At 41.6% G+C, this 57,671-nt stretch carries 53 protein-coding genes and 1 other RNA gene (1 of these 54 running past the window's edge); 35 read left to right on the forward strand and 19 right to left on the reverse strand.

The genetic code is table 11. From position 1 onward, the window contains the following. Positions 1–336 precede the first annotated feature (336 nt). From DPG01_RS08885 to rimI, 5 genes are all read left to right on the forward strand, one after another. A complete protein-coding gene (locus tag DPG01_RS08885; protein ID WP_110974835.1) occupies positions 337–1,821 on the forward strand; it encodes a flavin-containing monooxygenase in 1,485 nt (494 codons plus the stop codon). Positions 1,822–1,873: 52 nt separating this feature from the next. Further along, positions 1,874–2,248, forward strand: coding sequence for a hypothetical protein (locus DPG01_RS08890; RefSeq protein ID WP_110974836.1), 375 nt, complete (start codon positions 1,874–1,876; stop codon positions 2,246–2,248). Between the two features lie 29 nt (positions 2,249–2,277). After that, positions 2,278–2,508, forward strand: a complete 231-nt coding sequence (locus tag DPG01_RS08895) for an alpha/beta fold hydrolase (protein ID WP_139841343.1) — start codon at positions 2,278–2,280, stop codon at positions 2,506–2,508. Between the two features lie 238 nt (positions 2,509–2,746). After that, positions 2,747–3,628 carry a metal-dependent hydrolase gene (locus DPG01_RS08900; protein WP_110974837.1) on the forward strand — a complete coding sequence of 294 codons (882 nt, stop codon included), beginning with the start codon at positions 2,747–2,749 and terminating at the stop codon, positions 3,626–3,628. 104 nt (positions 3,629–3,732) lie between these two features. After that, entirely contained in the window at positions 3,733–4,191 is a 459-nt protein-coding gene (gene rimI / locus DPG01_RS08905) for a ribosomal protein S18-alanine N-acetyltransferase (protein WP_086208218.1), read from the forward strand. A 26-nt stretch (positions 4,192–4,217) separates the two neighbouring features. On the opposite strand, the gene DPG01_RS08910 is transcribed toward rimI, so the two are convergent. The 3 genes from DPG01_RS08910 to trxB form a co-directional block, all read right to left on the reverse strand. Continuing rightward, positions 4,218–5,033, reverse strand: a complete 816-nt coding sequence (locus tag DPG01_RS08910; RefSeq protein ID WP_086208217.1) for an arginyltransferase — start codon at positions 5,031–5,033, stop codon at positions 4,218–4,220. A gap of 21 nt (positions 5,034–5,054) precedes the next feature. Then, complete coding sequence (gene aat, locus DPG01_RS08915) at positions 5,055–5,786, reverse strand: leucyl/phenylalanyl-tRNA--protein transferase (protein WP_110974838.1); 732 nt, start codon at positions 5,784–5,786, stop codon at positions 5,055–5,057. Positions 5,787–5,873: 87 nt separating this feature from the next. Continuing rightward, positions 5,874–6,827: a thioredoxin-disulfide reductase gene (trxB, locus tag DPG01_RS08920; RefSeq protein WP_086208215.1), complete on the reverse strand. Its 954-nt coding sequence runs from the start codon at positions 6,825–6,827 to the stop codon at positions 5,874–5,876. Between the two features lie 295 nt (positions 6,828–7,122). Between trxB and DPG01_RS08925 the strand changes: the two genes are divergently transcribed. Together DPG01_RS08925 and DPG01_RS08930 are read left to right on the forward strand one after the other, a co-directional pair. Continuing rightward, the gene (locus DPG01_RS08925) at positions 7,123–10,206 is read left to right on the forward strand and encodes a DNA translocase FtsK (RefSeq protein WP_110974839.1); all 3,084 of its coding nucleotides are present in this window, start codon (positions 7,123–7,125) and stop codon (positions 10,204–10,206) included. Positions 10,207–10,262: 56 nt separating this feature from the next. Beyond that, positions 10,263–11,168 (forward strand): AEC family transporter, encoded by a 906-nt coding sequence (locus tag DPG01_RS08930; RefSeq protein ID WP_110974840.1) that lies wholly within the window; start codon positions 10,263–10,265, stop codon positions 11,166–11,168. A gap of 56 nt (positions 11,169–11,224) precedes the next feature. On the opposite strand, the gene DPG01_RS08935 is transcribed toward DPG01_RS08930, so the two are convergent. The 6 genes from DPG01_RS08935 to DPG01_RS08960 form a co-directional block, all read right to left on the reverse strand. After that, entirely contained in the window at positions 11,225–11,512 is a 288-nt protein-coding gene (locus DPG01_RS08935; protein WP_110974841.1) for a PA4642 family protein, read from the reverse strand. Positions 11,513–11,631: 119 nt separating this feature from the next. Further along, positions 11,632–11,904, reverse strand: a complete 273-nt coding sequence (gene minE / locus DPG01_RS08940) for a cell division topological specificity factor MinE (protein WP_086208212.1) — start codon at positions 11,902–11,904, stop codon at positions 11,632–11,634. A gap of 2 nt (positions 11,905–11,906) precedes the next feature. Continuing rightward, on the reverse strand, positions 11,907–12,719 hold the full coding sequence (minD, locus tag DPG01_RS08945) for a septum site-determining protein MinD (RefSeq protein ID WP_004694902.1): 813 nt from the start codon (positions 12,717–12,719) through the stop codon (positions 11,907–11,909). A gap of 69 nt (positions 12,720–12,788) precedes the next feature. Beyond that, positions 12,789–13,520: a septum site-determining protein MinC gene (minC, locus tag DPG01_RS08950; protein ID WP_110974842.1), complete on the reverse strand. Its 732-nt coding sequence runs from the start codon at positions 13,518–13,520 to the stop codon at positions 12,789–12,791. Positions 13,521–13,643: 123 nt separating this feature from the next. Beyond that, positions 13,644–14,693, reverse strand: a complete 1,050-nt coding sequence (locus DPG01_RS08955) for a preprotein translocase subunit SecA (RefSeq protein ID WP_416346130.1) — start codon at positions 14,691–14,693, stop codon at positions 13,644–13,646. Positions 14,694–14,703: 10 nt separating this feature from the next. After that, the gene (locus tag DPG01_RS08960; RefSeq protein ID WP_086208210.1) at positions 14,704–15,636 is read right to left on the reverse strand and encodes an acyltransferase; all 933 of its coding nucleotides are present in this window, start codon (positions 15,634–15,636) and stop codon (positions 14,704–14,706) included. Between the two features lie 257 nt (positions 15,637–15,893). On the opposite strand from DPG01_RS08960, the gene DPG01_RS08965 reads away from it, so the two are divergent. The 9 genes from DPG01_RS08965 to DPG01_RS09005 all read left to right on the forward strand — a co-directional run bounded on the left by DPG01_RS08965 (position 15,894) and on the right by DPG01_RS09005 (position 25,045). After that, positions 15,894–16,544 (forward strand): OmpA family protein, encoded by a 651-nt coding sequence (locus tag DPG01_RS08965; RefSeq protein ID WP_110974843.1) that lies wholly within the window; start codon positions 15,894–15,896, stop codon positions 16,542–16,544. A 137-nt stretch (positions 16,545–16,681) separates the two neighbouring features. Continuing rightward, positions 16,682–18,721, forward strand: a complete 2,040-nt coding sequence (locus DPG01_RS08970) for a UvrD-helicase domain-containing protein (RefSeq protein ID WP_110974844.1) — start codon at positions 16,682–16,684, stop codon at positions 18,719–18,721. 41 nt (positions 18,722–18,762) lie between these two features. Continuing rightward, entirely contained in the window at positions 18,763–19,215 is a 453-nt protein-coding gene (gene dut / locus DPG01_RS08975; RefSeq protein ID WP_086208207.1) for a dUTP diphosphatase, read from the forward strand. A 195-nt stretch (positions 19,216–19,410) separates the two neighbouring features. Beyond that, positions 19,411–20,838: a phosphomannomutase/phosphoglucomutase gene (locus tag DPG01_RS08980; RefSeq protein WP_110974845.1), complete on the forward strand. Its 1,428-nt coding sequence runs from the start codon at positions 19,411–19,413 to the stop codon at positions 20,836–20,838. Positions 20,839–20,848: 10 nt separating this feature from the next. Further along, complete coding sequence (argB, locus tag DPG01_RS08985) at positions 20,849–21,751, forward strand: acetylglutamate kinase (protein ID WP_110974846.1); 903 nt, start codon at positions 20,849–20,851, stop codon at positions 21,749–21,751. Positions 21,752–21,919: 168 nt separating this feature from the next. Further along, on the forward strand, positions 21,920–22,768 hold the full coding sequence (locus DPG01_RS08990) for a class II glutamine amidotransferase (RefSeq protein ID WP_110974847.1): 849 nt from the start codon (positions 21,920–21,922) through the stop codon (positions 22,766–22,768). Positions 22,769–23,041: 273 nt separating this feature from the next. Then, positions 23,042–23,497 (forward strand): bacteriohemerythrin, encoded by a 456-nt coding sequence (locus DPG01_RS08995; RefSeq protein WP_086208203.1) that lies wholly within the window; start codon positions 23,042–23,044, stop codon positions 23,495–23,497. Between the two features lie 142 nt (positions 23,498–23,639). Next, positions 23,640–24,722, forward strand: a complete 1,083-nt coding sequence (locus DPG01_RS09000) for a hypothetical protein (protein ID WP_110974848.1) — start codon at positions 23,640–23,642, stop codon at positions 24,720–24,722. Continuing rightward, positions 24,722–25,045, forward strand: coding sequence for an RnfH family protein (locus DPG01_RS09005; protein ID WP_086208201.1), 324 nt, complete (start codon positions 24,722–24,724; stop codon positions 25,043–25,045). Before DPG01_RS09000 ends, DPG01_RS09005 begins: the two co-directional genes overlap by 1 nt. Positions 25,046–25,091: 46 nt before the next feature. Here DPG01_RS09005 and DPG01_RS09010 read toward each other — a convergent pair whose 3' ends face one another. Then, entirely contained in the window at positions 25,092–25,490 is a 399-nt protein-coding gene (locus DPG01_RS09010) for an outer membrane protein assembly factor BamE (RefSeq protein ID WP_086208200.1), read from the reverse strand. 112 nt (positions 25,491–25,602) lie between these two features. Between DPG01_RS09010 and fur the strand changes: the two genes are divergently transcribed. After that, positions 25,603–26,040 (forward strand): ferric iron uptake transcriptional regulator, encoded by a 438-nt coding sequence (gene fur, locus DPG01_RS09015; RefSeq protein WP_086208199.1) that lies wholly within the window; start codon positions 25,603–25,605, stop codon positions 26,038–26,040. A gap of 66 nt (positions 26,041–26,106) precedes the next feature. On the opposite strand, the gene DPG01_RS09020 is transcribed toward fur, so the two are convergent. Beyond that, entirely contained in the window at positions 26,107–27,228 is a 1,122-nt protein-coding gene (locus DPG01_RS09020) for a PilT/PilU family type 4a pilus ATPase (protein ID WP_086208198.1), read from the reverse strand. Between the two features lie 26 nt (positions 27,229–27,254). Then, on the reverse strand, positions 27,255–28,292 hold the full coding sequence (locus tag DPG01_RS09025; protein WP_086208197.1) for a type IV pilus twitching motility protein PilT: 1,038 nt from the start codon (positions 28,290–28,292) through the stop codon (positions 27,255–27,257). A gap of 122 nt (positions 28,293–28,414) precedes the next feature. Here DPG01_RS09025 and DPG01_RS09030 point away from each other — a divergent pair, with 122 nt between their 5' ends. Together DPG01_RS09030 and DPG01_RS09035 are read left to right on the forward strand one after the other, a co-directional pair. Further along, positions 28,415–29,104: a YggS family pyridoxal phosphate-dependent enzyme gene (locus DPG01_RS09030; protein ID WP_110974849.1), complete on the forward strand. Its 690-nt coding sequence runs from the start codon at positions 28,415–28,417 to the stop codon at positions 29,102–29,104. Between the two features lie 203 nt (positions 29,105–29,307). Beyond that, on the forward strand, positions 29,308–30,042 hold the full coding sequence (locus DPG01_RS09035; RefSeq protein ID WP_110974850.1) for a hypothetical protein: 735 nt from the start codon (positions 29,308–29,310) through the stop codon (positions 30,040–30,042). Positions 30,043–30,178: 136 nt separating this feature from the next. Here DPG01_RS09035 and DPG01_RS09040 read toward each other — a convergent pair whose 3' ends face one another. Then, positions 30,179–33,775, reverse strand: coding sequence for an AAA family ATPase (locus DPG01_RS09040; RefSeq protein ID WP_110974851.1), 3,597 nt, complete (start codon positions 33,773–33,775; stop codon positions 30,179–30,181). Between the two features lie 9 nt (positions 33,776–33,784). After that, entirely contained in the window at positions 33,785–35,038 is a 1,254-nt protein-coding gene (locus DPG01_RS09045; RefSeq protein WP_110974852.1) for an exonuclease SbcCD subunit D C-terminal domain-containing protein, read from the reverse strand. Between the two features lie 397 nt (positions 35,039–35,435). On the opposite strand from DPG01_RS09045, the gene DPG01_RS09050 reads away from it, so the two are divergent. The 3 genes from DPG01_RS09050 to DPG01_RS09060 all read left to right on the forward strand — a co-directional run bounded on the left by DPG01_RS09050 (position 35,436) and on the right by DPG01_RS09060 (position 38,165). Next, on the forward strand, positions 35,436–36,413 hold the full coding sequence (locus tag DPG01_RS09050) for a GGDEF domain-containing protein (RefSeq protein ID WP_110974853.1): 978 nt from the start codon (positions 35,436–35,438) through the stop codon (positions 36,411–36,413). Positions 36,414–36,747: 334 nt separating this feature from the next. After that, complete coding sequence (locus tag DPG01_RS09055) at positions 36,748–37,194, forward strand: ABZJ_00895 family protein (protein ID WP_110974854.1); 447 nt, start codon at positions 36,748–36,750, stop codon at positions 37,192–37,194. A 59-nt stretch (positions 37,195–37,253) separates the two neighbouring features. Then, positions 37,254–38,165 (forward strand): TIGR01777 family oxidoreductase, encoded by a 912-nt coding sequence (locus DPG01_RS09060; RefSeq protein WP_110974855.1) that lies wholly within the window; start codon positions 37,254–37,256, stop codon positions 38,163–38,165. Between the two features lie 16 nt (positions 38,166–38,181). On the opposite strand, the gene thiO is transcribed toward DPG01_RS09060, so the two are convergent. Together thiO and hemB are read right to left on the reverse strand one after the other, a co-directional pair. Continuing rightward, a complete protein-coding gene (thiO, locus tag DPG01_RS09065) occupies positions 38,182–39,291 on the reverse strand; it encodes a glycine oxidase ThiO (RefSeq protein WP_110974856.1) in 1,110 nt (369 codons plus the stop codon). 29 nt (positions 39,292–39,320) lie between these two features. After that, positions 39,321–40,334, reverse strand: coding sequence for a porphobilinogen synthase (hemB, locus tag DPG01_RS09070; protein WP_110974857.1), 1,014 nt, complete (start codon positions 40,332–40,334; stop codon positions 39,321–39,323). A 108-nt stretch (positions 40,335–40,442) separates the two neighbouring features. Here hemB and DPG01_RS09075 point away from each other — a divergent pair, with 108 nt between their 5' ends. The 3 genes from DPG01_RS09075 to DPG01_RS09085 all read left to right on the forward strand — a co-directional run bounded on the left by DPG01_RS09075 (position 40,443) and on the right by DPG01_RS09085 (position 43,876). Beyond that, entirely contained in the window at positions 40,443–40,940 is a 498-nt protein-coding gene (locus tag DPG01_RS09075; protein ID WP_086208187.1) for a thioesterase family protein, read from the forward strand. Between the two features lie 248 nt (positions 40,941–41,188). Next, positions 41,189–42,340, forward strand: coding sequence for an efflux RND transporter periplasmic adaptor subunit (locus DPG01_RS09080; protein WP_110974858.1), 1,152 nt, complete (start codon positions 41,189–41,191; stop codon positions 42,338–42,340). A 6-nt stretch (positions 42,341–42,346) separates the two neighbouring features. Beyond that, on the forward strand, positions 42,347–43,876 hold the full coding sequence (locus DPG01_RS09085) for a DHA2 family efflux MFS transporter permease subunit (protein ID WP_110974859.1): 1,530 nt from the start codon (positions 42,347–42,349) through the stop codon (positions 43,874–43,876). Positions 43,877–43,975: 99 nt separating this feature from the next. On the opposite strand, the gene glpK is transcribed toward DPG01_RS09085, so the two are convergent. Beyond that, the gene (gene glpK, locus DPG01_RS09090; RefSeq protein WP_110974860.1) at positions 43,976–45,460 is read right to left on the reverse strand and encodes a glycerol kinase GlpK; all 1,485 of its coding nucleotides are present in this window, start codon (positions 45,458–45,460) and stop codon (positions 43,976–43,978) included. 130 nt (positions 45,461–45,590) lie between these two features. Here glpK and ssrA point away from each other — a divergent pair. The 9 genes from ssrA (at position 45,591) to DPG01_RS09135 (ending at position 55,335) form a co-directional block, all read left to right on the forward strand. Then, positions 45,591–45,949, forward strand: a transfer-messenger RNA (tmRNA) gene (gene ssrA, locus DPG01_RS09095). A gap of 183 nt (positions 45,950–46,132) precedes the next feature. Then, positions 46,133–47,269, forward strand: coding sequence for a tyrosine-type recombinase/integrase (locus DPG01_RS09100; protein WP_110974861.1), 1,137 nt, complete (start codon positions 46,133–46,135; stop codon positions 47,267–47,269). Positions 47,270–47,501: 232 nt separating this feature from the next. Beyond that, on the forward strand, positions 47,502–50,105 hold the full coding sequence (locus DPG01_RS09105) for a hypothetical protein (protein WP_110974862.1): 2,604 nt from the start codon (positions 47,502–47,504) through the stop codon (positions 50,103–50,105). Between the two features lie 285 nt (positions 50,106–50,390). Continuing rightward, a complete protein-coding gene (locus DPG01_RS09110; protein WP_110974863.1) occupies positions 50,391–51,257 on the forward strand; it encodes a YagK/YfjJ domain-containing protein in 867 nt (288 codons plus the stop codon). A gap of 118 nt (positions 51,258–51,375) precedes the next feature. Continuing rightward, positions 51,376–51,654 carry a hypothetical protein gene (locus tag DPG01_RS09115; RefSeq protein ID WP_005400084.1) on the forward strand — a complete coding sequence of 93 codons (279 nt, stop codon included), beginning with the start codon at positions 51,376–51,378 and terminating at the stop codon, positions 51,652–51,654. Positions 51,655–51,676: 22 nt separating this feature from the next. Further along, complete coding sequence (locus DPG01_RS09120) at positions 51,677–52,732, forward strand: DUF932 domain-containing protein (RefSeq protein WP_110974864.1); 1,056 nt, start codon at positions 51,677–51,679, stop codon at positions 52,730–52,732. Positions 52,733–52,874: 142 nt separating this feature from the next. After that, positions 52,875–53,921 (forward strand): YqaJ viral recombinase family protein, encoded by a 1,047-nt coding sequence (locus tag DPG01_RS09125; protein WP_110974865.1) that lies wholly within the window; start codon positions 52,875–52,877, stop codon positions 53,919–53,921. Positions 53,922–54,146: 225 nt separating this feature from the next. Then, a complete protein-coding gene (locus tag DPG01_RS09130; protein ID WP_110974866.1) occupies positions 54,147–55,025 on the forward strand; it encodes a hydrolase or metal-binding protein in 879 nt (292 codons plus the stop codon). Positions 55,026–55,104: 79 nt separating this feature from the next. Beyond that, on the forward strand, positions 55,105–55,335 hold the full coding sequence (locus DPG01_RS09135) for a helix-turn-helix transcriptional regulator (protein ID WP_004694829.1): 231 nt from the start codon (positions 55,105–55,107) through the stop codon (positions 55,333–55,335). 28 nt (positions 55,336–55,363) lie between these two features. On the opposite strand, the gene DPG01_RS09140 is transcribed toward DPG01_RS09135, so the two are convergent. Then, complete coding sequence (locus DPG01_RS09140; protein ID WP_110974867.1) at positions 55,364–55,960, reverse strand: putative adenosine monophosphate-protein transferase Fic; 597 nt, start codon at positions 55,958–55,960, stop codon at positions 55,364–55,366. Between the two features lie 12 nt (positions 55,961–55,972). Next, entirely contained in the window at positions 55,973–56,134 is a 162-nt protein-coding gene (locus DPG01_RS09145) for a YhfG family protein (protein ID WP_004694826.1), read from the reverse strand. 204 nt (positions 56,135–56,338) lie between these two features. Here DPG01_RS09145 and DPG01_RS09150 point away from each other — a divergent pair, with 204 nt between their 5' ends. After that, a protein-coding gene (locus DPG01_RS09150; RefSeq protein WP_110974882.1) for a type I restriction-modification system subunit M crosses the window boundary here: on the forward strand, positions 56,339–57,671 show its 5' portion. It continues 236 nt past the right edge of the window; only the first 1,333 of its 1,569 coding nucleotides appear in the window; its start codon is at positions 56,339–56,341; its stop codon lies off the right edge, out of view.

The following is a 57,671-nucleotide window of genomic DNA, read 5'->3' on the forward strand; positions in this document are numbered from 1 at the left end:
CTGATTGTGTGAAAAAGCGCCCCTTTGGGGCGCTTTTTTTATGGTGTCTAGTTAGATGTTTTGTTTGTTGGATTGTTAGTTATTGCCGCAGTGCAATATTGATAAGCTTTTATGAACTTTATTTAGTAATAAGATGGTTTTGTTTTACGATTGTTTTTTAATAAAAATTATATAAATTAGTTGCTTATGTGCTGTAAAGAAGAAGTAAATTCAATTCTTGTCCCTTATTAAGCCTGTCTCCTAGAGTTAAATATCTGTCTCATTATGTCAAGTTTTAATTTTCATAAGAATTAGTATAAATGGAAGAAAAATACAAAAGCGACAAGGAGATGCAAAATGCAAAAGGAATATGATGTCGTCATCATCGGAGCAGGGCTTTCGGGTATTGGTATGGGATGCCAATTAACTCAACAAAGCCCGCATAAATCATTTACTATTTTAGAACGTCGTCAGGCTTTAGGCGGGACGTGGGATCTTTTTCGTTATCCTGGAATTCGCTCTGACTCAGATGTGATTAGTTTTGGCTTTAAGTTCAGCCCTTGGAATAGTAATCAAGTTTTAGCTGCGGGAGGGTCCATAAAAAGCTATTTAAAAGACACTGCTGAAAAATTTGGTATTGATCAGAAAATTCAGTACGGTATTAAAATTAACTCAGCAAATTTTTCCACTCGAACCAATCGTTGGACGGTAGATGCGATAGATGAGGCAACGGGCGAAGTATGTCAATTTGGTTGTAATTATCTGATCACCGCTACAGGTTATTATAACCATGATCAAGGTTATACGCCAAAGTATCAAGGTTTGGAAAATTTTAAAGGGCAATTTGTGCATCCGCAGCACTGGCCAGAGAACTTAGATTATAAAAACAAACGTGTGGTGGTGATTGGCAGTGGCGCAACTGCGGTGACCTTAATTCCTGCGATGGCAAATGAGACTGCGCATATCACGATGTTGCAGCGTTCTCCAAGTTATGTGATTAATGTGCCAAATACCGACAAATTGGTTGATGCCTGCCGAAAAGTCTTATCTGAAGAGTTGGTGTATAAAATTTTCCGTAAGCGTAATATCTTTATGCAGCGTGGTATTTATAAATTATCACGTCGTTTCCCAAATAAAATGCGCTCATTCTTGCTATCAAATGCACAAAAAGCGTTGGGTGAGCACTATGATATGTCCCACTTCACACCGAAATATATGCCTTGGGATGAGCGTCTTTGTGCTATTCCAGATAATGATTTATTTGCTGTAATTCGCGAAGGTAAAGCTTCTGTTGTAACAGATCATATTGAGTGTTTTAGCGAAAAGGGTATTTTGTTGAAATCAGGTGAAATGCTTGATGCAGATATTATTGTAAGTGCGACAGGCCTTGAGTTACAGATGCTTGGGGGGATTCAAATTTCGGTCGATCAAGAGCAGATTAAACCGAATGAAAAAATGAGTTATAAAGGAACATTAATTCAGGATGTTCCTAATTTTGCGTACTTATTTGGTTATACCAATGCGCCTTGGACACTCAAAATTGATTTAGCGTGTGATTATATTTGTCGCTTAATCAATGAGTTGGATATTCGTCAAATGGCTGCTGTTAAAGCGGTTGCGCCAATCAATGAGAAGACAGAGCATAGTATCGTATATGGCATGCAATCGGGTTATGTACAACGAGGGGATTGGGTCTTGCCGCGTCAAGGAAAGTCTTCCGAATGGTTTGTTAGCCATAATCTTGAAAAAGATACAGAAATGTTTAACCAATCCGTTGATAGTCCGAATCTGGTTTGGTCAGTTGTTTTAGAGAAGCCTAAAGGAAAAGTGAAGGCAGCATAAGTTGGGGAAGGCTTTGGCGTATGCTGTAGATGAAGAGATGCGCCAAAATTAATTGCCGAAAAGGGAATATGGGCATGAATATAAAACAATTAAGTTTTATGAGTGGTGGGGGTATTCTTTCTCGGGTGGACATGCGATTCAAACTGCAGCCAATCATCCAGAAATTTGTGCAGTATTACTTCAAGCACCGCTTGTCAGTGGTTTATCCAGTTTGAAAGGTGTTCCACTGGCAAAATTGGCCCGTTTGAGTGTTGTTGGTCTTTGTGACTTGATGGGTGGCTTGCTCAATAAACCCGTTTATCGTCCAATTGTTGGGCATGTGCAGGATGATGCGGCCATGACCACAGCAGATGCATGGGAGGGTTATCTGTCGCAACTTCCCGAGAATGCGAGCTGGGAAACAAAACTCGGGCCCGTATCTTCTTAGAGGTACCATTATATAACCCGATTCGTTCCGTGCATAAATTGAATATGCCAATTTTGGTGATTTCAGGGCAAAACGATACAGTCATTCCAGAAACAGCAATGCGTGTGGCGGTCCATAAAATGCCAAATGCACGCTATTACATGCTGCAAAGTAATCATTTTGAACTTTGCTCAGGTGAAGTTTTTGAAAAGAATATTGCTTTGCAAATCGGCTTTTTAAAGGAAAAAGTTCCCGTGCACTTGGTGCATGTAGCAGCATAAAAAATGAGGCCTAATGCCTTATTTTTATGCTCATCATCTTTGTTTGTACTAACTTTCTATCTTTAGGTGGATCTGGGTGTGGGGTGGATTGTCTAACAATTTAGCTCTAAAACTGTCCTAAACTGATATTTTGCTGACCTTAACTGCACTTATGGGCAGAGCCTAATCACGTAAGATAAAAAGACAGAATAAATATAAGGATTGAATATCTTTATCGGATGTTCATAGGAGCCGAAAGATGAATGCCAAGGTAAAAATTACCAATCGCGCAGGTGCGAGTTTCCCTGTACGTCGAATGAACTTTGAGTTTGAAAATGTGCCTGAATATTGGATGAATGGTTCGGCAGGGCTGACCCATTTTATGACAGCGTTATCGGCACTCTTTCCAGCAGGTGAGATGTTTTTTATCGACAGTGTCCGTGCCGTACGCCAGCATCCAGCAATCAAAGACAATGCTGAACTGCAAAAGGAAATTTCAGCCTTTATTGGTCAAGAGGCGATGCATACGCAAGAGCATGAAGGCTTTAATGCTTCAGCACAAAAATATGGACATGATGTGGCAACCCTTGATCACTATACTGATCGTGCGATTCAGACCACGCGTAAAGTATTTGCTTTTTTAGGTAAACCTGTGGGCATCACTCAAGAAATGGTCGATTTAACCGCAACTACAGCGTTAGAGCATTTTACTGCAACGATTGCCTCTCAACTGTTGGTCAATAAACACATCCAAGAACTTATGACAGATGAAACCATGAAAACCATGTGGTTATGGCATGCGATTGAAGAAAATGAACATAAAGCAGTGGCATATGATGTTTTTGAAGGTGTTTTTGATAAAGGCTTCAAAGCATATCTTTTAAGAACCAGCTCTTTGGTTGCAGCAATGGCAATTCTGTTCCTTGTACAGTCGTATTTCGTATTTCGGTTATTGCAACAAGACAAACTGTTGAATATGGCGGCATTAAAAGATATTTATACCTATGGATATAGCCCATCGAAAGGCATTATAACGGGGATGGGGCGTGAAATAATGATGTATTTCAAACCCGGTTTTCACCCCAATGACCACGATACCGATGCTTTACTGGAAAAGTGGAAAGCAAAGTTAGGTTTTTAAGTTGTATTGACACTTTGAGCGATATAAATCGCTCATTTTTGTATTCGATTTTAGCTACAAATTTTTTATAATGTTGCATCCTTATTTTAGAAAGATAAACGAAGATGATTCGTTTAATGCACACTGCGGACTTAGATCAAGTCGTTCAGATTGAGCGTTTAGTTCAAACCCATCCTTGGAGCTTGCAACAGTTTCAAGAGTCAATCCAGTCTTATCATAGTACCGTGATTGAGCAGGCGGGGCAGGTGGTCGGATTTTGTATCCTGCAACCTGTACTTGATGAAGCCAATTTACTATTGATGGCTATTCATCCGAGTCAGCAAGGCAAAGGGCTGGGTTATCAACTGCTCGATGCTTCATTGGCACAACTCAAAAACAACCCACTGCAAGTCTTTTTAGAAGTCCGTGAGAGCAATCAGGCGGCCATTGCATTGTATGAAAAGTCGGGTTTTCATCAGATTGATCTGCGGAAAAATTATTATCCTAAACCCGATGGGACTCGTGAGCATGCCATTATTATGGTGAAATCGTGCAGTGATGACTTTGCCGAACTGTTTAAATAATCGAAAAGTTGAATTGAATACGATGACTATTTAATAATGGCATTATTCCAGCCCGAAGGTAGGGTGGTCATTAATGAGTTTCCCAATTGCTCGACTTCTTCTGTACTGAGACTGTGGTTGAGTCGACGCCATTGGCCATCAATGAGTAGCTCTAAAGGCAAATATTGCGATTTGTAGTTCATTTTTTCTGAGTGTGGTACCCAGTAACCCAAGTACACAAACTGTAAAGCACGTGCTTTAGCAAGCTCAATTTGTTTTAAGATGGCAAAAGCCCCCAGTGAGCGTTTGCTTTCATCGGGGTCAAAAAACGTGTAGACCGCAGATAAGCCATCATCTAAAGGGTCACAAGTCGAAACACAGATGAGGCGGTCTTCTTTCCATAGTTCTAGGAAAAAGCTATCAGTACAGCTGTGCACGAGAAATTTATCAAATTGGTCACGACTAGGTGGGAACATATCTCCATCGGCATGGCGTTTAAAGATATAACGCTCATATAAGTCATAATGCTTTTTAGTGGCATCTGCCGTGCGAGTAATCTTTAAAGTAAGGTCTTGGTTGCGTTTCCATGCCTTTTTTTGACTGCTGTTCATTTTAAATTCGCGTACAGGTACACGGCTAGACAAACACTGTCGACACAGATGACACTCTGGGCGGTAGACAAAATCTCCACTGCGACGGAAACCGACACGAGAAAGTTCGGACAGTGTAACCACATCAATACGATGTGCTGGATCGAGGAACACCATCCGAGCTGACTTTTTTTCTAGATAGCTACAGTCATGCGGTGGGGTAATGTAATACTGTAAATCATTCAGTAGGGACTTCGGGTGATACGAATTCATAGTAAATCCCTCTATTATTCTTTATTCAATCAGTCGCGCATTCTGCGCTATTGTTTTACTTGAAAATACACCCTCCTGATATATTTTCCAATCAATAGCAGGTTGATTTACAACATCTTGTAACGATTTTAAGTAGGTTTGCCGAGAAAGTGTACAAGCACCGAGGCTCAACAGATGATCATTGACCAATTGGCAGTCGATCCAAGGTAGTTCATTTTCACGTCCAATCAACATCAGTGTATAAAATGCCATTTTTGAAACATCAGTTTCGATACTGAACATAGACTCCCCAAAACAACCTTTGCCAATGCTGACACCATAAAGTCCTCCGACTAAGCGTGTTTGATCCCAAACCTCGACACTATAGCCATAGCCTGCATCAAATATGTCACAATAACCCTCAATAATATCTTCACTGATCCATGTGTCATTGGCATAGCTGCGTGGCAGTGAACAGGCACGGATCACCCGTTCAAAAGCTTGATTGATGGTGATGCGATAATCTTGCTTTTTCATGCTACGAAGTAGGGTTCTACTGGGCTGATAATCCTGCGGTCGGATGATGCAACGTGGTTCAGGGCTCCACCAGCAAATGGGTTCACCTGCGGAGAACCATGGAAAGAGACCATGGCTATAAGCCTCAAACAGGGTAGATGGGGAGAGGTCTGCACCGATACAAATTAAGCCTTCACCCTCGGGGTCAACTTCAAGCGGATCGGGAAAGATATACTCAGAAGGCGGTAACTGCTGCATAGTAAAGTCGAAACATGATAAAAAATGACCCTTAGATCATACATAAAAAAACCGCCCATTGTGGGCGGTCTTTTTTAAAGGCTTAGATTATTCGCCTAAAGCATCCAAATATTTTTCCGCATCTAGTGCAGCCATACAGCCTGAACCTGCTGAAGTGATTGCTTGACGATAAACACTATCTGCAATATCACCTGCTGCGAATACACCTGCGACAGAAGCAGCGGTGGCATTACCAGATGTACCGCTTTGAACTTGGATATAGCCATCACGTAAGTTCAATTGACCATCAAACATTGAACTGTTTGGTTTGTGACCAATTGCAACAAATAAACCTTGTACATCAATGTTTTGGGTGGATTCGTCTTGAGTTGATTTTAAGCGAACTGCGGTTACGCCCGTGTTGTCACCTAAAACTTCATCGACTTGGTGATTCCAAATGATGCTGATTTTTCCTTCTTTTTCTTTTTCAAATAAATGATCTTGAAGGATTTTTTCAGAACGCAATGAATCACGACGGTGAACCAAAGTCACATGCGATGCAATGTTAGACAAATACAGCGCCTCTTCGACTGCAGTATTGCCTCCACCCACAACCATGACTTTTTGGTTTTTGTAGAAGAAACCATCACAGGTTGCACATGCGCTCACGCCTTGGCCCATAAAAGCAGCTTCAGATTCAAGACCTAGGTACTGAGCGGTCGCACCTGTGGCAATAATCAGTGCATCACAAGTGAACTCATCCATATCACCTTTAAGGACGAATGGACGTACAGAAAGATCGACTTCATTGATATGATCGTAGATGATTTCAGTACCAAAACGTTCCGCATGTGCTTGCATACGTTCCATGAGTGCAGGGCCTGTTAAGCCTTCAGGGTCACCCGGCCAGTTATCCACTTCAGTCGTTGTGGTGAGCTGACCACCGAGTTGGATACCTGCAATCAATGTAGGCTTTAAGTTGGCACGCGCAGCATATACTGCAGCGCTGTAACCTGCAGGGCCTGAACCGAGAATAATCAAACGTGAGTGACGAGCGCTCATACGTAGAATCCTTTTTTTATTTAGAAATTTGTGGAATTATACGTGAAACTCTATAACAGTTGTGTGTGTTCAATGTCGATATTATTGATCATATAAATCGTTTTGAGCTATATAGAAGAAATATGCGGTGTAGAGCGGGTAAAAGTGGATAAATCATCTACTCGCTATACATAAAGCATTTAAGAATAGTGCATCTTTTTATAGAGAAGAGGTGCATAATATGACGTTTATTGTGAAACTTTTGCTTTAGGTTTCGAACAAAAACATTAATGAAGAATTTGTTACAGGACAGTATATGACTGAGGTGTCGGGTGCTTATGCACAGCGCTTATTAATGACATTATTTTTAGTCTCGTTTGGCATTTATTTGTTCCTTGCTACCGTGACCTATACCCCATTTGATCCGGGCTGGATGCATATATCAAGTGATACCTTGCAAGTTTCGAATGCCAGTGGTGTTGCAGGGGCATGGATTGCTGATTTGTTGTTCGGCTTTTTGGGGTGGGCAAGTTTACTTATTCCTGTGTTTTTGTTTATTGAAGCCATTCAAGTGTGGTGGCCACATAGCTTTTTAAACCGCCCATTTCGTTATGCTGCCCAGTTTTTTATTTTGCTTGCAACGGCCAGCTTACTGTTCTTGTTTTGGCAAGTTCCCGCAGATACTTTGGATAATGCCTCAGGCGGGATTATTGGCTACGAACTTGGACAAAGTTTGTCGCAAATTTTAAGTATTTATGGTGCAACTTTATTTTTGGTTGTTTTTACTTTAGTTTTGCTAACCTTGGCTTTTGGTATCAAGTGGAATCGTACTTTCGCGACGCTCAAAGCAACCCCAGCTTATTTACAAGATCTATTTTATCGTAACGTGCCTGAAAGCGAGTCTGCCTTTGATCGGACGGCGCCAAGTGTAAAAAAAGAAGTGATTGCAACAGCACCGAAAAAGGGTATTGATGCAACGGAATTGGCAGATGCGCCAGCTGTGCAAGAGGCATCGGTGAAAGCACCTCAGCGCGACTATTCAGCAGAGCATTTGTTTAATGATATGGTTGCGAAAGAACACCGTGTCCAAGAACAACAGGTGGATGTGGATGATGAGGCAGAGCTTGAGCGAACCCTTGAAAAAGCACATCAATTAGAACAAGACAGCCAACGTGTCGTGGCGACAGGTGAGGTTTGGCGCGCATTAAACTCAGGTGAGGATCAACGTCATAAAAATGATATTGATGCTTTACTTCGTGCTGCCGAAGAAGATCGCCCATTTAGCCCAGAACAACATTTTCAAGCAGTGGTGCAAGATCATACAGCACCCATTGCTGATCCAAATTACTTCCAAGACAATGCTCCTGCGCAGAAGAAAAATGTCGATTGGGATGATGATGAAATCTTTGATGAGTTGCTTGCTGCCGTACCTAACGGCAAAACAGCAACGGATGTTCATAGCCCATTCAATATGCCTGAACCTGTGTCTCATTTACATGTCGTTGAAGATCCTGTTGCAGTGGCAACAATAAGTACTGCTGTGACTCAGGCAGCATCACAACGGTCAATCCAGACTGGACAAATAGCCCCATTAGATACATTGGATGATATTGATGACTTCTTAGCTGAAGACTGGGAAGAGCGTAAAGAGGCTTCACCTGAAGTGCGCACCACTAGCAGTTATGCTCAGTCTTCAGCCTTTGTCCAAGCCCCGATTCAACATCAAAATACGGTGAGCACTTATGCTACACCTGCTGCGGTCAAAGAAGTTTTATCTAAAGAAGCATTTATTGAAGCATGGCAAGATACTGCAGGCAAACCGCAGGATGAAGACGAGTTTGATTTTGATGCGCCACTGACGGATGCCTCTGGTCGTCCGATGTCTTTGGCAATGCAAGTGGTCGAACGTCGTCGTGATCTATCACCACTCCCGGGGTTAGATTTGCTCGATGAAGTTGATCTGAATAAAAAAGTCAATTTCACCGCGGAACAGTTAGCCCGATTATCTGAATTGCTTGAAATTAAGCTACAAGAATTTAATGTCAAAGCTAAAGTGGTTGAGGCGCAACCAGGACCTGTGGTAACTCGATTTGAGTTAGATTTGGCTCCAGGTGTAAAAGCCTCTAAAGTCACCAATATCTCGCGAGATTTGGCACGTTCAATGTCCATGGCTTCCGTACGTGTGGTCGAAGTTATTCCGGGTAAACCGTATATTGGGATTGAAGTGCCAAATAGCAGCCGTGAAATGGTGCGTTTGATTGAATTGTTAAAAACCCCAGCCTTTGAAGATCCTGCTGGCTTACTGTCTATGGCAATGGGTAAAGACATTTCAGGTAATCCTGTGATTACTGATTTGGGCAAAGCACCGCATATGTTAGTTGCGGGAACTACAGGTTCAGGTAAGTCCGTTGCAGTGAACTCGATGATTTTGTCGATGCTGTTAAAATATAAGCCAGAGCAACTGCGCCTGATTCTGATTGATCCAAAACAGTTAGAACTTGCAAACTATAACGATATCCCACATTTACTTACCCCAGTTGTGACTGATATGAAAGACGCGGTCAGTGCCTTGAATTGGTGTGTGAATGAAATGGAACGTCGTTATAAGCTGATGTCTTTCTTAAAGATCCGTAAGCTTGCAGACTACAACCGTAAGGTGGAAGAGGCTATTGCTAATGGTGAAGACCTGATTGATCCGACATGGAAAGCCAGCGACTCTGTTGCAGGTGAGCGAGCACCACGTTTACAACCCTTACCTTCGATTGTGATTGTGGCCGATGAGTTTGCTGACATGATTATGCAGGTCGGAAAAAAAGCAGAAGAAATGATTACCCGTTTGGCGCAAAAATCACGTGCCGCAGGGATTCACTTATTGCTTGCAACACAGCGTCCATCGGTGGATGTGATTACAGGTTTAATTAAAGCTAATATTCCAACACGTGTGGCTTTGCGTGTGAACTCAAAAATTGACTCACGTACGATTTTGGATGCGGGTGGTGCAGAAGATTTACTCGGTCATGGTGATATGTTGTTTTTAGGGCCAGGTAAAATTGAGCCTGAACGTGTACATGGTGCCTTTATTGCCGATGACGAAGTGAACCGCATTTGTGATGCGTGGCGTGAACGCGGCTCACCAGACTATGTCGATGAAATTTTGACGCCATTTGATGAAGAGCCAAGTTCTCGTGGCTTTGAAGATGGTGATGGTGATCCAAACCGTGATGCGCTTTATGATCAGTGTGTGTCCTTTGTATTGGAAACACGCAAAGTTTCGGTATCTTCGCTACAACGTAAATTTAGTTTGGGTTATAACCGTGCGGCACGGATTGTTGACCAAATGGAAGAAAACGGAATCGTAAGCGCACAAGGTGCGAACGGTAAACGAGAAATTTTAGTTTAGAAAAGTCAGCCTGCGGATAGCAGGCTTTTTCTTAATCATTCAGTTTAGGCATAGTCATGCAAATTATTGATGCATTAATTCCATTGGTGGTACTGATCGCCATGGGATATGTATTAAAGCGTTATCGCTTTTTAACGGTGGAATTTTGGCAAGGTGCTGAAAGGCTAAACTATTGGATTCTATTTCCTGTTCTACTTTTTACAAGTTTAGCTACAGTTCATTTTGATATCGGACAAGTTCTGCCTCCGCTAGCGGTTGTTTTTGCAGTGACTTTGCTGATTAGTTTAGTTCTGTGGATACTTAAAGCAATCTTTCACTTTCCTGTCGCTCAGTTTGGTGTGTATTTACAAAGCCAGATTCGTTTCAATACCTATATTGGCTTGACCAGTATGGCACTGATTTTTGGTGCTGCAGGGATGCAAGTCTTTGCCATGATTATTGCCTTTGTGATTCCTTTGGTGAATGTACTGTCGGTACTGAGTTTTTCTCAAGGGCAGGGGCTGTCTTATAAAAACATTGCGTGGTCGGTTGCGAAGAATCCACTAATTTTGGCGTGTATCGTGGGGATTATGTTTAATTTCTCAGGTATGCACTTAGCTGAAAGCATTAGTCAATCCTTAAAACTGGTGGCGGGAATGAGCCTTCCACTTGGTTTATTGTGTGTTGGTGCGGCATTACAGTTTAATGCGTTGAGGCATGCTGGGCGTGCTTTGATTTTAAATACCTTCGGGCGTTTAATCCTTGTGCCGATTCTGGCTTATATTGGCTGTCGTTTAATGGGTTTAGCCTCATTTGAAACCATGATTGTAGTGGTATTTTTCTCGCTCCCAACGGCATCAGCAGCCTATGTCCTCACTAAATACTTCCAAGGTGACAGTCAGCTCATGGCTGCTGTGATTAGTTTACAAACCATTTGTTTTGGTCTGACTTTTCCACTGTGGATGTGGTTTTTGCATGTATAAAAAATGCCAGTTCCATTGTGCTGAACTGGCATTTTAAAATGGCTGTTTTTGAAGAGTTAGGCAAATTTAGCCAAGACCTCTAAAAATGGTGCTGCTTGACGTGGATAAGCGGCAATCACGTCATGAATGCGCTGACCTTCTGGATTGGCTGCGTTAATATCGCGACCATCCGTTTTAAATTGGGTGAGCAGACGCTCATAATCACTTGGGCGCATGTGTTTAAATGCATGGTACAACACATGAAAGTCGCCATTCACACCTTCAGGAGGAAGCTGAGTTAAATAGGCAAATACACGCTCATCTGACCATTCTTCATTGAACGTTGCTGGCTGAGATAATGCCATAGCAATCTCCTTGCTGGTTTAATCATTAAAAAAGGCAAAATATGGGAGACAAAAAATACTTTTTTGTGTCTGCGCATATTCTGCCTTGATTCAATTTGCTTGACTAATCAAAAATCAGATTAACGTTCTTCAGGCAAATTGATATTCATTTCAAGCATTTCAATATTCGCTTCAGAACGAACAGCCATTTGAATGTGCTGTTCATCTACACCGCGAACATAGCGATTCACCACTTGCATGATTTCTTTCTTCATTTGGTCGATTTTTTCTTGGCTAAGACGTTTACCTAAACCACTTTCAGACGCTACGATAACTTTCAAACGATCTTTTGCTGTTTGTGCACTAGACGGTTTTTCATCATTACTAAAAAGCTTACTCCAAAATCCTGCCATGTCTACGCTCCAAATAATCGTGCTAACCAACCTTTAGGCTTCACGGTAATGTGACGATAAGGACGTTCTTCACCTAAGAAACGTGCTACAAGGTCATCATAGGCTTGGCCTGCTGATTCTTCAGTGAAGAGAATCACTGGTTTACCTTCGTTCGATGCTTGTAAAACGCTCTTACATTCAGGAATAACACCCAAAGTCGGCACACGTAAAATATCTTTAGAAATGTCGTCAATAGTTAACATTTCTTGTTTATCTGCGCGCTCAGGGTTGAAACGTGTGATACACAAGTGTTTACGAATACGACCTTCGTTCATTTCCACTTTCTTGGTTTTGCTATCGAGCATCCCAATAATACGGTCTGAGTCACGTACAGATGAAATTTCAGGGTTTGTCACAATAATTGCTTCGTCGGCATGGTACATTGCTAAAATCGCACCACGCTCGATCCCTGCGGGTGAGTCACAAATAATGTAGTCAAACTCTTGTGACAACTCATCCATAACACGCGCTACGCCTTCATCAGTTAAGGCATCTTTATCACGGGTTTGCGACGCAGGTAAAATATATAAGTTCTCGATATCTTTATCGCGGATAAGCGCTTGTTGTAATCGAGCTTCGTTATTTAAGACATTGACAAAATCATAGACAACGCGGCGTTCACAACCCATGATCAAATCAAGGTTACGTAAACCTACGTCAAAATCGATCACAACAGTTTTGTGACCACGTAGGGCTAAACCTGTTGCAAAAGATGCACTTGTCGTAGTTTTGCCTACGCCACCTTTGCCTGATGTTACGACAACAATTTTCGCCACCGAATCCACTCCTGTTATGGTTTAAATCCCCTTATTTATCATTTGGGGCTTTTGGTGTTTATTTATACATTAAAATTCAAGCGCTTCAAATACAAGCTCTTGTTGATCATTTAAGTAAATATGTGTTGGGCGTTTTAAATGCTGCGCTGGAATATCATCTGCGACACAATAGGTTCCTGCAATTGAAACCAACTCAGCTTCTAAAGCATGGCAAAAGATACGTGCAGCAGTGTTTCCACCCGCGCCGGCAATGACTCTACCACGAGCACTGCCATAAATATGTATATTTCCTGAAGCAATTACTTCCGAGCCACTGTTAATGCCCGCGGTAATAATGATATCGCCTTGATTTTGGACCAAGCACTGACCCGTACGTAAAATTTCGTCATGGTATGAGGTCGCATGACGAATCACAGAGGCTGCCGCAACTGGAGCATTGGCAGACGGTGTGGCAACAGGAGCAGGGGCTTCAACCACTTGCTCTTTGGTTGCTTTAACTTCTTGTAACTGTGCACCTACCGCATGACCTTGGGCTGGAATTACGGGGAACTGAATGGCACGTGCTTGTTCAGCCAAAATCCCATCTTGTACGGCCATTGGTTGAACATCCAGATCAAGCAGTAATTGGATGAGCGAAATTAACTCTTGCTCAACAGTACTTTCTAGAACCACCAAAGCTCCAGCAGTTGATGCACTTTGTAATGTTTTAGTTAACTGCTGTCGGATTGCATCATGATCATTGGTGTCAAGGGTAATGCGAATTGCATTGACCATTCTGCCGGTTATCCGGATATCAGCCATAATTTTTCCTTAAGACTTCTCAGATTTATTTTTTACTAAAGAAGTGATGTTGTAAATAGAGCAAATCCTAGAACAAAATGAAGGATTGCACTAGCTACGTTTGTAATATTTTTAGCTTAATGCTTATTCTTTGGCTTGATCATCTTTTTCTAGCTCTTCTAGCCATTGTTTCACTTTAACTTGCTTACGAATTGCATCCAAACTTTCATAGACCACAGACTCAACCAATTGCTCCAATGACTGATTGTCAATTTTTAAATCACTGACCTTTTCCGCAATTAAGCGGTAGGTCGCATTGGGTTGTGCTGGGTTTCCCGTAACCATTGGTTCTAATAAGCCTTGAGTGATATTTTCACCGAGACGTTGCCCGATACTTTGAATTTGCTGTTCAATTCGTCCTCCCACAATTGGAATTAAACGCAGTAATTGGGTGAGTTCGGGGGTATCTTCAATCGCACGGTTCACAATCTGACCGACATTTTGTGCAATAAAATACTGACGCTGTTTCAGTTCAGTCGCGAGAGATTCTTGTAGAATTTCGGCCAATGCTTGTGCAAATAAAGTCCGATGATGATCGACAAGGTCATGGATAATTTTTTTATGGGTCGAGCTGGTATTTAATTCGTGCTTAACCCCATCCAATACGGTAATCACGACGCGGTCAGACAGTTCCTCCATCACCACGCGGTAGTAAAATTTGCCCTTAGCTTGTACCGATTGAGGAATGACGTTATAGCCTAATTCATGCAGGCGAAAAGCAATCACTCCTGCACGGAATAACCTTAAAAAGCGTAAATGTGGAATAATGGCTAAAATTTCGTACCAATGGATGAAAGGGAAGAAAAACCAGCGACGATGGTGCCTATAAATAATAGCAATACCCCAACGTACCAGTAATTCAGCAATCAAGAACAGAATAAACCAAGCCTCGGTGGTAATGACCCACGGGTGCAAATGTTCGCGATAAAATGCTAAAACATTTTCAAGATGAATGGCATGGAAAAACCATCCACCAATATTGCTCATGATAAAAAAATTAGCGCACAAGCAAAACAAGTTAAAAATGATGAGAAACACCATAAAAATGTCATAGATCAAAAACAGTTTGAAATACAAACTTTGTGGATCGACCTGATGATATTTTGATTTTTTGGCTTGGTTATTCTGCATCATGCATAGACCCTTACTGGGTTGAGTGGGAAGGTGAATATTTGGTTTTCATTTGTTCAATCAATTGGTCTTTTTCAGCCCAAAGTTGGTCAACCCATTGTTGAAACTGTTCACGAAAGCGAGCATCGTCTTCATAGTTTCCAGAAAGTACCCACGCAGGGATGTCAATTTTACGCAAATTAACTGCAATCCGTGGGACTTCGCCAAGCCAAAATTCACTATAGCCAGGCACACCATCGGGATAGACAATGGTCATGTCCACCAACGCATCAATCTCCTTACCCAAAATCCCTAAGGCCAAAGCTAAACCGCCTGCTTTGGGTTTGAGCAAATGTTGATAAGGGGATTGTTGCTGGTCATGTTTTTCTTGGGTAAAGCGTGTACCTTCCAAATAATTTAATAGGGTAAATGGTTGACTCAGTAATTGTTCACAAGACTTGCGCGCTTCAATCATATCGCGTGTTTTTAATGCAGGATTTTTCGCAATTTGTTCTTTACTATGCCTTTTCATCATTGGAAAACCTAGAATTTTAAAGGCTTGTCCGACAAATGGAATAAAAATAAGTTCCCACTTGGTAAAGAAGCGAGTGAGGGGCATACGGGTTAAGCCGAAGTACTGATTGACTGTGGTATCGACCCAACTTTGGTGGTTACAGGTCATGAGATAACGACCTTGCATACTTAGCTCAAGATCTTCATCGACTGAAATATCCCATTGGGTATCAGGTAAAATATGATCAATTAAATAATTGTTCACCCCTAGCCAGCTGTTGGTAATTTGAATATTGGTTTCATCTACTTTTTTTGATTGTTTAAACAGTTTTGTGAGACCAAGTGCCAGTACGGGTGGGCCGTGAAAAAAAGTACTTCCTGTAATGACTGAACCAACAGTTAAACCACGTGTGATTTTTTTTAATAAAGGTTGTTTTTGGTTTGGCGATGACATAAAAATAAACCCTGAAATCTAATGTGTTTTACAACTCGTTCTATTTTCTAAAGGTCAATATAGTACGGGATGATCAAATAGAAAAGCACCAAACATTAACTGTGTAGGAAATGTGACGAAGAAAGCCTTGAAAAGGAAATTTTTTATTACATATTGTAAATAAAGGCTTTATTATTAACAAAAAATCAATGGTCTAGTTTATCGTTTTACGACAATATTTGTTCTATAAACAAAACACACAAAGAAGGAGGCATGCGATGCGTGCACTAGCAATTTCCGCAGTCGTTGGGGCAATGGTTCTTACAGGTTGTCAAAGCACTGGTAATAACATTGGTGGTGTAGAATACGATAAAGCTGCATTAGGAACCTTAATTGGTGCTGCTGCGGGTTATGGTATTTCTAAAGGAAACGCAAATACTAGCCGTCAAAACAACCGTGCTGCAGCGATTGGCGCAGTTGTCGGTGGTTCAACTGGTGTTTACCTTGACAACAAAGAGAAGAAACTTCGCCAACAAATGGCGGGGACTGGTGTAGAAGTTAACCGTAATCCAGATGGCTCTGTAGGCTTAATCATGCCGGGTAACATTACTTTTGATACCAACAAATCAAACATCAAGCCGAACTTCTATTCAACTTTAAACAAAGTTGCGCAAACCTTAACTGAAGATAACAAGAGCGGTATTCTTGTAACAGGTTATACAGACAGCACAGGTAATGATTCAATCAACATTCCTCTGTCTCAAGCGCGTGCGCAATCTGTAGCAAGCTACTTGGCATCTCAAGGTGTTTCTACAACACGTATTAATGCACAAGGTCAAGGTTCAGCAAACCCAATCGCGTCTAACGCGACTGCTGAAGGCCGTGAGCAAAACCGTCGTGTAGAAATCAGCATCTACGCAATTCAATAATTTTTATTGAAGACTGAAAAACCACCTTCGGGTGGTTTTTTTTATGCCAATTTTAATGACCGATAAAACGCATTTTGCATTAGGCAAGATGAGTTCAGATGACTATAATCATCCTCGGATTAAAAAGAGGAAAGACTATGTCACTGGCAAGTCAGTTGAACGACAAGCAACTTGAAGCAATGAAATACACTCAAGGACCCTTGTTAGTACTTGCAGGGGCAGGTTCAGGCAAAACATCGGTGATTACCCGTAAGATTGCCTACTTGGTGAAACACTGCGGTATTCCAGCGTATCGCATCACAGCGATGACGTTTACCAATAAAGCAGCACGCGAAATGAAAGAACGTGTCACTAAATTACTTTCACGCGAAGAGGCAAAAGGCCTTTCAGTTTCGACTTTCCATACCTTCGGTCTAAACATGTTGCGTTTAGAGTTAAAACACACACCATTAAAAAATAATTTTTCTATTTTAGATGCAGACGACTGTAAGCGTATTTTGATGGACTTGATGCACCGTGACAATTTATCTGGTGCGGAAAGTAAAGAGCTGATTGCGAAAGCCATGAAGATGATTTCAGATTGGAAAAACGATCTGATTCCACCTGAGCAAGCACACACCACTTGTGAAACTGCTGAAGATGTTCAGTTTGCGCATTTGTATCAACTGTATGAACGTAATTTACGTGCTTATAATGCGGTCGATTTTGATGACTTGATTGTGATGCCGACGCGTCTTTTACAGGAAAATGCAGAAGTTCGTGAACGCTGGCAAAATCGCATTCGCTATTTATTGGTCGATGAATATCAAGATACCAACACTGCACAGTATATTTTGGTGAAATTACTGGTGGGGGTGATGGGGCAGTTCACCGCAGTGGGCGATGATGACCAATCCATCTATGCATGGCGTGGGGCTAAGCCTGAAAACATGGCTTTGCTCAAAGAAGACTTTCACAATTTAAAAGTGATTAAACTGGAGCAGAACTATCGTTCGACCAGTCGCATTTTAAAAGCGGCGAATACCGTGATTGGTAATAATCCACATATTTTTGATAAAAAACTGTGGTCAGATAAAGGCCATGGTGAAGTCATTCGCGTGATTACGTGTCGCAATGATGACGATGAGTCAGAGCGCGTGGTGAAAGACTTGATTACGCATAAACTGATGAATGGCAAAAATTGGAAAGATTATGCCATTTTGTATCGCGGTAATTTCCAAGCACGTGCATTGGAAACACAGCTCCGTCAGATGCAAATTCCATATAAGTTATCAGGCGGTCAGTCGTTCTTTGCGCGTGCTGAAATCAAAGACGTGATGAGTTATTTGCGTGTCATTATTAACCCTGAAGATGACAGTGCATTTTTACGGATCATCAATACGCCTAAACGCGCCATTGGCCCTGTGACTTTAGAAAAACTGGGTTTATTTGCTCAAGAAAATCATTTGTCTTTGCTTTCAGCAGCGGGTGATCAGCGTCTCACCATGGTGATTCCTAAAAAAGCCACCACGCAGTTGGCGGAGTTTGCAGACTTCATTACCACCTTTACTCGTGAGTTGCTTGAGGATGATGAACCTGTGCCCATTATCCGTAAGATGATGGTTGAAGCAGGCTATATCGACTATGTCAAAGAGTCTGCGGCGACGCCTGCACAGGAAAAAACCAAGCTAGATAATATTGAAGTACTGTATAGCAGTATTCAAAGTTTGATTAACCGTGCTGAAGATGTTGATGAGAAAAACATTGAAAGTGTGATTCGTAAAATGGTGTTGCTGGATATGTTAGAGCAGCAACAAGAAGAAGAAGACACCGACAAAGTAAACTTGTTGACGTTGCATGCATCCAAAGGTCTTGAGTTTCCATATGTCTATCTGATTGGTCTTGAGGAAGAATTGCTGCCGCATAAAAACTCGATTGCCGCAGATACGGTTGAGGAAGAGCGTCGCCTGATGTACGTGGGTATTACTCGTGCGCGTCAGGGTTTAACTATTACGCTGGCAGAACAACGCAAAGCGGGCGGGCAGATGAAGCAAATGACACCAAGTCGTTTCTTGGATGAGTTGCCGCAAGATGAGTTGGAATGGCTAGGGCGGAAAAAGAAACTGGCGGGCAATGTCGATCCGAAATTACAAGCGCAGCACTATTTAGACAATTTACGTGCGTTGATTAAACGCTAATTTTTTTTGTTTTTGAAATTTATTGTACGAGGAAGAATAGAATGAAAGTTCAGGTTAAAGTGTTGGATTCACGTTTAGGCAATGAATGGCCAATGCCAACTTATGCGACAACGGGTTCAGCAGGCTTAGACCTTCGTGCATGTGTCGATGTTGCGACCGTCATTGAACCGGGACAAACGGTTTTGGTCAAAACGGGTTTATCTATTTATATTGAAGATCCACATTTTGCAGGTTTAATTTTACCGCGTTCAGGGTTAGGTCATAAACACGGTATTGTTTTAGGTAACTTGGTGGGTTTAATTGATTCGGACTACCAAGGTGAATTGATGGTTTCAGTTTGGAACCGTAGTCAAACGGCATTCAGTTTAGAACCAGGCGAGCGACTTGCACAGTATGTACTTGTACCTGTGATGCAGGCACAGTTTGATATTGTAGAAGAATTTGAAGCGACAGAACGCGGTGCAGGTGGTTTTGGACATACAGGTCAAAACTAAACGGTCCGTGAAAATGTAAAAAAGCCTCTCATCTGAGGGGCTTTTATTGTTTCTATGCTGAGTGCTCATTTTTAGTTCATAAAAAGTTACACCTCGTTTTTGAATCCTGAGTAAAATTAAAAAAAGCACAAAGCCATAAAAACAAGGGCAGTTGAAAATGAGCTGCTCGAAATGAACAGATTAGAAGTTAGAACTATGCATTATCAGCCGAATTTCCCTGCACATATTTTCCGCGCCTATGATATTCGTGGCAAATTGGATGTCATGAGTGCTGAGTTGATTCGTGCCATTGCGCAGGCGCTAGCGATGCAATATTTAAATGCTGGCCAAACCCGTTTAGCGATTGGTTATGATGCTAGGCTAAGCAGTCCCGCATTTGCAGAAATTATTTATCAAGAATGTATTAAACAGGGGCTAGAAGCACATGATATAGGCTGTTGTGCCAGCCCTGTATTGTATTTTGCAGCGCGTCAGTTTGATGGCAATGGCATTATGGTGACAGCCAGCCATAATCCGAAGTCGGATAATGGTATTAAATGGATTGTGCAGAGTGAACCTCCTTTACCTGAAACAATTCAGCAAGTGGCATACGATACAAATGCGTGCTTGGATCGTCATGCAGAAATGAGCTGGCAGATGTTGCCACATAAGGTCGTGCCTGAATATTGTTTAGCTTATCAAGATGCATTATTGAGTGATATCCAACTGCAACCCCAAGCTCGACCATTTAAGGTGGTGGTAGATGGGCTACACGGATCTGCGGGGCGTTGTGCAGTCTTGGTTCTAAAAAAGTTAGATTGTGTGGTTCACCCTTTACGCTGTGAGGCCAATGGTGAATTTCCTGAACATGCCCCTGATCCATCTCAAGCCAAACATCTAGAACTGCTACGCCACGCCGTGCAACAGCAGCATGCGGATATCGGTATTGCCTTTGATGGGGATGGAGACCGTGTTGTTTTAATTGATGAAAACGGAGTGATTATTTCAGCTGATCGGTTACTGTCACTGTTTGCGCAAATGTGTTTGTCTCAACATCCCGAGCATGAAGTCGTGTTCGATGTGAAATGCTCCACGATGGTTCTCAACACAGTACTGGCTCATCAGGGAACTCCCAAAATGATTCGCACAGGTAGTTCATTTCTACGTAAGTATTTGGCGCAGTCTAAAGGACAAGCTATCTTTGGCGGTGAGTATGCTGGGCATTATGTGTTTAATGATGGGCGTGGTTTCGGTTATGACGATGGTTTGTATGCTGCACTACGAGTATTGGAATATTTAAATTTACATCAGCTAACTTTATCAGAAGCACTGGCAGATTACCCAGAACGTTCGAGTACTGAAGATATTTATATCAGTACCCATCAAATTTCACCTGTGCTGGTTTTAGCGAATGTAGAAAAACAAAGTCAGCACTTTCAAGCAGAAATCAGTAAAATTGATGGTGTAAGACTTGATTTTGAGGACGGATTTGGCATTATTCGAGCATCGAATACGGGCGAGTATTTTACCGTGCGTTTCGACGCGGACAGTGATCAGCGGCTCAATCAAATTCGCCATAGCTTTGTGCACATGCTGACGGCAGATTATCCGCAGATTGCACAAGACATATTAGACGCCCATTAAGGAGAGGCACATGCCACATCAACATACTGGCCTCGACAAAGCACAGGTTCTGACTGAAGCTTTGCCGTACATTCAACGTTTTGCTGGAAAAACGCTAGTTGTAAAGTATGGTGGCAATGCAATGACCGATCCTGAGCTTGAGAGCTCGTTTGCACGTGACATCGTTTTGTTAAAAACCGTTGGATTGAACCCAATTGTAGTCCATGGCGGAGGTCCACAAGTCGACTCGTTTTTAAAGCAGTTGGGACGTGAGTCTGACCGTATTGATGGCATGCGTGTGACCGATCCAGCAACCATGGAAGTGGTTGAAATGGTGTTGGGTGGTAGTGTGAATAAATCTATCGTGAACTTGATTAACCAACATGGCGGTCGTGCCATTGGTTTAACGGGTAAAGATGGTAACTTACTGCGTGCACAAAAGTTACTGATGGAAAAAACTGCGGAAGATGGCACAGTACAAAAAATTGATCTTGGCCTAGTCGGTGAAGTGACCAGTGTTAAAACTGATGTATTGGAGATGTTTAGCAGTGGTGATTTTATTCCTGTGATTGCACCCTTAGGTGTGGATGAAGAGGGCAATACTTATAACATCAACGCTGATTTGGTGGCTGGAAAAGTAGCTGAAGCCCTTGGTGCTGAAAAGCTGATTTTGTTGACCAATATTTCAGGTGTTTTAGATGAAAATAAAAATCTACTCACGGGTCTAACCACTCAAGAAGTTGACCGTCTCATTGAAACGGGCGTGATCTACGGCGGAATGATTCCGAAAGTGGGCTGTGCTCTAGATGCGGTGAAAGGCGGTGTGGTGAGCGCGCATATTGTAGATGGTCGTGTGCCACATGCAACGCTGCTGGAGATTTTCACCGATCATGGTGTGGGTACATTAATTACCAATCGCAGTAATAAACACTAGTATTTTAAAAAGCCTCCTCGGAGGCTTTTTTTAGGCCTATACGTTTTATAACAATAGTTTTATGCGTGAATGTGTTCGGGTTATGAAGCATTGTGAATTGCAAGCCAGTCAGGACTCATGCACAATAAAACCATCATAAATAAATATGTTTGAAATAAGATCAAGATTATGTGCCAACTGCTCGGAATGAATTGTGCAACACCGACTGATATTACCTTTTCATTTCGAGGCTTTTCGCAGCGGGCGGGGATTACCTCAGATCATTGTGATGGTTTTGGAATTGCTTTTTTTGAGAATAAAGCCTGTCGTTTGTTTGTTGATAATCAATCTGCAGTTGAGTCACCGATTGCTGAATTAATTCGGAACTATCCGATCAAATCACGCAATGTGATTGCCCATATCCGCAAAGCGACGCAGGGAAAAATTAACTTAGAAAACTCACATCCATTTAGCCGTGAGCTATGGGGGCGACAGTGGATTTTTGCGCATAATGGCGATTTGCATGACTTTGATCCTGTACTGTCAGGACGTTTTACCCCTGTGGGGAATACTGACAGTGAACGTGCATTTTGTTATTTGCTAGATCAGTTAGTGAACAAATTTGGTTATGTTGAGCCAAGTTTAGATCAAGTTTTTGATTTATTAACCGATATTTCTCCACGAATTGCGGAACATGGTACGTTCAATTTTTGTTTGTCTAATGGGCAGGCACTTTTTAGTTACGCTATTACCAAACTGCATTGGTTGGTGCGAGAGTACCCATTTAAACCCGCGCAGCTGATTGACCTTGATGTTGAAGTGGATTTTAGTCAAGTCACTACTGTAGAGGATCGAGTCGCTGTGATTACTACAGAGCCTTTAACTCAAAATGAAGCATGGACGGCCTTTGCACCAGGGGAAATGATTTTATTTCAATATGGCAAAGCGATACGGCATGAAATGACGCATGTAGAACGCTTAGTCCGGGAAGCTAAAGACCCATCATTAAAAAGAGTGACCAAAGCAGATCAATATTAAATTATTCCAAAATAGATAAAATATAAAAGCATGCTGATAATAATGTTAAGCATATTTTTATTATTTTTTGTGTATTAAAAATAATAAATTGGTTAAAAAATAACTTATTCTTTTGCTCGGGTTTAAATTAATATTTTTATATAAAATAATCACTTATGTTGAATTTGATGCTAATATCAGAAACCCTACTAAATTGATTCACTTTTATTTTCATCACTAACCGATATGATTAATTCATGTAATTAATCTATTAATTTTTATTGGGTGGTCGGAATGATAATGAAGTGGGTTCCAGAATATAATACTGGTATCGATGTGATTGACGATCAGCACCGTCGTATTTTAGATTACATTAATGAAATTGAAGCAATTGATGTTGATACTGATCGTGCACGTGTAAAGCAAATTCTAGAAAATATTATTGATTACACACAATCTCATTTTACTTTTGAAGAATCTCTTCAAGAAGAGGCGGGTTATAAATACCGTGTACCACATAAGCGTGTGCATGATTTATTTATTAAAAAAATTGAATCTTATCGTGACCGTTTTGAGTTAGGACAGTCGATTGAAGCTGAGTTGCATGAAGTATTGTCGAAATGGCTGATTAATCATATTCAACACGATGATGCTGACTATGTCGGGGCAGTGAAAGAAAACATGATGGGGATCATCAAAGAAAAAGAAAAGAAAAAAGGGAAAAACTGGTTTGCTCGCTTCTTTTCATAAGTGAGCATAACAAGGGATAAAAACAATAAATTTTAATTATATTTAGCGCAGCAAATCATCAGTTTTGGTGGTTTGCTTTTTGTTTTTGATTTTCATAAGAGAGCAAGGCAAAATAGCGCAAGACTTATTGAAGGAACGCATCATGCAAGACAATGCTATGTCACGATGGTTATCGCCGCTGATGGCATTTTGTTTATCATTTATTATCATTGCCACACTTGCACCCTTGGTGGGAATTCAGGTTGAACGTCAGCTCGACTTTTGGTTGCTCTGGTTATTCACCATGCTGATCTTGGCTTTACCTGTGTGTTATTTAGAAATTGCCTTAGCAAAGCGTTCAAAAACTACGGCATTAAACGCATTATCAAGTTTAACCCGTGATGCAGATGCATCACAAACTTGGCGTCTTGTGGGTTGGCTTGCAGTTGTCTTTATTCCTTTCTTGGCAGGTGGCATGCTCTCTAATGCTGCACAGCTCCTGAATCAATATGCACTGCCAGATAGTATATCACCAGTGATTTTTGGTGGTTTGGCTGTGGTTGCCATCGCTTTGTCTTTTGCACCACGGAAGCTAATTTTAGTCCTAACGGCTATTGGTGTAATCGTTTCATTAGTCGTAGCCAATGTTTCTGGAGCTGGTGCGGCTGAATGGCAAGTGACGCCTGTTGAATTCTCAGAATGGGGCAGTGCAACGGTATTGGCATTAGTGGCAAGTGGTTTAGGACTCGGTCTGTACTGGCAAAATAGCCTGCTACAGGTTCAACAGCAAGATGCTGCAAGCAAGACGGTTCTACCCATTTGGATTGCACAAATTTTAGCCGTGGTTGCTTTTGCATTTTTTGCAGTACAAGCAGCATTACCTGCGTATGCCATTGCTTTGACTGCAGTTGCAGCAGCGGCCGTGTTGTTGCAGATGGCACGTGAACAGTTGGCACAGCGTCAACTGAATGTGGTCATTCAATGGTTGATACTTCTGGCTGCGACATTGGTTTGGTTGATTCCAGCGACTGGTCCGATTTTTAACATCTTACTGATGCTTTGGGGCTTAGTGATTTGTTTGATTTATGCCATTTTTGCTGGTTGGATTATGAAAATTAGCCATTTACGTAAGTCAATGAACTTTAGCAATGAAGCTTTTTATAATATTTGGCGTATTGCGGTGCGTGTGGTCTTACCCGTTTCTATTGTATTGGCTATTGTGGCTGTGCTTGGAAAATTGATCTAATGAGCCAGCTTCACTACGTCTGGGTTGCTTATGCAACAGCAAACCAGCAGTTTCATCTCCGGGTTCCGTTTGCTGAGGGGATGACGGCATTGGATGCGATTCAACTGAGCGGTATTTGTTCTCAAGTTGAATTACCAGAACCATTACAACTGGGTATTTTTGGTGTTCGTTTAAAAGAGCATGCGCAGATATTACAAGCTGGGGATCGCGTTGAAATTTATCGAGCTTTAAGCATTAATCCTAAAGATATTCGTCGGATACGTGCAGAAAATAACCCTGTGGGGCGCTTTGCCAAAGGCAATCGCTTAAAACAATCGAAGTGATATGAAAAACCCCTCAGTTGAGGGGTTTCTTTTTTATTATAAGGCTTTATAGTGGGGGCGCGTTTAGAATCGCTTCTTTCGATGCTGGTAAGCCTGGCTGAGATTCAGGGATGCTTTCTAAGCCTTCAATTTTTTGGACAATACCATTTGAGTCAAAGTAGATTTGCAGGTGTTGCCCATGCGCAGCAGGAATCTTGGCTTTTTTAGCATAGGTTCCTGGGGTATAATTGTAGATGTAGTCCCAACGTAGTGGATTCATTGGATCTGAAAGCGTAGGGCTGCCAAGTAAAAAGCGAACTTGTTGATGGCTCATGCCAACTTGTATTTTTGACGCTTGTGCTTGAGTTAATGGTGTACCTTGAGGAATATCAACTTTATAAACGCCCAAGGTCGAACAACCTGCGAGCAGTGAAGTGACGAATAACGTCAACATGATTTTTTGCATTTTGCTACACTATCCCAAATTAATTATGATGCAATTGAGCCACGGATAGATCATACTGCATCTACACTTTGTTGCATATTCTAACTTTAAATTTGTTGAGAGACCTTTTTACATGCCAATTTCAAATCAAGATCTACGCAAAGCTGGACTTAAAGTTACACTTCCACGAATTAAAATATTAGAACTATTAGAAAATTCAAAACAACACCATTTAAGTGCGGAAGATATTTATAAGACTTTACTTGAACAAGGTGAAGATGTCGGTTTAGCAACTGTTTACCGCGTGTTAACGCAATTTGAAGCAGCGGGTATTATTCAGCGCCATCACTTTGAAAATAACCACTCTGTTTTTGAAATTATGCAAGATGATCATCATGATCATATTGTGTGTCAAAACTGCAACAAAGTGGTTGAATTTACGAATGAAGTGATTGAGCACGAGCAGCATGAAGTTGCTGAAAAACATGGCTTTACTTTAACGGGACACTCGTTGAACCTGTACGGTTATTGTGATGCTACTGAATGCCAAGACGCGCTACGTAAAAAGTAAGATGTTCATCTAAGATATAAAAAAGGGCTTCATGAGAAGCCCTTTTTTTAGTTTGAAGGAATAAAATTAAGCTTGTCCATCAAACGTGATATTTGCACTGGCATGCAATAGACGATCGCCGCCTTCTTCTGATAATTTGATTTGTAAACGTAAGTCGTTTGGTGAGTCAGCGTGTTTCAGCGCATCTTTATAGGTAATCTGCTTGGCTTTGTACAAATCAAACAAGGCTTGGTCAAAGGTTTGCATACCAAGTTCACGAGAACGCTTCATCAAATCTTTAATTTCGTGGATTTCGCCTTTACGGATCAAATCGGAAATTAACGGTGAGTTAATCAAAATTTCAATGGCAGCACGGCGTGAATTACCGTCAGGTGTTGGAATCAACTGCTGAGCAACCATCGCTTTAAGGTTTAAAGATAAGTCCATAAACAATTGGCTATGACGGTCTGCTTCAAAGAAGTGAATAATCCGGTCGATAGCTTGGTTGGCGTTGTTGGCGTGCAGTGTTGCAAATACCAAGTGCCCCGTTTCCGCGAAGGCAATTGCATAATCCATGGTTTCGCGGGAACGAATCTCACCAATTAGAATCACATCAGGTGCCTGACGCAAGGTGTTTTTCAGCGCGATTTCAAAAGAGTCCGTATCAATGCCGACTTCACGCTGGGTAATAATACAGCCTGCATGTTCATGAATAAATTCAATTGGATCTTCAATGGTAATGATATGACCTTTCGAATTCTGGTTACGATACCCAATAATTGAAGCCAACGAGGTTGATTTACCTGTACCTGTTGCACCCACAAAGATGATGATGCCACGTTTGGTCATCGCTAGTTCTTTGAGTACAGGTGGAAGTTTTAACTCGTCCATGGTTGGAATCTTGGTCTCAATTCGACGCAAAACCATACCTGGCATATCTCGTTGTTGAAAGGCACTGACACGAAAACGCGCAGTTTTATCACGATTCATAATCGCGAAGTTACACTCACGTGTATCCGCAAATTCTTTACGCTGCTTCTCGCTCATGATGGAGTTCAGCAGTTGTCCTGCGACATCACCTGTCAGTTTGCCTTTAGCTACAGGCACAATTTGACCGTTAATTTTCATTGAAGGTTCAACATCAGCGGTGATAAATAAATCTGACGCTTTTTGTTGAATCATATAATTGAGTAAGTCGTTAAAATCCATATCTCTACCCCAAATCCATTGTTTTCTTATAAGAATGTTTCAGGTTGTTTAGCAGCAGTACGTGCGGTCTGTGGACTAATCACCCCTTTAGTGACCAAATTTTTCAAACTTTGGTCCAGTGTGGTCATGCCGTAGTTTGCACCAGTCTGAATAGCAGAATACATCTGTGCCACTTTGTTTTCACGAATTAAGTTACGAATGGCAGGAATACCAATCATGATTTCATGTGCGGCAACACGTCCACCGCCATTTTTCTTGAGTAAGGTTTGAGAAATGACGGCCTGTAGCGATTCAGATAGCATGGCACGAACCATGTCTTTTTCTTCAGCAGGGAATACGTCAATCACACGGTCAATCGTTTTTGCAGCAGAGGTGGTATGTAATGTACCAAAGACCAAGTGACCTGTTTCAGCTGCTGTGAGTGCCAAACGAATGGTTTCAAGGTCACGCATCTCACCTACGAGAATAATATCAGGGTCTTCACGCAGAGCAGAACGTAGTGCTTCATTAAAGCCATGTGTGTCACGGTGCACTTCACGTTGGTTCACGAGGCATTTTTTTGATTGGTGCACAAATTCGATGGGGTCTTCAACGGTTAAAATATGGTCATAACGGTTGTCGTTAATGTAGTCAACCATAGCGGCCAGTGTAGTTGATTTACCCGAACCAGTCGGACCTGTTACCAGTACGATACCACGTGGAAATTCACAAATATCTTTAAAGATTTGTCCCATACCCAAGTCTTCGATAGTCAGAACTTTGGAGGGAATAGTACGGAATACAGCACCAGCACCGCGGTTTTGGTTGAATGCATTCACACGGAAACGTGCAATGCCCGGGACTTCAAAGGAAAAGTCTGTTTCTAATAATTCTTCAAAATCACGACGTTGTTTGTCATTCATGATGTCATAAACCAACTTATGCACTTCTTTGTGTTCTAAAGCTGGTAAATTAATTCGACGAACCTCACCATCGACACGAATCATCGGTGGCATACCCGCAGATAAGTGTAAATCTGACGCCCCGTTCTTAGCAGCAAAGGCTAGTAATTCTGTGATATCCATAATTTCCCCGAGATCATATAAATGCTAATTATTTTGATAGAATAATAAGGCTTTCAAACAACTTAACCAACAGTTTGTTGAAAGGCAAAGCAAAAAAGATGACTGAAATGAGACCCTCGTCAATGAATATCCTGCAAAACTCACGTCAACATGTGTTATCCCAAATTCAGCAGGCCTGTGAGGTTTCAGGGCGTGATGTGCAATCTGTGCAGCTTTTAGCCGTTTCGAAAACACATCCAAGTGAAGTGTTACGAGACATGTACGTTTGCGGTCAACGTGCCTTTGGTGAGAACTATCTGCAAGAGGCTCTGCAGAAGATTGAGGTGTTACAGGATTTAGATATTGAATGGCATTTTATAGGACATGTACAACGCAATAAAACCAAACATTTGGCTGAAAAATTTGCATGGGTGCATGGGGTAGATCGTTTAATTATTGCTGAGCGGTTATCGACTCAGCGACTTGCCACCCAAGCAGCCTTAAATATTTGTCTACAGGTTAACATTGATGGTCAGGACAGCAAAGATGGCTGTCAACCTAACGAGGTTGCTGAGCTGGTACAAAGCATTAGTCAGTTGCCTCACATCAAACTGCGTGGTTTGATGGTCATTCCAGCACCAAACAATGTGCAGGCTTTTACGGCGGCGAAAGTGCTATTTGAGCAAGTGAAAGCACAGCATGCACATCCAGAAGACTGGGATACGCTTAGTATGGGGATGTCGGCAGATATGAATGAGGCAATCGCTGCGGGTTCAACCATGGTACGTGTTGGAACAGCTTTGTTTGGGGCGAGAGACTATTCACCACATTGAGCTGTTGAGGCATTAAGGTCAAAAAAGCTTCTTGGTATTCAAATATGCTGAGAAGACTTAACTTACAATTTTATAAAACTAAAACGCTGCTGAAAAAATAGGCTTCATTTAAACTGATTGAATTGCTTGTAGATTTAAGTTACTGAGTTATTGGAACAGACACTCTGACAATGATAAAAACTGCATTTAGGATGAACCCAAAAATGGAAAAAATTTATTTATTTCTCTCTCTGATGCTGAGTTTATTTTTGGCAGCGTGTAGTAGTACAAATACTCACATGGAGGAAGTGACAGCTGAACCAACAGCATTAAACGCGACGGTTTCTCGAGCTGAAAAATTGGGTACGAAATGGGGTGATGAGCTTCGTTCAAACGTAACAGAAGTGAATTTAAAACGTTTATCCAGCAGTCCAATTGCTGAATCACAAGTTCGCTATGCCAGTAAAACATATACAGGCAAAGCGGTGAATAGTATTTCTTTGGCGGCCGGAAAAATCAGTTTTTCAATTATAAATGATGCACAGCGTCCACTGCCTTTATTTCGAGATGGTCAGCAGTATTATTTATCTGGCAAAGATGGACAAAGTTATCAACTCAAATACCAAAACCATAGCAATAGCACCTTTGAAGTGGTTGCCAGTGTGGATGGTTTAGATGTGATTAATGGGCGTTCCGCATCTCGTAGCAACTCAGGTTATGTGCTTCGTCCACAGGGTGAGCTGATCATTGAAGGTTTCCGTAAGAGCGACTCCGCGGTGGCATCTTTTACCTTTAGTCGACCTGAAGAGGCTTATGCGGCAAATTCAGCTCATGGTTCCATCCAAAATACAGGTGTGATTGGTACAGTCATTTATCCGTTAGAGTCTGCTGCGGCAGTGGACAAGGCAACTGATGCATCTAAATATGCACCACCACCAAAAGCATTCCCAGCGGATTAAAAGTTGGCGTTCTGCTTTCTCTATTGAAATGGCGTTTAGTGGGAGCACTTACATTAAGTAGGATGCTCCTATTATTTTTAGCAGGGAACTGTATCTTAAAAAAAAGATCAAACTTAGACCATTAAAAAAGTTGAAATTATCCCACCACCTCAATGGTACTGGCACCTGCGCCTAGAGCTTTAACTTGGATTTGGACAGGAATACGTTCATGCATTTCTTGGATGTGTGAAATCAGCACCACCTTACGGCCTTGGTTTTGTAGTTGATCGAGAGCATTCATGACCATGTGTAGCGATGATGCATCTAAAGTTCCAAAACCTTCGTCGATAAACAGCGATTCGATTTTCATTGAGCCCGAGGCCATATTGGCGATGGCAAGAGATAGGGCAAGGGCAGTCAAGAAAGACTCGCCTCCTGAGAGTGATGCAACGGAGCGGGTTTCTCCATCCATGTCATGATCAATAATAGCTAGACTGAGCGAGTGATCCAAACGCTTTAAGGTATAACGCTGTGAGAGTTGGTTGAGCTGTTGGTTCGCATGTTCCAGTAAAATATCAAGATTATATTGCTGTGCATAATCACGGAATTTCTTGCCCGTAGCATCGCCCATCAGACCTGATATTTTCCCCCAACGATGTTCTTCTTGTTGAATGTTTTGAATTTGATCGACAAATTGTTTTTGTTTCACCACATTTTGCTGATGTAACTCAAGTTTCAGTTTGAGCTGATCGCGTATTTCAAATTGATTATTGAGTGCAGACTGATGCTCCTGCATGTGTTGCTCTAACTGTAGTGGATCAATCTCAGGTTGGTACTTGAGATGTTCTTGCAATTGTTCTTGTATGGTTTTCAAAGCAGCATCGGCTTCATTCAGTAGGCGTTCAGCATGCTGTAATTTTTGACGGATCTGTTGCACTTGTGCAGGGTTAATTTCAGCAAGCGCTTTTAAGTCTTGCAGTTCAAACTTAGGATGTTCTTTGAGCCAATGCTGGATTGTATTTTCCACATCATCTGCACTACTTTGGTTTTGCTGTAATTGTGCTTGAAGTTGTTCTAGCTGACTTTTGTCTTGCTCAAATTGATGACGTAATTGCTCAAAATGTTGCTTGATCTGTTGGTAATGGCTTTGTGTCTGTTGGCGCTGATGATCGTGTTGAATAAGCCATTCGTTGGCTTTAATACCCGTTAAGCCTGTCATCTGTTGGATCAATTGATTGGCTATTTCTGTATTCTGCTGTCCTTTTTGTTTGATCTCACTAAGCCGTTCAGCGGTTTCTCTGATGTGTTGGCTCGTGTGATCAAGATTCTGTTGATTGGTCTTGAGCTGTTGATTGGTCTGATCGAGTTGCTGACGCCATTGTTCCAGTTGTTCTAGTTGCTGTGCACGAGTCTTTAGACGTACTAACAGTTGCTGTGCAGCCAAGCTAGTCTGTTGTTGCCAAACTGTTTTTTCAGCATCAGATAAATACTGGGCAATGTGTTGAACTTGCTTTTGCAAACTATTTGCTGTGTGTAGCAAGTGTTCAGTCTGTTGAATGTTTTGGATGCAGTATTGCTGGGTTTTAATATTATGTTGGCACTGCTCAGATTGCTGTTTGAGTTGCTGTAGATCGAGCGCATGTTGCTGAATGATCTGCTCAAATTGCATGTTTATTTCTGATTTTGTTTGTGTCAGGTCGAGTGCAATATCTGCTGTTTTACCGTGTGCAATCAGCACGCTTTGTAATGGGCTGATTTTTTCAGAAAGTTGCTGGATTAGTGTTTTGCGTTGTTCTATTTCTGCATTGAGTTTGGTGAGTTGTTGCTGTGCTTGCTGCCAAGCTTGAAAGCTTTCGAGCTCTTTTTGGTTTGCTTGTTGTTCCTGCTGTTGTTGAAGCTCAAACAGGGCTTTGGAGAGCGCAGTATCTTCCATTTTATAAGGATGTGATGTACTTCCACAGACAAGACAAGGTTCGCCCTCTTGGAGTTCAGCACGTAAATGTTCAACATTCTCAGCATGTAAAAGCCGTTGCTGTTGTAAAACTTGTTGTAGTTGGATGCGTTCACTTTTGGTTGATTGAAAAGCCTGATCTGCTTGCAGCGTATGCTGTTGTAAGGCTTGTTGCTGAGTTTGAGCACTGTTGAGCTGTTCTTGCTGTTGTGCAATATCAGTCTTCAATTCAAAAAACTGTTGAACTTTTTGCTGAATTTGCTCAATTTGACTGAGCTGATTGATCTTCAACTCTCGTTGCTGCTGTGCATGCGCAATTTTAACTTCCAGCTCTTCGATGTGACCAAACTGTTGTATGGACTGTTGTAATTTTACCTTTTGTTCTGACAGTTGCTGTTCTACTTGAGCTTGTTGTCCGAGTTGATATTCAATGTTTTGGTATTGTTGAATAAACTGTTCGAGTTGTTGGACATGGGCGCTGAGGCCTTGGTCTAAGCTTGTAAACTGTTGTGAACTTTCCAGTTGCTGCTTACACTCGGTTTGCTGACGCTCAATGTGCTGAATCTGCTGTTCAAGCTTTTGTTGTTGCTGGGTTAGGGGGAGCTTAGACTGTTCTAAAGCCTGCAATTTTTCCTGAGCTTTCTTAAACTCAGCCCCGATAAAATCACGTTCTTGAATACATTTACGTACATCATTCAATGCATCATGATGGGTACTTTCAAACTGTTGTAGTTCATTCACTGCCGTTTCAGCTTGTATGAATTGAGCTTTTTCAGTCTCAAATTGCGTGAGTAAATGATCAAATAACTGTTGTTGTTTTTGCAGGCGGGGCAGCAGTTGTTGTTTGGTTTGAAGTAGCTGTTGTTGTTGGAACAGCATAGGTCTAACTTCTGAGAAGATCTCTAAACGAGCCAAGCGTTCACGCTCAGGGTTTAATTCCTGTTGTAACTTATACTGTGCTTCGACCAGTTGTTGTTTAATGATGATTTCACTGTCGAGTTTCTGCTTGCTTTCAAACCATTGCTGTTGTTTTTGCAGTTGTGACTTTTGGGCTTCGAGTTGTTGATAGCTGTGGTCACTATGTTGGAATTGTGCGGATAGTTCTGCAACTTGCTCATCGGTTAACAGTTCAATATGACCCAATACATTTTCTAGCTCTTTGCGCTGAGTCGCGACCAGTTTGGTTTTCTCATAAGCCAGTTGTCCAATTTTGCCAAAAATAGCCGAATTGGTGAGATATTCCAATAATTCGCCGCGCTCATTGTCTCGTGCTTTTAAAAAAGCAGTAACTTCGGATTGTGCCAGTAGAACAGCGCGCGTGAATTGTTCAAAGCTCAACTGGGTAATACGTTTGATGTTTTCATCGACGGCTTTGGCTTTATCCGCAACAACGACACCATCGGTGACACATTTTAAATAGCGCTGTACGTTTTGTAGTTTCCCGTCAGCTTTTTCTCGTGAACGTTTCAATTCCCATCGAGCGATATAGCGTTTTTGGTCTTGTGCAATAAAGCAAAGTTCAGCATAACCATGCGCGGTACCACGACGCAGTACGGTCAGTGGGGAATTGGTGAGTAGTTCTGAGCCATCGACATCTTGAATTTTTCCGTCGCTGTCTTTGAGGCGTGGAATACGGTTAAACAGTGCCAAACACATTGCATCTAAAATGGTAGATTTGCCTGCACCTGTTTTCCCTATAATGGCAATAAGCCCTGCACTGGCTAAAGGATCACTTTCAAAATCAATCAAGTGTTCGCCAGAAAGTGAAGCAAGGTTTTTTATTCGAATGGAAACAATATTCATAGTAAACCTTTAAGCCTCGTGTCCATCTTCAAGGGATTGTTCAGCTTCACGCATTAAACTCATAAAATCCTGTAGCACAGCGGCATCATGCTGATAACCCTGTTTTTCCCAAATTTGCTGAAACAGTTTTTCTGGTGTGGGTGGTTCTAAACTTACTTTAGCGGGTGCATTGGGGTCTTGCTCAGTCGCTAAATATTGACGTGAAATACGGACTAAACGATAACGGTCTTTGGGTAGAGCCTCTTCGAATTGTTGTCTTAAATTGGGCTGCGGTGGAACAGTAGTATGGTATTCAATATCGACATATTCACGTTGATCAATCTCTGGGATGGCACCTTGAGGCAGTGCTTGCAGCTTTTCCAGTACTTCATTGAGTTCACCGCGTATTTTATGCAGTTGAATACTTCGTGGTATTGCTAAAACATTCAATTGAAAACGGGATGAATCGTTTTGTGTGGGATCAAGTGTCACTTCAACAATTTGATGTTTATAGTTAATTTCACTAAAAGATAGTGGAATCGGGGAGCCACTATAGCGGATATGCTCTTCACCGACTTTTTGCGGTTTATGCAAATGCCCGAGTGCCACATAGTCAATGATTTCATCAAATAATGTCGTGGAGAGTGCTTCTTCATTCCCAATTACTATAGGACGCTCAGAGTCAGAGGTTTCGCCGCCTTGCATATGTGCATGAGACATTAAAATCATGGCTTGATCTGCTGTTTTGCGGGCTTTGGCCTCAGCAATCAGTTGTTGATGCAAATAGGCAATCGCATTTTGGCTATTGGTGGTGTGTTCATTAAAGCCTGTAATTTCAGCAGGACGTAAAAAGGGCAGGCTCAGACACCATGCCACAGTATTTTGTTGCTCATCTAAAATTGGCACCAATAAATGCTCAAGATCGATCTGCTGTTGACTATTTTTATGAATCACTCCCACCGCTTTGGCATTGTATTTGGCCAGTAACGGTTCAACTTGTTCAATTCGGTAGCCTGAGTCGTGGTTGCCTGCAATCATCAGGGTTTGCATATGCGGTGCACGTGCATGCGCATCTGCTAAGAACTGATAGAGTTGCTTTTGTGCGGACGATGCAGGGTTGATGACATCGAAAATGTCTCCTGCAATCAAAAGCGCATTTGGCTGTCTTGCACTGATTTGTTCCAGTAACCATGCTAAAAACTGTTCATGTTCATACTGACGGGAATGGTTATAAAAAAACTGTCCCAAATGCCAATCAGATGTATGAAAAAAACGAACAGCCATAGATACCCCAAGCTCAAAGCGCAATAGAGCTATAAGCTAACATAAATCAAAATTATGCGATGGATAATTGTCGCTACGACGACAATCTTTGACCTGATAGTTGAGTGCCTATTTTTAAGTTGAATTGCACAGAAAAACTATTGAGCGATTATGTGAAAAAGAATGTGATGGGTTTATTTGATTAACACCATAGTAAAAAGATAAATTTTGATTAAAAAATGTTCTTTTAATGGGGTATTATGTAATTCTGTGAAATTGTATATCGTGTCGAAGTCGTAAATGAAATGTGAACATCGATCACTGATTCAATTTTGAGACTTTATAAGAATGATTTATGAAGAATATCTAAAAAATAAGTCATGTATTGAGTAGGACAGGGTATAAGGAGAACATAACTATGTCTGATTCTATTTTCAATTCGCCCCGTATTGTGAATGATCTGGTGTATAAGACGCTGATTGAATCAACACTTGCTATTCCTTGGAGTATTGATTGGGGTACCAAAAAGTTTAGTTATATTGGCCCACAAATTGAAAAAGTGCTGGGTTGGAAGCAAGACTCGTGGAGAACAGTCGAAGATTGGGCGATGCGAATGCATGAAAATGATCGTGCATGGGTGGTTGATTTTTGTGTGGCACAGTCGATTTCGGGGGTTGATCATGAGGCGGATTATCGCGCACTGACCATCAATGGAGAATATATTTGGATTCGTGATGTGGTGCATGTAGTGCGAAAACCAGATGGGGAAGTCGATAGTTTGGTTGGATTTATGTTCGATATTTCGGAGCGTAAAAAACAGGAACAAGAATTAGAAACACTGAAAAAACAACTAGAAGAATATTCGTATCAAGACGGTCTGACGGAGATTGCCAACCGTCGCTTCTTTGAAGATAGCTACCAACGTGAGTGGCTCAATGCCCAGCGTGAACAGCAACCTTTGACCCTCATGTTATTGGATATCGATTATTTTAAACAATACAATGATCATAATGGTCATCTTCTCGGTGATGCTTGTCTGAAACAAATTGCACAAATACTGAAAAAAAGTGTCTCACGACCACGTGATTTGGTCGCACGTTTTGGCGGGGAAGAGTTTGTTTTGATATTGCCTGATACAACACAAGCGTCTGCAATTGAAGTGGTGGAGCGTATTTTACAGAGTATCCGTACCGCTGATATTTGCCATAGTACATCACCATTGGATCAGCGTTTATCGGTCAGTTTAGGAGTGAAGACCATTATCCCAACGCAAAAAAATGACAAAATGGCCTTTTTAAAAGAGGTCGATCAGAATCTCTATTTGGCCAAAGAGCGGGGACGTAATGGTTATGTCATTCAGGATGCAGAAGACGTCCAGCACTTAAACTCATATTAACTTTTAAGGGCTTCTTGATCTATTGAGGTGAGGGAGCACTGAAAAATCAGTCCTCAAAAAAATAAAGACCGACGATTCGAGTGATGATGAAATCGTCGGTCAAAGAAAACTGCTTCACGCTTAAATGTCGGCTGCTGACAACATTTAAATTTGGAGCCAATCTTATTGCTCTAGGAAAGGTCACCGTACGTATTGTGGATGCCGGTACAATGTTGACGGTTGCTGCGACCTTGTACCCTAATTAACGCACATCAACTTCGATTGGTTGACATGAAAATGAAAAAAAACTGAATTTTTTTTATAATGATTTTTTGGCTGGGTTTAAAGTAGCGCTATGATTTCGCTAATACGATATTTTCTCTGGTTTTTTTTCATATGTTTTGTCTTTAGTTGTATCTGTGGTGTACTCGCTGCTCTACTTCCGACAGGGATGGGAACGGTATTAACGGCTGTACCTTATTTGGTGGCCATGATTTGGGTTTTACTTAAATTTATTAAGCAACAACGCCGTGCGCCAACCCAAGTAGAACGGAAAAAATTCACTTTAGGTTTTAGTCTGATTTTTTGGAGCTATAACTTTGCCTTTCTCATGTTAGGTTTATTTATCTTTGCGCAGGGAGATGCTGAAGTTTGGCAAAACTTTATGCTCTACGTCCAACAACCGCAATTTATCAGTATGGTGGTGATTCTGATTTTATTGATTGCGATTCCGCTGTATGTGCTAACGTACTGGTTTTATGGCAAACAAGCAGAGCGTATGGCAGCAAAAATAATCGATTAATCGTAAAGCTTTCTTCTAAATGCTATAGTTTGATCAAAAGCATCATTTGAGATCACGCTATGCAAAAAGAACGTGTATTGGTGACAGGAGCAAGTGGTTTTATTGGTTCAAACTTGCTCGATTATTTATTAGAAAAAGATTATGAAGTGATCGGCTTAAGTCGACAGAAAAATTTGCCTAAAATTCACCCACATTTAACTTGGATTCGAGCTTTAGAAGAACTCAAGCATGATCGCATTGATTATGTGGTGAATTTGGCTGGGGAAAGTATTGCTCAGGGGCGTTGGACAGATGCCCGCAAACAAAAGCTGATCGCCAGTCGTGTTGAAACGACGACGATGCTCTATCAATATCTCGCTAAAAGAAAGATTAAACCGAAATGTATTATTTCAGGTTCAGCGGTGGGCTATTATGGTATCGATCCGACTGAACAATGGACAGAGTGTTGTAATGAGCAGTCAGCGCCGCAGTCTATTTTTATGTCAGAGTTGTGTCAAAAATGGGAACAATCTGCACGGCAAGACACATCGCAAAATACCAAAATTATTCGTTTAGGTGTGGTCTTTGGACGTGGGGCTGGCATTTTGCCGCAAATGTTGTTTCCGATCAAAATGAACTTATGTGGACGTATTGGTTCGGGGCGGCAGCCTGTGGTGTGGGTGCATATTCAAGACGTGCTGCGAGCGATTGAGTTTCTAATGTTGCATGAAACCACTGCACAAGTCTTTAATGTCGTCAGTCCAGAAAAAGTCACTCAGTCAGCATTTGCACAAACTGCAGCGCAAATTCTAAAACGTAGACCTGTACTTTCTTTACCCGCTTTTGTGTTGAAGTTACTTTTAGGCGAGCAGTCTCAACTGGTGTTGAATGGTCAATTTATTCGCCCCGAAGCATTGAAAGCACAGGGATTTGAGTTTAAGTATCCGACTTTAAAAGAAGCATTGCTTCATCTCATTCAGCCCAAAGCCTGATTGTGGCGAAGCATCATCACGCAAAATGTGCTAAACGTTCTGGAGTATAGGCAGTCGCATCAACCGTTAAGTTTTGGCCTAACATCAATTCTCGTAGCAGTCGTGCAGATGCAGGCCCCATACATAGACCATTTCTATAGTGACCGAAGTTTGCCCAGAGATTGGCTATTTCAGGGAAGGGGCCGATATAAGGGACGCCCGTTGGCGAACTTGGGCGTAGACCCGCCCAATGCTTCACAATGGGAAAATCGGCCAGTTCAGGCACCATGTCCAAACAGGCTTTATAAATATTTTGCTGGGTTTGTAGAGAAGGACGTTGGTCAAAACCGACATCCGCCATGCTTGAACCACAAACGATATGACCGTCCAAACGTGGAATCAGATACATGACTTGATTCATACACATGGTTGGGAGCCAGTTTTCAGGGGTTTTAAACAGCAACATTTGCCCTTGTACAGGGTTCACTGGAATGCTGCATTGGAGTTGTTCGGACCAGTGCTGTGACCATGCGCCTGTTGCAATCACCACATGATCTGCATGATAACTTTGACCATCAGCAGTTTTTACCCCTTGAACTTGCTGATTGACTATGTCAAACCTATGTACCCATGCTTGCTCATGGAAAGTGACTTGTGATAGCTGTTTGAGATATTCCACAATCGACTTGAGCAGTCGGGGATTGCGGACGTTAGCTAACTGTGGAAAATGGATGGCTTGTTGAAAGCGCGTTGAAATACGTGGATTGATCTGTTCCAGTTGCGTGCGTTGTAAAAGTTCACACTGCTGCATCGGTTCCTGATGTTGTTCTTGATAATTTAGACCAATATCAAAATCAGCTTCGTCAAAAATTAGCATACCTGTTTCATGGATTTCAAAATCTATCCCTGAAACGGGGCTAATTTTTTCATTCCATGCTTGATACATGCTTTTGCCATATTTGGCGAGGTCATTGACACTTTGTGGATAGCGCCACGGGTACATCGGAGAGAGAATACCTCCACCTGCCCATGAGGCCGCTTGTCCTGCTTGTTGTTGGTCAAAAATCTCCACTGAACAACCGTGTTCAATCAGCTCAAGCGCTGTCAGTAATCCACTGATACCTGCACCAATAATGGCAATATGCATTGCAACTCAATCCTTCTGGTGTATTTCTTTTACTTCATGTCTTTCAGTTTGAGTGCCGCTTCTTCTGCAAAATAGGTCCAGATGCCATCGGCACCTGCGCGGCGGCAACTCATCAGTGATTCAATAATCACGCTGTCCGATAACCAACCATTTTGAATGGCTGCGGCAAGCATGGCATATTCACCACTGACTTGGTAAACGAAAGTCGGGACGCCAAAAGTGTCTTTGACTTCACGAACAATGTCCAAATAAGGCATACCTGGTTTGACAATTACCATATCCGCGCCCTCTTGAATATCAAGGGCGATTTCATGTAAGGCTTCTGCGCGGTTGCCGACATCCATTTGATAGTTGTATTTGTTGCCACCTTTAAGGTTGCTCGATGAACCGACTGCATCGCGGAAAGGACCATAGAAACTTGATGCATATTTTGCTGAATAGGCCATGATCGAGGTGTAGATATGGCCATTGGCTTCAAAGGCTTGACGGATGGCACCGATACGACCATCCATCATGTCACTGGGTGCGAAAATATCAGCACCCGCTTCCGCGTGGCTTAAGCCTTGTTTAATTAGTGCCTCAACGGTTTCGTCATTGAGTACATAACCTGTTTCATCAATAATGCCATCTTGACCATGCGTGGTATATGGATCAAGTGCACCATCGGTAATCAGCACCATTTCAGGCAATTCTTTTTTGAGCAGACGTAGCGTGTTTTGAACCAAACCATCTTCACGCCATGCTGCTTCGGCACTGAGGCTTTTATCTTCTTGAGGAGTCACTGGAAATAGTGCGAGTTTCGATACACCAAGTTCAAGTAAACGCTCCGCCTTTTTTAAAAGTAAGTCAGCAGATAAGCGCTGAATATTTGGCATACTGGGAATATCTTGGGTTTGCTTCTGTCCTGGCAGGACAAATACTGGATAGATGAGATGATCTGGCGTTAAATGAGTCTCACGGACCATAGAGCGCAGATGTTCATTTTTACGAATACGACGCATGCGAGTAGCGGGAAACGCGGGACGATTGAACGTATAGGTCATAAAAATCTCGATAATCAGTATTAAACTAGGTCAGTATTGTAGACCTATCTGGTGGTTTTGGGCAGATTTGGATAGGTTTTTATTGTTTGCATGCTAAAGCAGGGTGTTATGAATAGTGGTGAAAAAAGCTGGACGGGCAGCATACACTTAGGAGCGAAAGTGGATATTGATGTGGTTTTTGAGCAATTGGTCAAGGCTTTTAATGCATCGCCATTTTTTAAGCACAACAGTATGAGCATGCGTGTAGTGAATGGACAGATTGAAGCCTATATAGATATGCAGGATTACTTAATTGGTAATGTCGCGTTCCAGATTTTACATGGTGGCGTGGCTGCAACGATCTTGGATAGTGTTGGCGGTATTGTGGCGATGGGGGAGCTGTATAAAAAAGCCGAACCTGACACGATTGCAGATACCATCAAAAAAGTATCACGTTTAGCGACAGTAGATATGCGGGTTGATTATCTTGCGCCGGGACGTGGAAAATATTTTATTGCACGTGCTGAAACCCTGAGATTGGGGCGTAAAGGTTGTACGATGCGTATGACCATGGTGAATGATGAAGATCGAGCGATTGCAACAGCTATTGCTTCGTATGCATATTAGGCCTATATGACTAAACGACTAATAATTAAGTGAAATTTATAGCACTCAGCAGGAAGTTGGGTGCTAAAAACTAAAAAAGACTGTGCAGTTGCAAATTATATTCTCAAAATATGATTATCTAATCGTAAAATGCATCAAATTTTATAGTGACTTTCTCATCGACACCAATGCAGACAAGTTTTTTGTCTGATGTCCCTTTAGAAGGGATGATGCCGGCTGACCAAGTCTGTTAGATTTAGGAAAAATCAATGACAGATGCCTCAAATACACTGCCAGATACTGATACAGCCAATCAAATTAGTGATCAAACACTGAAAGCAAAACGGAAGAAAAGTTTAACTTTTGTTGCTCTAATTCTGATTATTGCTGCCGTTTTATACTTGGTTTGGAAACTGTTTTTTCAACATTCAGTTTCTACAGACAATGCTTATGTGGGTGCAGAAACGGCATCCATTACCTCTATGGTGACAGGTCAAGTTGAAAAAGTCTTGGTCAGTGATACTCAGAATGTGAAAAAAGGTGATGTGCTGGTTTTAGTGGATCATCGTGATGCTGAAATTGCTGTAGCCCAAGCTCAAGCTGAATTACTTAAAGCACAGCGCCAATATAAACAAAGTGCCGCCAACAGTAGCTCTTTAAACTCGCAAGTCTTTGTGAGTGATGACGCCATTCACAGTGCTGAAGCGCAAGTGGCTAAAGCCCAAGCTGAGCTAAATAAAGCACAGGATGACTTGAACCGTCGCCAGCAGTTGAGTGCAACAGGGGCAATTTCCAAAGAAGAGTTGAGTACTGCACAAGCCACATTTAATAATGCACAAGCCGGCTATAACTTGGCACAGGCTGGTTTAGCTCAAGCAAAGTCGAGCCAAAAAGCTGCGCAAAGCAATTTGGCTGCCAATGAAGCCTTAATTCAGGGTAGCAATGAAAACTCGATGCCTGATGTTTTAGTGGCACAAGCAAAATTAAAACAAGCTTTGTTAGACCTAGAACGTACAGAAATAAAAGCGCCTTTTGATGGTGTGGTGACAAGCCGGAAAATCCAAGTTGGACAACGTGTGGCACCGGGTTCAGTGCTCATGATGTTGGTTCCTATTTCACAGTTATATGTCGATGCGAATTTTAAAGAAAGTCAGCTTGAAAATGTACGTCCAGGTCAAAAGGCTATTTTAACCTCAGACTTATATGGGGATTCGGTTGAATTTCATGGCACAGTCTTGGGCTTTTCAGGCGGTACGGGCTCTGCCTTTGCATTGATTCCTGCTCAAAATGCGACAGGAAACTGGATCAAGGTCGTACAGCGCTTGCCTGTGCGTATCCAACTTGACCCGAAAGAACTGACTGAGCACCCTTTACGTGTTGGCTTATCTATGGAAGCTCAAATCGACTTGAAATCGAAGTAGTTGCTTATGAATAGCTACGTTCCCTATGGCGACTTAAAAGGTGGTCGCCTCATGCTGGCAGCCTTTGTTCTTGCTTTGGCCAACTTTATGGTCGTGCTAGATATGACGATTGCCAATGTCTCTGTGCCTCATATTACGGGAAGCCTTGCTGTATCGAGTTCGCAAGGGACATGGGTGATCACCTCCTATGCTGTGGCTGAGGCAATATGCGTTCCTTTAACGGGATGGCTTGCAGGTCGTTTCGGTGGGGTCAAAATTTTCATTTTAAGCCTAATAGGCTTCACGGTATTTTCAGTACTGTGTGGTTTATCAACCAGTTTAGAAATGTTGGTTTTTTGCCGAATCGGTCAAGGTCTATTTGGTGGTCCGATCATGCCACTTAGTCAGATGTTGCTGATGCGAATTTTCCCTCCTGAGAAACAATCTCAAGCGATGGGTATGTGGGCAATGACGACAGTGGTTGGTCCAATTCTGGGTCCAATTTTAGGCGGAACTATCAGTGACAACATGTCATGGCATTGGATTTTCTTTATCAATATTCCAGTCGGTATTTTCTGTGCATTTGCAGCAATGCGTTTATTAAAACCAGCAGAAACAGCAACAGCAAAACTGAAAATTGATATGGGGGGCTTATTGCTATTGGTGCTTTGGATTGGGGCATTACAACTCATGCTCGATCTGGGGCATGAACGTGACTGGTTCAATAGCCCTGTGATTGTGGTATTGGCTTTAACCGCTGTGATTGGTCTGGTGATCTTTACCATTTGGGAGCTGACCGAACGACATCCAGTGGTGAATATCCAAATCTTTAGATACCGTAGTTTTACTATTTCTGTTTTAGCATTGGCCTTTGGTTTTGGTGCTTTTTTCGGCAGTATTGTGCTGATTCCGCAGTGGCTACAGATCAATTTGGGTTATACCGCAACTTGGGCAGGTTATTTAACTGCAACTATGGGGTTTGGTAGTTTAACCATGTCGCCAGTTGTGGCAAAGCTAGCAACCAAATATGACCAACGAGCACTGGCGAGTTTTGGTTTGAGTATCTTGGGTGGGGTGACGTTGATGCGTTCATTCTGGACCACAGACGCAGACTTTTTCGCATTGGCATTACCACAAATCTTGCAAGGTTTTGCTGTGCCTTTCTTCTTTATTCCTCTGTCGAATATGGCATTATCGTCTGTGTTGCCACATGAAATGGCATCTGCCGCAGGTTTAATGAACTTTTTAAGAACCATGGCAGGGGCAATTGGGGCATCAGTTGCTGTTACCATTTGGGATGACCACACTAAAGTTGCACGTAGTGAAATGGTAGGTAGTTTACATACAGACCAGACCCAATCCCTGTTAATACAGCAGGGGATGAGTTCGGAGAGTGCTTTAGCTTATATTTCGAGTCTAGTCGATAAAGAAGCATTAACCTTATCCGCAAACTATATTTTTCTGATCTTAGCATTAGTATTTCTTTTCGCTGCTGCCATTATTTGGCTTTGCCCTAAACCTAAATTGGGTGTCGGTGGTGGAGGGCATGCACACTGAGACCATAAAAATTCACTTGAAAAAGAACATGCCAGTCAGTTAAGGAACTGACTGGCATGTTCTTTTTCAACCCTAGATTTTATTCGATAGAATTAGGAATTAAATTTCAGACTTTGCACGTTCTAATGCAGACTGCCATTGCTGTAAGTGAAAATCACGTTGATCTGAGCTCATTTGGGGTTCAAATGCACGCTCAAGTTGCCAAGACTGTGCAATTTCATCTAAGTTAGAAAAGATACCAGACCTTAAACCTGCCATGGCAGCAGCTCCCCATGCTGTAGATTCTTGCATTTTAGGGCGTAAAACAGGCACATTTAAAATGTCTGCCTGAAACTGCATAAGCATATCATTTTGACTCGCACCGCCATCGACACGTAATTCTTTGAGTGGTTGCTGAATATCGGCTTGCATGGCGGTCAGTACATCTGAGACTTGGAAAGCAATAGATTCTAAAGCTGCACGTGCAATATGGGCTTTGTTGGTTCCACGTGACATTCCACATAGTAATGCACGAGCTTCACTGTCCCAATGTGGCGCACCAAGTCCAGTAAAAGCAGGGACAAGGATAACGCCATCGGTATCCTTAACTGTACAAGCCAGCTTTTCGACATCGCCACTTTTTTGAATAATGCCTAAATTATCTCGTAGCCACTGCACAATTGCTCCTGCCATAAATACGCTACCCTCTAAGGCATAAGTGGTTTGATTTTGCGTTTTCCAGCCAAGTGTAGAAAGCAGTTTATTTTTACTGTACTGAACGGTGTCCCCCGTATTGAACAACATAAAACAACCCGTGCCATAGGTATTTTTAGCTGTACCACTTTCAAAGCAAGACTGGCCAAACAGCGCAGACTGTTGGTCACCTAAAATCCCTGTAATTGGAATATTGGCTCCAAGTAGTCCTGTTGCAGTATCGGCCACATAGGTATCTGAATTGATAATTTGAGGAAGTAGTGTAGATGGAATATTAAAGAGTTCTAATAGCTCTTCATCCCACTGCTGGGTACTCAAATTCATCAGCATGGTACGAGATGCATTACTAACTTCGATGACGTGATTTGCGCCTTGAGTCAGATTCCAAATGAGCCAACTGTCAATGGTACCAAAAGCTACATGACCTGCTGTCGCCAATTTACGGAGACCGTTGACATGTTCAAGTAACCATACCAATTTTCCAGCACTAAAATAAGGATCAATTCGAAGCCCTGTTTTGGATTGAATTTTGTGGCTCATGTTTTGCTGAAGGAGTTGGTTGCACCATTCAAAAGCACGACGATCTTGCCAAATAATGGCAGGTGCAAGTGGTTGCCCTGTGCGTTTATCCCATACGACAGTCGTTTCTCTTTGGTTGGTGAGACCAATGGCTTGAATGTCTTTGGCAAGGATGCGAGCCGAGGCGAGTGCTTGCTGTACAACGGCAATTTGTGAGCTCCAAATCTCTTGGGCATCTTGTTCAACCCAGCCAGATTGAGGGGTGTGTATGCGTGTTTCGCGTTGTGCCGTTGCCTGAACTTGACCTTGTTCATTGAAAATAATGGCACGACTCGAAGTGGTTCCTTGGTCGAGTGCAAGTAAGTAGCTCATAAATTATTTTATTGTTGGACTTGAAAACCAAAATATTAACGCAATTATGTAATTAAGCGCATCAATATGTGTGTTTGTTTAGAAAATAGATCGTATTTTCTGGCAACTATGCTATGATTGACGCTACTTTGGGGGTGTTTCTGGCTTCGACGCTGGTGATGAAACTCATAGATGCATGTCGAGAGCGCATTTTCTCTCGTAAATCAAATTTGCATTTTTTAGTCGCAAACGACGAATCATACGCTCTAGCTGCCTAAGGGCAGCTTGTCCGCCTCTCCGAATACTTGTGGTTAGAGAGTCCGACTGAAGCGCACGCACACAAGTCCGTATAAAACCAAGCCTCGGGGTTTTGTACTAAATTAAGAGGATCGCGATTTGTACCCTGTTCGTCGGGTCACAAAGAGTTAAAACAGTAGACGATATCTAAGCATGTAGTATTCTCGAGCGTAGTGCTGGCGGACGCGGGTTCAACTCCCGCCACCTCCACCAAAATTCTTTCCGAAGTAGTCCATCGGAATCTAAAAAAGCCTTTAAACTCAATGTTTAAGGGCTTTTTTATTGGCTGTATTATCCGATACTATCCTAAGCGATTTGACCCTATTTTTGCTTTGTGTGGGTCAATATTGGGACAATTTGACCCACTAAATAAGTTTAATTAGGTGGGACAAAGATATGTCGCTAACTGATGTGATGTGTAAAAAAGCACAGCCTCAAGAAAAACAGTATCGCCTTTCTGATACTAATGGTCTGTCTTTGCGAATCGATCCGAATGGGAAAAAATATTGGTCTATCCGATATACGGAGAATGGACAAAGGAAGTCCAAAGCATTAGGTATATATCCTGAGCTGAGTTTAAAGCGTGCAAGAGAGATAGCGCTTGATCTGAGGTATAAACTTAAGAATACAGTTGAGGTCGAAGAAGATCAGCCTTGCTTTAAGGAGGTCGCAGAGGATTGGTTTAATAATCAAAAAGAAACCTGGTCATCTAAGCATATTAGTAATGTTAGAGCTTCATTGGATGAGCTTTATATTGCTCTTGCTAATAAGCGTATTAACCAGATTCAGGCTCCTGAGATTCTGCAAATCATTAAGAAGATTGAGGCAAGAGGTTCGCTTGAAATTGCAAAACGTACCTTGTCTCGCTGTGGTATGGTCATGAAGTATGCCATTGCCCATGGATACCGCTATGATAATCCGGCAAGTGATTTAGTCTATGCCCTCAAGAATAAAAGAGTCAAAAACCTGGCTTCGCTTTCTACCTCTGAGATGCCTGAATTTCTTAGACGTATTAAGGCTTATCCTGCCGATGCTCAAACACACCATGCCATTGTCCTGATTATGCTGACAGGCGTTCGGGTCAGTGAGTTACTGCAAGCACGTTGGGAAGAGTTTGATTTGGAGGAGCGTAAGTGGGATATTCCTGAAGAACGAATGAAGAACCGACTTCCACATCGTGTACCGATGACGGACATGATGATTACTGAGTTAAAGGCTTTGAGGCTTACTCATAATCAGGAACTACTATTTCCACATCGTTTAAACAATACAGAACCGATGCGTAGCGAGTCTATTTTGGCTGTGATCAAACGTTCGGGCTATGCCGGTCGAATGACCACACATGGTTTTAGATCGCTATTCAGTACAGTCGTGAATGAATCAAATCTCTTTAATCCCGATGCTATTGAACGCCAACTTGCTCATGTTCCTCAAAACAGAATTCGTTCCGCTTATAACAGAGCGCAGTATTGGGATGAGCGGGTAAAAATTATGGAGTGGTATGGGGAGCAGGTAAGAAATTGGGTGAGTTAATCTGCTTTAATTCCACAACTAAACCACGCTTATAGGCGTGGTTTTTTTATGTATGAACTTTTAAAACCTTAAAATATTTAAATTTTTTAGATGAAATAATATAGAAAAACTTCAATTTTTTTGGACTAAATATGATATTTAAATTTGTTTATAGTTCGAATTTAATTGAGTTTTAAACTTGTATTTATTATTATATAGTTAATCGTAAAAACAATAACTTAAGTTTTAAAGTATGCAAAATATAACTCATGATTCTAAATATAAGTCTACATTTTTTAAACAGTTAAAAGTGTTGTATGAGGGTGAGCGTTATTCAAAGTTTGATAGCAATGAATTTTTTTCGGTTTTGCCTTTGATATCTGTTTATGCGCTTTTGGATTTCGCTGTCCCATATTTAATAGATAACTTAGAGGATGGCGTGTGTAATCTTGATCAGCATTTGAGATTTCAAAGCGTCGCTTCTTTGTTGGATGCTTTAAAACAAGTCCATGTATTTCCAGAGATGAGTAAATTCAGAAATGTGGGGGATGAGTTTTTCGAGTGTCGAGCATTTAATTGTTTTGTGCAGCGTGTTCAAAATGGAAGTGTGGTCATTCATTCTCAGAATTCACAAAGCTTAGACAACCGAGTGAATGGGGAGAGTCATTTTGCAGATGATGGCTATGCGGAGGCTTTTTTAAAAAAGTATATTGAATGGCGTGGCAATAAAAGTACATCATGCTTACTCGATGCACGGCTAAATTCCAGTAACGTCGTTTTAGCAAATCTAGAACAGTTGAAGAATAAAATTAATCCGGAGATTGATTCAATTTTAGATCAAACGGGGTTTATCTATGTCGCTGCTTTTAGAGTTGTGATTCATTCAATCGATGTTGATGAGCTCCATTCAAATGAGCTTCTGAACGTTTTCCAATCTTTTGGTCAATTGGATGAGATAAAGCATGCCATGGCTTTGAGTTGTTCAAAGTTAAAAGAGAGTGAAAGCTACTATGTCGTTTGCCTTCTACAAAAAAAGTACTCCCCTAATGAAAATCACATTGCACAAAAAATTAGACAAGTCGTACAGAAAGAAATAGATCGATCAGTTTCAAAGAGACTGCAAATAGATGTTCAGTGTTTAAATGAGAAATTTAGAGCGCTGGAACCGTCTATGCATGACGACACGCTTTTTATATTAAAGGGAAATGATGACTCTAGTCGGTTGATACGTGAAACGGTTTTCGATTTTGCTGAACATCTATTGAAGTTTGGTCAGTTGAGCTATGTGCAAGTTGAATCTAAGGAGAGAAGAGAGAAACTTTCCGATTTAGAACTTTTATCTGGCTTACCCAATTTATTGAATAGAGCTTTACCTAAGCATAATTCATTGAAAAGAACTTTACCGAAGCACGATTTATTCTGGGTGAAATGTAATGAGTTTGAAAACTATCAAAGTTTATGGAATTTATTACAAGGATCTAAAGGGTCTAAACGATTCAAGCTGATTTGGGATCAGAAGCATTTATCTGAAAATTCCAATGAGTACTTTACTCAGGCTTCAATGATTGTTGCAGAGCAGTTGGCGATTTGGGGGTTGTCTAAATTTACTGATTTAGTCATTAAAATAGAATTTTTTATTTTAACATTTATGGAATCCAGCGTTATTGGTTTCTATCCTTTTGTAAAAGACTATCGGTTCAAGAGATGGAGCGACCCCGTTTCTTTTGAACAGATAGCGACTAGACAGCTTATTCAATTTGCTGAAATTTCTAAAAATCGTGAATTGCTGCATGAACTGGCAGTGAAATTGCAAGGTAAATTCATAAGTAAAACACTGGCACACTTTTTTTCAGTATTCCGTAACCAGATTGGGGACTCTTACAGTTCGGGATTACTCTATCGATTTTTATATATAGATTTAGAGGCAGAAAGAAATCAAAAGCAGATCGAAGATTTATTGGCAGTGTATCAATTTAAAGAAGTGTTGTTTTTTCATCCTCAAAATAATATAAAAAACAACCAATCTGCTTTGCCTGCAAAGTTTGAATTCAAGGAGGAGACGAAGGGAGAGCAAGATGTGATTAAAACGTATATGAACAGAAGTTCAACATTAAGCATCGGTTGTAATGATTCATCGAATTCATTGACTATTGATGGAACTCCTTTCCAAAAATATATCAATACGTTGCCAGCAAAACCTGTTGAGGGTCAAAGTAGTCATTTGCTTCACATGCAAAGGCACAAGACACGTTTGATTAAGGTTAAAGAAATGTTGCGCTTTGCAATGCGGCAAGATGTTGTGATCATTCGATGTTTATTCTCCGAGCAATCTAAAGACAGGATTACGCAACAAGACCTATCTAAAATTTTCTCAAATATGTTGCAGATAAATAAAAAAAGTTTACCTTTTTCATTCATCACAGGATATTTGGGTTATTGGGAAGGCATAGAGAGAACTACTACCAATAAAATCCTTGGCTTTGCCGCAAATGTTTTATTTGTCTTTAATGCACAGGTTTTAACTCAGTGTCCTGATTTGCTAGATGCTTTAACCGAAGCATGGAAAAAATCTTGTCGTAACTATGGCTTAGAGAAGAGAGACAGTGATTGTATTGATGGTGTAGTGGAACAATTGAAATTAGCTTATTCAGTACCAGAGTTAAATTGCACACAGCTTATACTTGAAACAACGCATAAAAAATTAGCAAAAATTTTTATTCATCATGTTGCGCCAATTGCAGTCTATCAAGATCTGCTGGATGATGAGATCTATCAAACCCTACCAAAGTGGCTGATCAAAAAAAATGTAAAAATGAGCCCTAGCAAAACTGCAAAGTTAAGAAAAACAAAAACCTAACTTCCGCTTCAATCTTTTCTATAAAAATAGGATAAATTGTAGAATTTCGACAGTTTGCTATAGAAGCAGCGTTTTTAATTTTATGAGATGTCGAGTGAGTGTGTTTTGAGTTTATTAGGCTAGGATATATATTTAATATTATTTATTAATTACTTAATCTTCTTCATGAACCTTCATCATCCCCAAATGATGAAGGTCTTTTATTGAGTTCAATATTTCAGTCTATGTGTAAAAAATACTGAGCAGTGATTCCTATGAGTTTACTCAACCATAGGAAATATACTCATGAACGAAGCACAAACCTTACTTGAAATTGAAAACTTTATGCTTAAGGCGACTAAAAGAACATACCGCTGGACTTACTTTAAAGCGGACTATGACGAACTAAAAAGATCAGCTGAAGCGGTCTACGATCCAAAATGTGAATACAGTCCTTTGGTTCAAGCCTACTTTGAATTATTGCCAGAGCATGCATCTTTCGAAAATCTAGAAGTCTTTAAAAACAGCAGAGCATTCAGTTGTTTTCAGAATGAGCTTATTGAAGAGCATGAATGCTTTCTTGATAAATTCAGCAGCAATAACCGTTGCAACCGCAAACACTTGAAAGAGTATTTTAATAATCTTGTACAAAACCATCGCAAGTTATTGCTGGTCAGGGTTGATCTTTCATATCGATTCAATGCTCAGCCAGATATAAAACAATTTAAACGTGATGTGAATAAATTGGTACGGCGTATTCAGGACAAGGACACTATCTTTAGAGATCAGGTGGGTTATGCCTATCGCTTAGAGCAGGGAGGGAAGAGTAAAGGGTATCACTGTCATCTGCTGGTGATCTATAACGGATCGTTGCGGATTAAAGATGATTATTTAGCACAAGCGATTGGCGAGCTTTGGTTGGAAAAAATTACAAAGGAAGATGGCCAATTCTTTAACTGTAATCAAGTCAGCCATAAAAAATATTACAAGGACCTAAATCAACTAGGTATAGGAATGATCGAAAGGCGGAATTTAAAAGAGGTCGAGAATGCTTGGCTCGCCATCAGCTACCTGGCTGATCCTGAAAAAGACAATCAATACTTGAGAGCATCTGTGAAGGTAAAGAGGCAATTTAGTAAAGGGCACTTAAAGCCTAGAGCGGCAGACCGTTGATCCCAAAAAATCATAGATATATATCATTAACATGAAGATTGAATGTTTATTTTTCCCTTTCATTCAAAATCTGAGGCTTGCCATACGGTAAGCCTTTTTCATTTTAGAGGTATATCTTATGAGTAAACATTGTCCTTACTGTTTTTCTGATCAAATTGTTCAAGTGATGAATCAACAGGTGAATGGCTCAGCTGGGACAGGGGTTGCAGCATCAGCCTCCTTTGCCACGATTGGCGCATCGATTTCTAAAACCCTACCTTTACCGCTATCTCCATTGCTTGGTGGAATTGCAGGTGCTGTGATCGGTGGGGTATTCAGTAGCTTATTCGATTCACCTAAACAGCACATTCCAATGTGTTATTACCACTGCCACCACTGTAACCAAAACTTCCAATAAGCTCACAGAGGAGAAATGAACAATGGCACATCAAATTGAACAGATCGCCTATGTGGGCGAAACTCCTTGGCATGGCCTCGGGAATCAACTCAGTCCTCATCAATCCATTGAAGTCTGGGCAGAGCAGGCAGGCATGGATTGGCGGATTGAATCTTCCGATGTGAGTTATATGGCACAGAATGAACGTGGTCAAAGCATCATTATGCCGTATGAGGAACAGCGGGTTCTGTATCGTTCCGACACGCATGCCCCTTTATCTGTGGTCAGTCAACGCTATCAGGAAGTGCAACCGAAACAGATCTTAGAGTTTTATCGTGATTTGACTGAACAATCAGGATTTGAGCTAGAAACCGCAGGCGTGCTGAAAGGTGGTAAGAAATTCTGGGCTTTAGCCAAAACGGGGCAAACATCGGCTTTAAAAGGTAAAGATGTCAGCAATGGCTATATCTTACTGGCAACCGCTTGCGACGGTACACTGGCAACCACGGCACAATTCACCTCTATTCGTGTGGTGTGTAATAACACCTTGGCCATTGCCTTAAAGGGTCAAAATTCTAGTGCAGGCGTGGTGAAAGTCCCGCACAGCACCAAGTTCGAGGCTGAGAAGATTAAGCAGCAATTGGGTATTTCAGTCCGTGCATGGGAAGATCACATGTATGAGATGAAACAACTTAGTCAACGTAAAGTCACACAGACTGAAGCAGCAGCTTATTTCGATGCAGTATTTAACAATACCAGTCTGAGTGTGCCTGAACAGGAGGATGGCATTATCCAGTTCTACCGTAATGTGGCGATGCAGGCTCAAAGCAATAACCCAGCAACCAAAGCCGACAATAAGACAGAACCAAATGGCCGTGCCATGTCGAAGGTGATGACCATGTTTAATGGACAGGGCCGTGGAGCAGAACTGAGTTCAGCCAAAGATACCGCCTATGGCTTGCTTTGCTCTATAACGGAATTTGCCGACCACGAACGCAGAGCCATGAGTCAGGATCATCGTTTGGATTCTGCATGGTTCGGTGCAGGTGCTGGACTTAAGCAAAGAGGATTAGAACAAGCCCTCGCGATGATTGCTTAAGTTTAATCAATGAGATGAGTTAATTTATTAGCCTAAGCATCCTTATTTTCATATTTCAAAGACCTTAACCCATTCATTCAAAGCTGTGTCTACGGACACAGCTTTTTTTATGCGCAAAATTTTACAGATAGAGGACATTACTATGAATTCAGCGGTGATTAACCCGAACAATGCAATACCGAGTATCCATACTCCTCGGCCCAAATTGTTTACAGCCAAACGCTTTGTCGATACCAAAAACCTGACACATGCAGAATGGTTAGAAGTTCGACGCAAAGGGATCGGCAGTAGTGATTGTGCCGCAGCCTGTGGTCTCAACCCGTATATGTCGATGCTGGAACTTTGGATGATCAAAACAGGTCGTATCCAGCACAACATGGATGAGCAAACTGAAGGGCATGCCCCTTTATATTGGGGAAAACGCTTAGAGCCGCTGGTCGCGGAATACTACAGTATGCATACCCAGTACAAAGTGCGTCGCGTCAATGCAGTACTCCAACATCCAGATCCAGACAAACATTTCATGCTGGCTAATTTGGATTATTCAGTGGTAGGCAATCCAGAAGTGCAAATTCTGGAATGTAAAACCGCAGGTGAACATGGTGCCAAACTTTGGCGAGATGGTATCCCGCTGTATGTGCTTTGTCAGGTACAGCATCAGCTGGCGGTGACTGGAAAAAAGGCAGCACATGTTTGTGTACTGATCTGTGGGCATGAAACACGTATCTTTAAAGTCACCCGTAGTGAATCGGTGATTCAACATATTGTAAATGCAGAACGTTACTTCTGGGACTGTGTTGAAAAGGATATTCCACCTGATGCCGATGCCAGTGAATCCGCAGCCAAAGCATTGCAACTACTATATCCAGCACATGTGCCACTTAGTGTTGAAGATTTAAGTCATGACCCACATGCCAATCAGTTGTTTGATCAGCTCATCAAAATGAAGGCCGATCTTCAAGATCAGCAAGAACACTTTGATCAACTGAAACATCAAATCCAAATGCTAATGAAAGACAACGAACGTGCGGTGTTTAGCAGGGGTTCGGTGGTCTGGAAAAAAGCAAAAGATACGATCAGTCTCAATACCAAAACATTGATCGAACATCAACCTGAGCTAATACAGCAATATCCACTGCACAAGCAGGGCAGTCGTCGATTCAATATCTTTACTGATGCTGAATCTTAACCTAAGCGTCTGCATAAAAAAATCGGCAAAGCAGCCCCTTCGCCCCTCCTTCAAAGAAGAAAGGGCATTGGACAGCTTTGCCAGATCGATTGACCGATGCACAACAGATTCTCCTGTAGTCATTGCTTGATGTGTCTTGCTTGACGCTATCAAAGAATGACGTAAGAGCAGGTGCTTCAATACATTCGGCTGATCAGTATAAAAATGAATAGAAGGAATATCCCCATGATTAAAGGTTTAGTGATTACACCGCCAGTACTCGGACGAATCAGTATCGGAAAAATTGTAGAAAAGAACGGCAAGCGCCTCCCTGAAAAGGATGACCAATTCACCATTACCAGCCAAATTCAGAATAAAGATGGATGGATTAAGCATCCACTGGATGAACAACTTCGAGTCAAAGCACCTAGCCAAAAACTCAGAACCATTCCGGTACGGATGATCTTTAATGATCCCGAACTGAACTTACGTGCTGAATACAGCTTATTTGATCGGCAGACGGGGCGACTTGTTTGTATGGGCAATGGTGAAACCTGTCAACGCTTAACCAATCAAGGCGTAGAGCAACATCCATGTCCATCCCCAGATTTATGTGCCTTGGCACAAGGGGGCTTATGCAAGCCCTATGGTCGTCTCTATGTAAATTTGGATGAGTCGGATGAGTTTGGCAGTTTTGTATTTAGGACCACAGGCTTTAACAGTATTCGGACTTTGTCAGCACGACTCCGTTATTACCACGCAGCATCGAACGGCTTGCTGTCATGTCTGCCGTTACAATTGACCCTTCGAGGCAAATCCACGACACAAAGCTATCGTACCCCTGTGTACTACGTGGACTTAACCCTACGTGAGGGGATTCACTTACAAGAGGCGATTCAAATGGCTAAGGAGATTGATCAGAAAAGTAAGTTGGCTGGATTTAATCAGCATGCTTTAGATCAGATAGCTTTACAGGGTTATGGACATTCGCAGTTTGAGGTGGATAGTGAGGATGGCATGAATGTCGTTGAGGAGTTTTATCAAGGAGAGGAAGGTCAGCCAACAGATGAGGATAAGTTTAATATCCAGCAGGGATTGCAAGGGTCGGTTACGGCGTTGAACTGAATTGAACTGGTTAAAACCTTACAGGAATCCCGTATCTCATGAGCGAGTTGCTCGTCACCATGAGATAGGAGTACATATCATGAATGCATTTGTTGGCCAAACTTTTCAAATAAATCAGCTGATCAATATACATCAAGTAGTAGAAATAGTAGGTGTAGCACGTTCGACAGTTTATGCAATGATGGATGAATATTCACCGTATTATGATCCAACTTTTCCAAAGAAAGTAAAGATCACCCAAAACCGTATCGGCTGGTCAGCTTTTGAGATCCATCAATGGATTGAAAGTAAGTTGGCGAGTCGTGAATAATTGGGGAGCTACTGCTCCCTTATTTTTTTCATTCAGGAATGACGATACATTCCTTGAAAATTTGAACTAATCCGTCTAAGTGTCCATAGAACCCTTCAACATTAGCTTGAATCCAACGTTCCTGAGATTCTATTTGAGACCAATCAACACCATAACCACAATAGGCGAGAAGATGTTCAAAGAAAATGCGCTGAGTGCGTCCATTACCTTCGCGGAAGGGATGAATGACATTAAGTTCACAATAAAAATCGGCAAGCTGCATAATAAGCTTTTGCCTTTCAATATGTTGAAAATAGTTTTGAGATTGAAGTTGTTTAAAAAGCTTATTAGCTTCAACTTCAATACGACTAAAAGTACAAAAGCGTGTATCACCTTTTGAAATATCAACTTGCCTAAGTTCACCAGCCCATTCATAAAGGTCTGAAAATAAGTAGTAGTGTATGTTTTTTAGGTATTGGAGATCGTAAGGTGGTTCAGTATATTCAATGTGTAAACTGGCATATTCAGATAGCTCTAATTCGGCCTGCTCCAAAATTTTTTCATCTTGGATATGTAATTTGTTTTTGAGAATACTAGAATTTGGATAACAGTAAAGACTGTCTCCCATTTCACCATATTTATCCATCAAATCACCAAATTATGATTCTGAAAGCTTTTTATACTTTTGTAGGATTTGGTCTTTGCTTAAAGTTGAAGTAGTTGTTGAAGGAGAAAGACCTTCAAGTTTCAGGCTAGCCCGATAATTCTGTAAGCGTGTTGCTTGAATATATTTTTTTTTCTGTTCAATTGTCTTAAGCACGTTGAGGCTCCTTAAGTCCAAAAATTTTAATCAGTATATCAGATTTGACTTATATCAAATGGCGGCAGTCAAAAAATAAAAATGTTGTTGTGGTTAAATTTAATTGCGACAGTTTATGTCTTTATCCAACCAATTTCTGCTGAAAAAACTTTAATTTTCGGTACACTAGTCATGTTTTATTCATTTCATCGGACTTCTATAACAATGACCCAGGTGCAACTGCAACAGCTACAAAAACAACTTTGGAATATTGCCAATACTTTGCGCGGCACCATGGGAGCAGATGAATTCCGTGATTACATCCTGGGTTTTATTTTCTTTAAGTATCTATCAGAAAAAGCGGTGAACTTTGCTAATGAGCTGTTAGAGGGTGAAGATGTTGCATTCCTTGAACTGGATGAAAACAATCCTGAGCATGCGCCTTATATCGAAGAAATCAAAAAGAATGCCATTGAAGAAGTGGGTTATGCCTTAAGCCCGAAACAGCTGTTTCATAGCTTAGCGCAGCGTGGTCGTGAGGGTGAGTTTATTCTGGATGACCTGACCAATACCTTAAAAGCCATTGAGCAAAGCACTTTGGGCACAGACTCTGCTGATGACTTTGCGAATCTGTTTGAAGATCTGGATCTAAACTCCACCAAGCTCGGCAACAATGCCAGCGACCGTAATGCACTGGTGGCCAAGGTTCTGAGTCATTTAGACGATATTGATTTTGATATTTCTAATACCGAAGCCGATGTACTGGGGGATGCCTACGAATACCTGATTGGTGAGTTTGCATCAGGCGCGGGCAAGAAAGCCGGTGAGTTCTATACCCCGCAAACCGTATCGACCTTACTGGCCAAGATTGTCACCCAAGGCAAGGAGCGTTTACGTTCAGTCTATGACCCGACCTGTGGTTCGGGTTCGTTGTTGTTACGGGTGAAACGTGAAGTCAAAGATGTGGATATGATTTACGGTCAGGAAATGAACCGTACCACCTACAACTTGGCGCGCATGAACATGATTCTGCATGATGTGCATTTTGCCAAGTTCGACATTAAGCAGGAAAACATCTTGACCCGTCCGCAGCATCTGGATAAAAAGTTTGATGCGGTGGTGGCCAATCCTCCGTTTTCAGCCAACTGGTCAGCCGATCCGTTATTTCTGCAAGATGAACGTTTTGCCGCCTATGGCAAACTGGCGCCAAGTTCCAAAGCCGATATGGCTTTTGTGCAGCACATGCTGTATCAACTGGATGACAATGGCACCATGGCGGTGGTGTTACCGCATGGTGTATTGTTCCGTGGTTCCAGTGAGGGCGTGATTCGTCAGTACCTGATTGAACAGTTGAATGTGGTGGATACGATTATTGGTTTGCCGGCCAATATTTTCTATGGCACCTCGATTCCGACCTGTATTCTGGTGTTGAAGAAAAACCGTGAGCATACGGGCAATATTCTGTTTATTGATGCCAGCAACGATTTTGAAAAACAGAAAAATCAAAACAAGCTGTTACCAGAGCATCTGGAAAATATCATTGCTGCCGTTGAAAACC

The sequence above is a fragment of the Acinetobacter sp. WCHAc060042 genome (genome assembly GCF_003231195.1).
Taxonomy (GTDB): Bacteria; Pseudomonadota; Gammaproteobacteria; order Pseudomonadales; family Moraxellaceae; genus Acinetobacter.

Bases quoted from the DNA above. Each gene is read 5' to 3' on its own strand.
- DPG01_RS08885 (WP_110974835.1), top strand. From the start codon at position 337: ATGCAAAAGGAATATGATGTCGTCATCATCGGAGCAGGGCTTTCGGGT.
- DPG01_RS08900 (WP_110974837.1), top strand. From the start codon at position 2,747: ATGAATGCCAAGGTAAAAATTACCAATCGCGCAGGTGCGAGTTTCCCT.
- rimI (WP_086208218.1), top strand. From the start codon at position 3,733: ATGATTCGTTTAATGCACACTGCGGACTTAGATCAAGTCGTTCAGATT.
- DPG01_RS08910 (WP_086208217.1), bottom strand. From the start codon at position 5,033: ATGAATTCGTATCACCCGAAGTCCCTACTGAATGATTTACAGTATTAC.
- aat (WP_110974838.1), bottom strand. From the start codon at position 5,786: ATGCAGCAGTTACCGCCTTCTGAGTATATCTTTCCCGATCCGCTTGAA.
- trxB (WP_086208215.1), bottom strand. From the start codon at position 6,827: ATGAGCGCTCGTCACTCACGTTTGATTATTCTCGGTTCAGGCCCTGCA.
- DPG01_RS08925 (WP_110974839.1), top strand. From the start codon at position 7,123: ATGACTGAGGTGTCGGGTGCTTATGCACAGCGCTTATTAATGACATTA.
- DPG01_RS08930 (WP_110974840.1), top strand. From the start codon at position 10,263: ATGCAAATTATTGATGCATTAATTCCATTGGTGGTACTGATCGCCATG.
- DPG01_RS08935 (WP_110974841.1), bottom strand. From the start codon at position 11,512: ATGGCATTATCTCAGCCAGCAACGTTCAATGAAGAATGGTCAGATGAG.
- minE (WP_086208212.1), bottom strand. From the start codon at position 11,904: ATGGCAGGATTTTGGAGTAAGCTTTTTAGTAATGATGAAAAACCGTCT.
- minC (WP_110974842.1), bottom strand. From the start codon at position 13,520: ATGGCTGATATCCGGATAACCGGCAGAATGGTCAATGCAATTCGCATT.
- DPG01_RS08955 (WP_416346130.1), bottom strand. From the start codon at position 14,693: ATGATGCAGAATAACCAAGCCAAAAAATCAAAATATCATCAGGTCGAT.
- DPG01_RS08960 (WP_086208210.1), bottom strand. From the start codon at position 15,636: ATGTCATCGCCAAACCAAAAACAACCTTTATTAAAAAAAATCACACGT.
- DPG01_RS08965 (WP_110974843.1), top strand. From the start codon at position 15,894: ATGCGTGCACTAGCAATTTCCGCAGTCGTTGGGGCAATGGTTCTTACA.
- DPG01_RS08970 (WP_110974844.1), top strand. From the start codon at position 16,682: ATGTCACTGGCAAGTCAGTTGAACGACAAGCAACTTGAAGCAATGAAA.
- dut (WP_086208207.1), top strand. From the start codon at position 18,763: ATGAAAGTTCAGGTTAAAGTGTTGGATTCACGTTTAGGCAATGAATGG.
- DPG01_RS08980 (WP_110974845.1), top strand. From the start codon at position 19,411: ATGCATTATCAGCCGAATTTCCCTGCACATATTTTCCGCGCCTATGAT.
- argB (WP_110974846.1), top strand. From the start codon at position 20,849: ATGCCACATCAACATACTGGCCTCGACAAAGCACAGGTTCTGACTGAA.
- DPG01_RS08990 (WP_110974847.1), top strand. From the start codon at position 21,920: ATGTGCCAACTGCTCGGAATGAATTGTGCAACACCGACTGATATTACC.
- DPG01_RS08995 (WP_086208203.1), top strand. From the start codon at position 23,042: ATGATAATGAAGTGGGTTCCAGAATATAATACTGGTATCGATGTGATT.
- DPG01_RS09000 (WP_110974848.1), top strand. From the start codon at position 23,640: ATGCAAGACAATGCTATGTCACGATGGTTATCGCCGCTGATGGCATTT.
- DPG01_RS09005 (WP_086208201.1), top strand. From the start codon at position 24,722: ATGAGCCAGCTTCACTACGTCTGGGTTGCTTATGCAACAGCAAACCAG.
- DPG01_RS09010 (WP_086208200.1), bottom strand. From the start codon at position 25,490: ATGCAAAAAATCATGTTGACGTTATTCGTCACTTCACTGCTCGCAGGT.
- fur (WP_086208199.1), top strand. From the start codon at position 25,603: ATGCCAATTTCAAATCAAGATCTACGCAAAGCTGGACTTAAAGTTACA.
- DPG01_RS09020 (WP_086208198.1), bottom strand. From the start codon at position 27,228: ATGGATTTTAACGACTTACTCAATTATATGATTCAACAAAAAGCGTCA.
- DPG01_RS09025 (WP_086208197.1), bottom strand. From the start codon at position 28,292: ATGGATATCACAGAATTACTAGCCTTTGCTGCTAAGAACGGGGCGTCA.
- DPG01_RS09030 (WP_110974849.1), top strand. From the start codon at position 28,415: ATGAATATCCTGCAAAACTCACGTCAACATGTGTTATCCCAAATTCAG.
- DPG01_RS09035 (WP_110974850.1), top strand. From the start codon at position 29,308: ATGGAAAAAATTTATTTATTTCTCTCTCTGATGCTGAGTTTATTTTTG.
- DPG01_RS09040 (WP_110974851.1), bottom strand. From the start codon at position 33,775: ATGAATATTGTTTCCATTCGAATAAAAAACCTTGCTTCACTTTCTGGC.
- DPG01_RS09045 (WP_110974852.1), bottom strand. From the start codon at position 35,038: ATGGCTGTTCGTTTTTTTCATACATCTGATTGGCATTTGGGACAGTTT.
- DPG01_RS09050 (WP_110974853.1), top strand. From the start codon at position 35,436: ATGTCTGATTCTATTTTCAATTCGCCCCGTATTGTGAATGATCTGGTG.
- DPG01_RS09055 (WP_110974854.1), top strand. From the start codon at position 36,748: ATGATTTCGCTAATACGATATTTTCTCTGGTTTTTTTTCATATGTTTT.
- DPG01_RS09060 (WP_110974855.1), top strand. From the start codon at position 37,254: ATGCAAAAAGAACGTGTATTGGTGACAGGAGCAAGTGGTTTTATTGGT.
- thiO (WP_110974856.1), bottom strand. From the start codon at position 39,291: ATGCATATTGCCATTATTGGTGCAGGTATCAGTGGATTACTGACAGCG.
- hemB (WP_110974857.1), bottom strand. From the start codon at position 40,334: ATGACCTATACGTTCAATCGTCCCGCGTTTCCCGCTACTCGCATGCGT.
- DPG01_RS09075 (WP_086208187.1), top strand. From the start codon at position 40,443: ATGAATAGTGGTGAAAAAAGCTGGACGGGCAGCATACACTTAGGAGCG.
- DPG01_RS09080 (WP_110974858.1), top strand. From the start codon at position 41,189: ATGACAGATGCCTCAAATACACTGCCAGATACTGATACAGCCAATCAA.
- DPG01_RS09085 (WP_110974859.1), top strand. From the start codon at position 42,347: ATGAATAGCTACGTTCCCTATGGCGACTTAAAAGGTGGTCGCCTCATG.
- glpK (WP_110974860.1), bottom strand. From the start codon at position 45,460: ATGAGCTACTTACTTGCACTCGACCAAGGAACCACTTCGAGTCGTGCC.
- DPG01_RS09100 (WP_110974861.1), top strand. From the start codon at position 46,133: ATGTCGCTAACTGATGTGATGTGTAAAAAAGCACAGCCTCAAGAAAAA.
- DPG01_RS09105 (WP_110974862.1), top strand. From the start codon at position 47,502: ATGCAAAATATAACTCATGATTCTAAATATAAGTCTACATTTTTTAAA.
- DPG01_RS09110 (WP_110974863.1), top strand. From the start codon at position 50,391: ATGAACGAAGCACAAACCTTACTTGAAATTGAAAACTTTATGCTTAAG.
- DPG01_RS09115 (WP_005400084.1), top strand. From the start codon at position 51,376: ATGAGTAAACATTGTCCTTACTGTTTTTCTGATCAAATTGTTCAAGTG.
- DPG01_RS09120 (WP_110974864.1), top strand. From the start codon at position 51,677: ATGGCACATCAAATTGAACAGATCGCCTATGTGGGCGAAACTCCTTGG.
- DPG01_RS09125 (WP_110974865.1), top strand. From the start codon at position 52,875: ATGAATTCAGCGGTGATTAACCCGAACAATGCAATACCGAGTATCCAT.
- DPG01_RS09130 (WP_110974866.1), top strand. From the start codon at position 54,147: ATGATTAAAGGTTTAGTGATTACACCGCCAGTACTCGGACGAATCAGT.
- DPG01_RS09135 (WP_004694829.1), top strand. From the start codon at position 55,105: ATGAATGCATTTGTTGGCCAAACTTTTCAAATAAATCAGCTGATCAAT.
- DPG01_RS09140 (WP_110974867.1), bottom strand. From the start codon at position 55,960: ATGGATAAATATGGTGAAATGGGAGACAGTCTTTACTGTTATCCAAAT.